The organism is Sphingobacterium sp. UBA5639 (assembly GCF_002421245.1).
Lineage (GTDB): Bacteria > Bacteroidota > Bacteroidia > Sphingobacteriales > Sphingobacteriaceae > Sphingobacterium > Sphingobacterium multivorum.
On the sequence record NZ_DIJR01000003.1, the window covers coordinates 1 to 57,671 of the forward strand.

Annotated in this window: 48 protein-coding genes and 1 tRNA gene (1 of these 49 running past the window's edge); 24 read left to right on the forward strand and 25 right to left on the reverse strand. The window is 38.9% G+C overall.

What is annotated here, in order from left to right; translation table 11 throughout:
- The first annotated feature begins 53 nt into the window (after nucleotides 1–53).
- From B4Z90_RS03310 to B4Z90_RS03345, 8 genes are all read left to right on the forward strand, one after another.
- On the forward strand, nucleotides 54–266 hold the full coding sequence (locus B4Z90_RS03310; RefSeq protein ID WP_112375125.1) for a hypothetical protein: 213 nt from the start codon (nucleotides 54–56) through the stop codon (nucleotides 264–266).
- Nucleotides 244–441: a hypothetical protein gene (locus B4Z90_RS03315; RefSeq protein ID WP_139144877.1), complete on the forward strand. Its 198-nt coding sequence runs from the start codon at nucleotides 244–246 to the stop codon at nucleotides 439–441. Before B4Z90_RS03310 ends, B4Z90_RS03315 begins: the two co-directional genes overlap by 23 nt.
- 1,203 nt (nucleotides 442–1,644) lie before the next feature.
- The gene (locus tag B4Z90_RS03320) at nucleotides 1,645–2,829 is read left to right on the forward strand and encodes a Pycsar system effector family protein (RefSeq protein ID WP_236560325.1); all 1,185 of its coding nucleotides are present in this window, start codon (nucleotides 1,645–1,647) and stop codon (nucleotides 2,827–2,829) included.
- 161 nt (nucleotides 2,830–2,990) lie between these two features.
- Complete coding sequence (gene ppk1, locus B4Z90_RS03325; protein ID WP_115046283.1) at nucleotides 2,991–5,012, forward strand: polyphosphate kinase 1; 2,022 nt, start codon at nucleotides 2,991–2,993, stop codon at nucleotides 5,010–5,012.
- Nucleotides 5,013–5,132: 120 nt separating this feature from the next.
- Nucleotides 5,133–6,029, forward strand: coding sequence for a hypothetical protein (locus B4Z90_RS03330; protein WP_236560327.1), 897 nt, complete (start codon nucleotides 5,133–5,135; stop codon nucleotides 6,027–6,029).
- A gap of 2 nt (nucleotides 6,030–6,031) precedes the next feature.
- Nucleotides 6,032–8,632, forward strand: a complete 2,601-nt coding sequence (locus tag B4Z90_RS03335; protein WP_286801407.1) for a hypothetical protein — start codon at nucleotides 6,032–6,034, stop codon at nucleotides 8,630–8,632.
- A gap of 11 nt (nucleotides 8,633–8,643) precedes the next feature.
- Nucleotides 8,644–11,007: a GAF domain-containing protein gene (locus B4Z90_RS03340; protein ID WP_286709807.1), complete on the forward strand. Its 2,364-nt coding sequence runs from the start codon at nucleotides 8,644–8,646 to the stop codon at nucleotides 11,005–11,007.
- A gap of 96 nt (nucleotides 11,008–11,103) precedes the next feature.
- On the forward strand, nucleotides 11,104–11,715 hold the full coding sequence (locus tag B4Z90_RS03345) for a trimeric intracellular cation channel family protein (RefSeq protein ID WP_070562817.1): 612 nt from the start codon (nucleotides 11,104–11,106) through the stop codon (nucleotides 11,713–11,715).
- 122 nt (nucleotides 11,716–11,837) lie between these two features.
- On the opposite strand, the gene def is transcribed toward B4Z90_RS03345, so the two are convergent.
- Nucleotides 11,838–12,419, reverse strand: a complete 582-nt coding sequence (gene def, locus B4Z90_RS03350) for a peptide deformylase (RefSeq protein WP_070562814.1) — start codon at nucleotides 12,417–12,419, stop codon at nucleotides 11,838–11,840.
- Nucleotides 12,420–12,683: 264 nt separating this feature from the next.
- On the opposite strand from def, the gene B4Z90_RS03355 reads away from it, so the two are divergent.
- From B4Z90_RS03355 to B4Z90_RS03375, 5 genes are all read left to right on the forward strand, one after another.
- Entirely contained in the window at nucleotides 12,684–13,463 is a 780-nt protein-coding gene (locus B4Z90_RS03355; RefSeq protein WP_115046279.1) for a hypothetical protein, read from the forward strand.
- Nucleotides 13,464–13,527: 64 nt separating this feature from the next.
- Nucleotides 13,528–14,700: a Gfo/Idh/MocA family protein gene (locus tag B4Z90_RS03360; protein ID WP_070562808.1), complete on the forward strand. Its 1,173-nt coding sequence runs from the start codon at nucleotides 13,528–13,530 to the stop codon at nucleotides 14,698–14,700.
- Nucleotides 14,697–15,596, forward strand: a complete 900-nt coding sequence (gene miaA / locus B4Z90_RS03365; protein WP_139144917.1) for a tRNA (adenosine(37)-N6)-dimethylallyltransferase MiaA — start codon at nucleotides 14,697–14,699, stop codon at nucleotides 15,594–15,596. Before B4Z90_RS03360 ends, miaA begins: the two co-directional genes overlap by 4 nt.
- Before the next feature lie 69 nt (nucleotides 15,597–15,665).
- Entirely contained in the window at nucleotides 15,666–16,511 is an 846-nt protein-coding gene (locus B4Z90_RS03370; RefSeq protein ID WP_070562802.1) for a GLPGLI family protein, read from the forward strand.
- A 3-nt stretch (nucleotides 16,512–16,514) separates the two neighbouring features.
- A complete protein-coding gene (locus B4Z90_RS03375) occupies nucleotides 16,515–19,145 on the forward strand; it encodes a hypothetical protein (protein ID WP_070562799.1) in 2,631 nt (876 codons plus the stop codon).
- Between the two features lie 80 nt (nucleotides 19,146–19,225).
- Here the strand turns inward: B4Z90_RS03375 and B4Z90_RS03380 are convergent, their stop codons facing one another.
- The 5 genes from B4Z90_RS03380 to B4Z90_RS03400 form a co-directional block, all read right to left on the reverse strand.
- Nucleotides 19,226–20,779 carry an Rne/Rng family ribonuclease gene (locus B4Z90_RS03380; RefSeq protein WP_046673301.1) on the reverse strand — a complete coding sequence of 518 codons (1,554 nt, stop codon included), beginning with the start codon at nucleotides 20,777–20,779 and terminating at the stop codon, nucleotides 19,226–19,228.
- A 304-nt stretch (nucleotides 20,780–21,083) separates the two neighbouring features.
- Nucleotides 21,084–21,920: a tetratricopeptide repeat protein gene (locus tag B4Z90_RS03385; RefSeq protein WP_070562796.1), complete on the reverse strand. Its 837-nt coding sequence runs from the start codon at nucleotides 21,918–21,920 to the stop codon at nucleotides 21,084–21,086.
- Nucleotides 21,921–21,938: 18 nt separating this feature from the next.
- On the reverse strand, nucleotides 21,939–22,223 hold the full coding sequence (locus B4Z90_RS03390) for an HU family DNA-binding protein (RefSeq protein WP_046673299.1): 285 nt from the start codon (nucleotides 22,221–22,223) through the stop codon (nucleotides 21,939–21,941).
- Between the two features lie 247 nt (nucleotides 22,224–22,470).
- A complete protein-coding gene (locus tag B4Z90_RS03395) occupies nucleotides 22,471–23,517 on the reverse strand; it encodes an 8-amino-7-oxononanoate synthase (RefSeq protein WP_286801409.1) in 1,047 nt (348 codons plus the stop codon).
- 23 nt (nucleotides 23,518–23,540) lie between these two features.
- Nucleotides 23,541–24,509, reverse strand: a complete 969-nt coding sequence (locus B4Z90_RS03400; protein ID WP_286801410.1) for a D-2-hydroxyacid dehydrogenase family protein — start codon at nucleotides 24,507–24,509, stop codon at nucleotides 23,541–23,543.
- A 270-nt stretch (nucleotides 24,510–24,779) separates the two neighbouring features.
- On the opposite strand from B4Z90_RS03400, the gene B4Z90_RS03405 reads away from it, so the two are divergent.
- From B4Z90_RS03405 to B4Z90_RS03420, 4 genes are all read left to right on the forward strand, one after another.
- On the forward strand, nucleotides 24,780–26,927 hold the full coding sequence (locus tag B4Z90_RS03405) for a TonB-dependent receptor (protein WP_070562787.1): 2,148 nt from the start codon (nucleotides 24,780–24,782) through the stop codon (nucleotides 26,925–26,927).
- Nucleotides 26,928–27,079: 152 nt separating this feature from the next.
- Complete coding sequence (locus tag B4Z90_RS03410) at nucleotides 27,080–27,694, forward strand: tetratricopeptide repeat protein (RefSeq protein ID WP_286801411.1); 615 nt, start codon at nucleotides 27,080–27,082, stop codon at nucleotides 27,692–27,694.
- 6 nt (nucleotides 27,695–27,700) lie between these two features.
- A complete protein-coding gene (locus B4Z90_RS03415) occupies nucleotides 27,701–28,768 on the forward strand; it encodes a sensor histidine kinase (protein ID WP_070562780.1) in 1,068 nt (355 codons plus the stop codon).
- Nucleotides 28,769–28,890: 122 nt separating this feature from the next.
- Complete coding sequence (locus B4Z90_RS03420; RefSeq protein WP_159333480.1) at nucleotides 28,891–29,640, forward strand: LytR/AlgR family response regulator transcription factor; 750 nt, start codon at nucleotides 28,891–28,893, stop codon at nucleotides 29,638–29,640.
- A gap of 129 nt (nucleotides 29,641–29,769) precedes the next feature.
- Here the strand turns inward: B4Z90_RS03420 and B4Z90_RS03425 are convergent, their stop codons facing one another.
- From B4Z90_RS03425 to B4Z90_RS03445, 5 genes are all read right to left on the reverse strand, one after another.
- Complete coding sequence (locus tag B4Z90_RS03425) at nucleotides 29,770–30,237, reverse strand: hypothetical protein (RefSeq protein ID WP_070562774.1); 468 nt, start codon at nucleotides 30,235–30,237, stop codon at nucleotides 29,770–29,772.
- A gap of 7 nt (nucleotides 30,238–30,244) precedes the next feature.
- Entirely contained in the window at nucleotides 30,245–30,721 is a 477-nt protein-coding gene (locus B4Z90_RS03430; protein ID WP_286801412.1) for a hypothetical protein, read from the reverse strand.
- A gap of 150 nt (nucleotides 30,722–30,871) precedes the next feature.
- Nucleotides 30,872–32,002 carry a hypothetical protein gene (locus tag B4Z90_RS03435; protein ID WP_286801413.1) on the reverse strand — a complete coding sequence of 377 codons (1,131 nt, stop codon included), beginning with the start codon at nucleotides 32,000–32,002 and terminating at the stop codon, nucleotides 30,872–30,874.
- Between the two features lie 190 nt (nucleotides 32,003–32,192).
- Nucleotides 32,193–32,975, reverse strand: coding sequence for a CPBP family intramembrane glutamic endopeptidase (locus B4Z90_RS03440; RefSeq protein WP_286754242.1), 783 nt, complete (start codon nucleotides 32,973–32,975; stop codon nucleotides 32,193–32,195).
- A 103-nt stretch (nucleotides 32,976–33,078) separates the two neighbouring features.
- Nucleotides 33,079–33,936: a LytTR family DNA-binding domain-containing protein gene (locus B4Z90_RS03445; protein WP_286801414.1), complete on the reverse strand. Its 858-nt coding sequence runs from the start codon at nucleotides 33,934–33,936 to the stop codon at nucleotides 33,079–33,081.
- A gap of 168 nt (nucleotides 33,937–34,104) precedes the next feature.
- Here B4Z90_RS03445 and B4Z90_RS03450 point away from each other — a divergent pair, with 168 nt between their 5' ends.
- The 5 genes from B4Z90_RS03450 (at nucleotide 34,105) to B4Z90_RS03470 (ending at nucleotide 40,577) form a co-directional block, all read left to right on the forward strand.
- Nucleotides 34,105–35,439, forward strand: a complete 1,335-nt coding sequence (locus B4Z90_RS03450; RefSeq protein WP_286801416.1) for a metal-dependent hydrolase family protein — start codon at nucleotides 34,105–34,107, stop codon at nucleotides 35,437–35,439.
- Between the two features lie 237 nt (nucleotides 35,440–35,676).
- Nucleotides 35,677–36,486: a hypothetical protein gene (locus B4Z90_RS03455; RefSeq protein ID WP_070562848.1), complete on the forward strand. Its 810-nt coding sequence runs from the start codon at nucleotides 35,677–35,679 to the stop codon at nucleotides 36,484–36,486.
- Nucleotides 36,486–37,250, forward strand: coding sequence for a methyltransferase domain-containing protein (locus B4Z90_RS03460; RefSeq protein WP_070562758.1), 765 nt, complete (start codon nucleotides 36,486–36,488; stop codon nucleotides 37,248–37,250). The genes B4Z90_RS03455 and B4Z90_RS03460 overlap by 1 nt, the downstream gene beginning before the upstream one ends.
- A gap of 9 nt (nucleotides 37,251–37,259) precedes the next feature.
- Nucleotides 37,260–39,410, forward strand: a complete 2,151-nt coding sequence (locus B4Z90_RS03465) for a sensor histidine kinase (RefSeq protein ID WP_070562755.1) — start codon at nucleotides 37,260–37,262, stop codon at nucleotides 39,408–39,410.
- Between the two features lie 81 nt (nucleotides 39,411–39,491).
- Nucleotides 39,492–40,577: a sensor histidine kinase gene (locus B4Z90_RS03470; protein WP_286777411.1), complete on the forward strand. Its 1,086-nt coding sequence runs from the start codon at nucleotides 39,492–39,494 to the stop codon at nucleotides 40,575–40,577.
- Nucleotides 40,578–40,676: 99 nt separating this feature from the next.
- Here B4Z90_RS03470 and B4Z90_RS03475 read toward each other — a convergent pair whose 3' ends face one another.
- From B4Z90_RS03475 to B4Z90_RS03490, 4 genes are all read right to left on the reverse strand, one after another.
- Nucleotides 40,677–41,141, reverse strand: a complete 465-nt coding sequence (locus B4Z90_RS03475; RefSeq protein ID WP_046673283.1) for a response regulator — start codon at nucleotides 41,139–41,141, stop codon at nucleotides 40,677–40,679.
- Nucleotides 41,142–41,385: 244 nt separating this feature from the next.
- Nucleotides 41,386–41,458 (reverse strand) — tRNA-Lys (locus B4Z90_RS03480).
- Nucleotides 41,459–41,621: 163 nt separating this feature from the next.
- Nucleotides 41,622–42,356 carry a hypothetical protein gene (locus B4Z90_RS03485; RefSeq protein ID WP_286777412.1) on the reverse strand — a complete coding sequence of 245 codons (735 nt, stop codon included), beginning with the start codon at nucleotides 42,354–42,356 and terminating at the stop codon, nucleotides 41,622–41,624.
- 298 nt (nucleotides 42,357–42,654) lie between these two features.
- The gene (locus tag B4Z90_RS03490) at nucleotides 42,655–45,858 is read right to left on the reverse strand and encodes a S41 family peptidase (RefSeq protein ID WP_070562746.1); all 3,204 of its coding nucleotides are present in this window, start codon (nucleotides 45,856–45,858) and stop codon (nucleotides 42,655–42,657) included.
- Between the two features lie 538 nt (nucleotides 45,859–46,396).
- Between B4Z90_RS03490 and B4Z90_RS03495 the strand changes: the two genes are divergently transcribed.
- Nucleotides 46,397–47,584 (forward strand): MFS transporter, encoded by a 1,188-nt coding sequence (locus B4Z90_RS03495; protein ID WP_070562743.1) that lies wholly within the window; start codon nucleotides 46,397–46,399, stop codon nucleotides 47,582–47,584.
- A gap of 30 nt (nucleotides 47,585–47,614) precedes the next feature.
- On the opposite strand, the gene B4Z90_RS03500 is transcribed toward B4Z90_RS03495, so the two are convergent.
- The 9 genes from B4Z90_RS03500 to B4Z90_RS03540 form a co-directional block, all read right to left on the reverse strand.
- The gene (locus tag B4Z90_RS03500; RefSeq protein ID WP_070562741.1) at nucleotides 47,615–48,289 is read right to left on the reverse strand and encodes a phosphatase PAP2 family protein; all 675 of its coding nucleotides are present in this window, start codon (nucleotides 48,287–48,289) and stop codon (nucleotides 47,615–47,617) included.
- A gap of 452 nt (nucleotides 48,290–48,741) precedes the next feature.
- Nucleotides 48,742–49,371 (reverse strand): DUF7002 family protein, encoded by a 630-nt coding sequence (locus B4Z90_RS03505; protein ID WP_286801417.1) that lies wholly within the window; start codon nucleotides 49,369–49,371, stop codon nucleotides 48,742–48,744.
- A gap of 1 nt (nucleotide 49,372) precedes the next feature.
- A complete protein-coding gene (locus B4Z90_RS03510) occupies nucleotides 49,373–51,013 on the reverse strand; it encodes an adenylosuccinate synthetase (RefSeq protein WP_286801418.1) in 1,641 nt (546 codons plus the stop codon).
- A complete protein-coding gene (locus B4Z90_RS03515; RefSeq protein ID WP_286801420.1) occupies nucleotides 50,995–52,620 on the reverse strand; it encodes an ImmA/IrrE family metallo-endopeptidase in 1,626 nt (541 codons plus the stop codon). The genes B4Z90_RS03510 and B4Z90_RS03515 overlap by 19 nt, the downstream gene beginning before the upstream one ends.
- A complete protein-coding gene (locus B4Z90_RS03520) occupies nucleotides 52,617–53,204 on the reverse strand; it encodes a hypothetical protein (RefSeq protein WP_286801421.1) in 588 nt (195 codons plus the stop codon). The genes B4Z90_RS03515 and B4Z90_RS03520 overlap by 4 nt, the downstream gene beginning before the upstream one ends.
- 278 nt (nucleotides 53,205–53,482) lie before the next feature.
- Nucleotides 53,483–54,139: an SEC-C domain-containing protein gene (locus B4Z90_RS03525; protein ID WP_286801422.1), complete on the reverse strand. Its 657-nt coding sequence runs from the start codon at nucleotides 54,137–54,139 to the stop codon at nucleotides 53,483–53,485.
- Nucleotides 54,126–55,154, reverse strand: coding sequence for an adenylate/guanylate cyclase domain-containing protein (locus B4Z90_RS03530; protein WP_286801423.1), 1,029 nt, complete (start codon nucleotides 55,152–55,154; stop codon nucleotides 54,126–54,128). The genes B4Z90_RS03525 and B4Z90_RS03530 overlap by 14 nt, the downstream gene beginning before the upstream one ends.
- A 3-nt stretch (nucleotides 55,155–55,157) precedes the next feature.
- Nucleotides 55,158–55,649: a Pycsar system effector family protein gene (locus B4Z90_RS03535; protein ID WP_286801424.1), complete on the reverse strand. Its 492-nt coding sequence runs from the start codon at nucleotides 55,647–55,649 to the stop codon at nucleotides 55,158–55,160.
- Between the two features lie 5 nt (nucleotides 55,650–55,654).
- Nucleotides 55,655–55,942 (reverse strand): DUF2188 domain-containing protein, encoded by a 288-nt coding sequence (locus B4Z90_RS03540; RefSeq protein WP_286801425.1) that lies wholly within the window; start codon nucleotides 55,940–55,942, stop codon nucleotides 55,655–55,657.
- A gap of 76 nt (nucleotides 55,943–56,018) precedes the next feature.
- On the opposite strand from B4Z90_RS03540, the gene B4Z90_RS03545 reads away from it, so the two are divergent.
- The gene (locus tag B4Z90_RS03545; RefSeq protein ID WP_286801426.1) at nucleotides 56,019–56,162 is read left to right on the forward strand and encodes a hypothetical protein; all 144 of its coding nucleotides are present in this window, start codon (nucleotides 56,019–56,021) and stop codon (nucleotides 56,160–56,162) included.
- A 362-nt stretch (nucleotides 56,163–56,524) separates the two neighbouring features.
- Here the strand turns inward: B4Z90_RS03545 and B4Z90_RS03550 are convergent, their stop codons facing one another.
- On the reverse strand, nucleotides 56,525–57,671 hold the 3' portion of the coding sequence (locus B4Z90_RS03550; RefSeq protein WP_286801427.1) for an RNA-directed DNA polymerase. The gene runs 668 nt beyond the window's last position; 1,147 of the gene's 1,815 nt are visible here — the last part of the coding sequence; the start codon falls outside the window, past its right edge — the gene reads right to left on this strand; the stop codon is at nucleotides 56,525–56,527.

The window sequence follows — 57,671 nt, forward strand, 5'->3', positions numbered from 1 at the left end:
TTCCAAGCCTTTTGTTCTTATTTATTTCATTTTCCCCTTAACTGCCTGTAACGGTGCGAGATTCTTTTTGTAAAACAGGTGATCGGAAGGCTGGGAAGGCCGGTTCCGGGACAGAATGGGGACGGGAACCGGGACTCGATACAGGCTCCGCAGCGGAAACATGGATGAACATTGTATTGCTCGATCTGCTTAAGCTCGGGATCTCTTTGGTAGCCCGCTCGGCTCAACGCCCAATCGAAGACGATGCGCATAGGCGCAGCCTATAAACTGGTGAATATTGATAAGACCGGAAAATTGTGCCGTCGGAAAGAAACAGCAACGCAGGATATAACAGGGGACGGACGGATATCGGTAGGGCCAGAACAATGGCAGAACACAGGCTACCGGAATACCTTCTTCTGTAGCTATACTTTTCTACCTGTTTACTTAGGTTTAGTTTAGGGTTTGGTTAGGTTTAGTTTAGGTATAGTATAGGTTGTAGCTAAGCAAACCCTAACTTATTACTAAGCTAACGATAAACAAAAGCTAAACTAAGAAATAAAGCATCCTTAACTCTCCCTTATTTAGGGAAAGGTGGTTCCGCTCGGGGACAACGCTAAGGCTGCTGACAAAGGTCTGCGGAAACCTCCGACTGCCCTCCCAGCCTCCTTCGTACCATGGTCGGGGCTGGTTTAGCCCCTGAACGTCCTGCGTCCGTAGTGAGTCCGTGTTGTCTCCGACTCTAAGCCCGCACTCACCCCGCTGCCAGCACGGACAAATGACGCTCCGAACGCGGCCATATCCCCCGGATGCCCCTAAAAAAGGCCAATACCAGACTGAACCGTAGCCGAACAACTCCGTAGCAACGCAGCAAACACGAAAACAACTCGGAAAAACATACTATCAAAGGCGCAAAAAGAATTTGGGAGCAGAGCAGCGTAGGGGAATGTCCCAATTTAACGATGGAGCGGAGCAACCCTTGTTATCTTATCTCCCTTGGTTTAAAGCAACACATAAGCTGTCTTTATTTATCAGTGATACACCGTGAATACGTGCTAAACCCGAGGTGAGTCTGCGTTGAGTCCGAGTCAGGCACGCAGTAAGCCCTGTCACGCTATGCTCCCCCCTTGAACTGTCCTTAGAGTGGCTTTCGGAGCGGAATGAAAACTGGATAAACACTGGATAATGACTAAAAAGCGCTATATGCCCGAAGAAACACAGCATAAAAAGGGCTAAAAAAGCATTTCGCCCTACTGATTTCCCGCATCGGCCTCAGCATAGGATCGAATCAGGATCCAGTTTAGAAACCTATTTCGAATTCTGGACGCCCTATCTTATCGTTTTTACCTATCGACGGTATTAATCTGAAACATGCTCAATGACCGCCTTAGTAAATGTTTGCTCGAGTATTATAGGCTTTACCTAGGTTTCCTTGATTAGCATTAGTCTGGGTACTCTTTTAGTAAAAGCTAAATATTTCATCCGATTAGCGGTCTGCTTTAAGAACAATTCATCTACTTATATAACAGTCAATTTTACAACTACTGGAATAACGCTTTTTTCAGTAAATTTGATCTAGGTTAATAAATAACAAAAAAGAAGACCTTATTTTTAAGAAATTAAAGATATTAAATACTTTTATTGCAAATAAAACCATATTGGTCCATGATAGATTATGCTCAGCTTTTAAAACAGGTAGAAGAATATGCTGAAACTTATATTACAGAAAATATTTCAGTTTGCCATTGTTTTCACAATACGATACACACACGTTCTGTTGTACGTGCGGCGGAGGAGATTTCATCGTACTATAAACTAGGAGAGGAGGATCACTTTATTGTCATTAGTGCCGCCTTCTTTCATGATCTCGGCTACGTAAAATCTGACAATGCTATTGGTCATGAAAAGAGAAGTGTCGAAATTGCTTTAAATTTCCTCCAGGACAAAGGCATACCGGAAGCCATACAGGAAAAAATCAAAGGTTGTATTTTAGCAACGAGAATGCCTCAGGATCCTACAAATCTGCTGGAGCAAATTCTCTGCGACGCAGACCTATTTCATTTTGGGAATGAGGATTTCGTCAACAGAAACAAACTGATGAAAGCCGAAGCTGAAGCAGTACTAGGGAAGGAGATCGATAAAGACGTATGGCGGGCCGGCACAATCAAACTATTAATGAGCCATCATTACCATACTGAATATGCGCAACAAAAGCTTAATGCCAAAAAGGAGATGAATCTAAAAGAACTGGAGAAAAAACAGGAGAAATCTATCTCAAAAAATAAAGAAAGTAAAAAGGAAGACAAAAAGGAAAAAGAGAAAGGCAGTAAGCCAGAACGTGGGATAGAAACAATGTTCCGGATTACGTCCTCAAACAATCAGCGACTAAGCGACATGGCAGACAATAAGGCCAACATCCTCTTAACGGTCAATTCTATTATCCTTTCTGTCGTGATTGCTGTCTTATTTCGGAAACTAGATGCCAACGAGCACCTGATTATCCCAACAATTATCTTAACTACAGCCGTGGTAGCAACCATGGTCATGGCCATACTATCAACGATACCCAAAATTCCGTCGGGTAAATTCTCAAAGGAGGAAATCGAACAGAAATCAGTCAATCTTCTCTTTTTTGGAAATTTTTACAAAATGAAACTCGACGATTATAACGATGGTATGCAGAAGGTAATGGTCGACTCGGAATTTCTATATGGCATGCTCACCAAGGATGTTTATTCGCAAGGTGTGGTATTAGGACGAAAATATAAGCTTCTACGATACGCCTATGGAATTTTTATGTTTGGACTTGTTATATCGGTTGTTTCTTTTGTCGCCGCAACCATATTTTAATGCAATACTATAAAAACAGTGAAATATTTCAGCATCATGTTTTCCAAACTTTCTTTTTTATTTAAAAAGATGCCGCCTTTAGATCAATCATTAGCTACCAATAGATAGCATCATTATTAATGTTGTTGTAAGCACGTTGCCATAACCATAAATTTATACGGATGAAGAAGAAAGATCTTTATATCAACAGAGACATCAGCTGGTTATCGTTCAATGACCGGGTACTTGACCAAGCCGCTCGTGAGGAGGTACCTTTACTGGAAAAACTACAGTTTCTCGCTATTTTCTCATCCAATCTGGATGAATTTTATCGTGTTAGAATGCCTGTACTAATGGCTTGGAAAAAAATAATGAAGCAAAATCCGGGACAGCTCATTCCGAACATCGATATTGGCACATATAAAAAAGCGTCAAAAACCATCAACAAACAACAGGAAAAATTTGGCTTAATACTAGCTGATATTATCCAAGAATTAGCAAAAGAAAATATATCCTTTATCTACAACCAAGCTATTCCAGCAGAAATAAAAGACCTCGCAGCTCAATATTTCTTTAGTACAATTGCCTCCTACCTCCAAATTATACCAATTGATGATACTTCTTTTTTTCCGATCAACAATCAGCTCTACTTCGTCGTTACAGACGACAATACTGGAGTGGTATTCTTTCTAAATGTCCCTTCAAATCATATTGGCCGCTTTTTCACCTGTGAGATCAATGGGAATAAATATGTCGTACTCATCGATGATATTATCAAAGCATTTTTTCCTGAAGCCATAAGAAATACATCATTAAATTTCTATTCCTTTAAAATCACAAGGGATGCGGAATTAAATCTCCAAGATGAATTTGAGGGTGATATTGCCAAAAAAATTGAGACGGAAGTCAATAAACGTGATCTTGGCTATGCGACACGCTTTCTATTCCAGCCAAATCTGCCAAAACAGCTGATTGAAACATTGGCAACACTATTTGATCTGCGAAAAAGTAGCATTGTCGAAGGCGGAAACTATCACAATCTGAAAGATCTATTTTCATTTCCGATTAAAACAGCAGAACTTTCTTATCCAAAACAGCTGCAAATCAATAAGAATCAGAATTTCAGGGAATCTATCTTTGACCAAATAGACCGAGAGGATCTGTTGGTCTGCACGCCCTATGAATCGTTCGATCCCATACTACGTTTTTTTAATGAGGCCGCAATAGATCCAACCGTAGATGAGATTTACACGACCTTATACCGTATCGCCGGTGATTCGCATATTGCACAAGCGCTGGCTACCGCAGCAAAAAATGGGAAAAGAGTCAATGTATTTGTCGAATTGAAAGCGCGCTTTGATGAAGCGAATAATATACATTGGGCTCGATTAATGAAAGAACAGGGCGTCAAAATCACGTATAGCATCCCCAATTTAAAAGTACATGCCAAAATAGCGCTCGTCAAACGCAAAGAGGGTCGAGAAAGTGCTTTATTAGGCACAGGAAATCTAAATGAAAAAACGGCGAAGGTCTACACGGACTACTTCCTTATGACCTCAAATAAACTATTGACCAACGAATTAGACATGCTATTCGAGTTTTTACCAGCTCGGAGAAAACCCCATCATCCAAATGAGCTGTCTTTTAACCATCTATTAATTGCACAGTTCAATCTCAAACATACATTTTTATCCCTGATAGACAAGACCATCCAAGCAGCTAAAGACGGAGACAGCGCTACAATAAAAATTAAATTAAACAATCTGGAAGAAGAATCGTTAATCAATAAATTGTATGAGGCGAGCCGGGCAGGGGTAAAACTGCAATTATTGGTCAGAGGAATCTGTAGACTAAAACCACAAGTACCCGGATTGAGCGACAACATTGTCGTGAAACGGATTGTAGGACGATATTTAGAACATGGCAGAATATTTATTTTTCAATATCAAGCACAAACGAGCGCGTATCTGGGCTCTGCAGACTGGATGAACCGTAACATCTACCGACGTATAGAAACTTGCTTTCCATTGCTGAATCTAACATTAGCACATCAAATACAAGAGCTATTCGATATTCAGTTTGCAGACGACACCGAAGCAACTTTACTGGATGAACACGGACAAAATCAGGCAATAGAAACACAGCAGAAAAATGTTTCTCAGCAACAAATCCTTCATTATTTGAAAGGCAACATGAGACAATAGGGCTATTCAACAAGGCAGCTCATTACAACAAGAACAGCCTAAAAGCCCAACAATATAATCATTGAACGTAAGCTCATTCAGAAACCGGATGGCTTCCTCAATTTAAAATTTAATCATATAATGATGAAAAATCCCACGATATTGACAACTATGGCATTAGGTTTTGCTTCTGTTATTTTTCTCGCCTGCAATCCGAATAATACAACCAAGGAAAATAACAACAAGCTCGCTCATGTTCAAGCTGAAAAACAGCAACAAATACCCTATACATTATCTTCGGGCATAAAGATGAGTTTGCCCGACGAATTGTTAGAAATATCCGGAATAGCTTTTCTCGCGGGACAGGATGACGATATTTATGCCATTCAAGATGAGCAGGGCTTTCTTTATAAATTTAACAAACCGACACAAAAAGTTACGTTCAACCCTTTTGGAAAAGATGGCGACTATGAGGACATCTCGATAAGCAATACACATTTCTTTATTTTAAAGAGCAATGGTAGCATCTATTCCTTTCCCATTGCCGAAAAGGACGATATAAAAAACGTGGTCGAACAGAAAAATTTACTTCCAAAAGGAGAGTATGAAGGGCTTTTTGTTGACCGCGAAAGCAACCAGGCATACGTATTATGTAAAGAATGTAAGGTCGACAGAAAACAATCGCAAACCTCGGGTTATGTCTTTTCAATTGACGAGCGTGGTCAATTTCAGCCGAAGGGAGAATTTGCCATCCAGCTTGATGAACTTCATGCATTTGATGCTAAAATTAAGAAAACGTTCAAACCCTCGGCGTTAGCTAAAAAAGCAGACAGCAAGGAATGGTATATCTTATCTTCTGTAGACAAAGCTCTTGTTGTAACCGATGAGAATTTTCATGTGAAATCACTCTCTCCATTAGACCCGAAGATCTTCCCTCAACCTGAAGGCATTAACTTTGATTCAAAATTTAATCTTTACATCAGCAGCGAAGCCGGTAATCAGGATAAAGGGATCATTTATAAATTTGAACAAAAATAGGCATGCAAAAGGTAGTACCATTCTTTCTTATTTTTCTTGCTAGTCATGCTTATTCACAACAAAAGCATACACAGTCCCCTGCACATCAGGGCAAATCCTTTGCTCAAACCGTTATCAAGGACAGTTTAAGCATCGTTGCAAATGCAAAATATGGTAAAGCCAGTAAATTCAAGAAGTTCTTCCTTGGCGAAAATTACCGCAAAGAATGGGCCGCGGAAACCACCTTGCCTTTGCTTCAGCTTTCAACCTTGTACGGGGGACTGCATCCTGTCAAACAGGGCGGCGGGATGCAATCGGTTTCCCTACGACTTACGGATTCAATCGGTCGGGAATGGGCACTACGTTCGGTCAATAAAAGGACTGAATCCCTCATACCTGAAGAGCTCCATGGGACCTTTGTACAGGATGTCTTAGACGATGCCACCAGCGCCCAGCATCCCTATTCCGCACTTATGATCCCTGCTTTGGCAAATGCCGTGAACGTCCCCCATGCCCATCCCATCATCGGCGTTGTTGCACAAGACAGCATATTGGGGGAATACGCACCGCTTTTTGAGCATACGGTGGCTTTACTAGAAGAACGCGAACCACTTGGTGATTCAGACAACAGCCCCAAAGCTGTCCGAAAACTACAGGAAGATAACGATGATAACTTTAAGGCTAAGGCATATCTGCGCGCAAGAATGCTGGATGTACTGGTAAGCGATTGGGATCGACACGAGGATCAATGGCGTTGGTATAATGAAAATCAGGATAGCACAGATCACGATAAAGACTACATTCCTATTCCCCGCGATCGGGATCAGGCGCTGCGTGTCACACAAGGTTTTCTGATGAAAGATATCTATCAGCAATTTGTCAACCCAGTCATGCAAGGTTTTACGACGGGTATTCCCAATATTCGCTATTCTTTATTTAAATCGCGTTTTTTAAATGCCCATCCGAGCAACCAGCTTTCTCACAAGGAATGGACCAAAGAGGTCAAGCAATTTGTAGCACGTCTCACAGATTCGGTATTATGGGAGTCGGTACGTAGCCTGCCACAGTCGTCCATTGCTATTCGTGGGGAACAAATTTTTAAAACACTTCAAAGCCGTCGTGATGCTCTACCCTCAGCGATGGAAGAGTATTATAATTTCATCAATAACATTGTCGATATTCACCTCAGCGACAAAAACGAAAAAGTAGAAATACAGAGCACGGAAAATAAAAACCTGAAAGTCAAAGTTTCGAAGATCAATAAAGATGGTAAGGTCACCAAAGCATTGATGTACAAAACCTATAAAAACCGCCTAACAAAAGAAATTCGTCTCTATTTAGGTGAGGGAAAAGACTCTGTTGTCATCGATAACGCAAATTCTCCGATTAAACTCCGAATTATTGGAGATAGCACGCCAAAGACTTATGTTATCAACGAAAGCAAATCGAAAATACAGCTTTACGAGAATACCAAAAACTCCACTTTACTGGGTGAGAAGAACAAAATAAAGCTTCATTATGCACAAGATAGTACCAACACGCAATTTGTTCCTGTAAACCTATATAACACCTGGCTTCCTCTGGTGACTGCGGGTTATAATGCTGATGACGGTTTTTCGCTCGGGCTGGGGGCTGCTTATACACATCAGCGTGGATTTAGAAAAAATCCTTTTACGTATAAGCAACAACTGACTGTAGCAACAGCCTTCCGGACCGGAGCTTATAAAATTCACTATAGAGGCGAATGGATAGCTGTTGTCGGAGATGCAGATCTTGTTGTCGATGCGCTAGCAAAAGCTCCTGACAACACTCAAAACTTCTTCGGTGTAGGTAATAACTCGCTCTTCTTAAAGGAACAGTATGGTGCAAAATATTACAGAAGCAGATTCAATATTTTCAATATCAATCCGCAGTTAAGATGGAAACCTTCATCTACGTTAAGCTTTGCCGTAGGTCCGCATATCCAATTTTACCACTTAGATCCAATTGAGAATGAAGATCGATTTATTTTAAATCCCCAAGCTTTACATTCTTACGATAGTTTATCGATTACCAAAGACAAAACTTTTGCAGGTATCAATGCATTTTTAACACAAGACTCCCATAATCGAAAGATTAACCCAAGTAAAGGGCTATATATTGAAGCCGCTTTGAATTCCTATTTTGGACTCAATCCGTACTCAAAAAATTCAGCGCAGTTAAGTGCCGCAATAACCGGCTATTTCAGTGCATTCAATGAAGGCATTATATTCGCCAATAGAACGGGAGGGGGGATCGTTGTCGGGAACCCTGCATTTTATCAATATTTATTTCTAGGTGGCCATGAAAATCTCAGAGGATTTCGCCAATATCGATTTGCGGGGCAACAGATGCTGTATAATAACCTAGAGGCCCGTGTTAAAGTACTTGATGTCAAAAGCTATGTTCTTCCAGGTGAATTCGGACTAATGACCATGTATGATATTGGAAAAGTATGGGCAAAGGGCTATAATAGTGATAAGTTTCATCAAGGTGTGGGTGGGGGCATTTATTACATCGTCGCCAATGCACTTCCTTTGCATTTTGTCATGACGAAATCCAATGAAGGCTGGTATCCCTATTTCAGCACAGGTTTCCGTTTTTAAAATTTCGATCCATGGAGATAAAGAAAGTACAACTCACAACGGCAAAAAACGCCAATACGTATACAAATGGCAGGCTAGACTTTGAACCATTTTTCAAATACCTGGAATCTTTTATTGAAAATGGCACTTCATCGGATGAAATGATTCCTTTGTTTGCGTTGGAACGCATCAAAGAATTAGAACATCTCAACGGCAAACTCTGCAAGCAGAATCTCAATGCCTATAAAGATATTCTGCAATTGATTTATAGCCTCTCCGTATCGTTGATTGACACTGCTCCAAAAAGGTACTGGGCACTCACAACAGCCCTAGCAGAAGAAGCCTTCTATGGAACCGAAGCCTTTTTCGACCTATCTAGCCATCAGCTTGTGGAGCAAGAAATGCAAGGGAAGATGCGTGCCGGAAGCCTTCTTACGAATCAAGAAAAGCTTTTTTATACCCTCATCTTCGATAGACTCTATGGCTTTTCTCCCAATGAAAATAGCAGCATTGTGTATCATCACCTCAATGATCAGGGGGAGATTATCGATTATTACGATTTAGACATCGATTTTAAATTTGTTGAGATCAAAGCAAAAAAGACATTGCCGGCACTTGATATAGGTCGTTTATCGGAAAACCCCAGTGATTCCATTTTTGACTGGAATACCGTTATCAATACCGTTAAACTGGAAGATTTTGAGTTATCGGGCTTTAGCATGGTGACCTTAAGAAAGACCAGTACGGAACATACCTTACGGCGAATCCAGTCCATCCTCCTGGATTTGCCTACATACAATTACCACCTCTTTTTAGCTGATTTAGAAAAGATAATCACACCGCTATTAAAGGGGCCTGATACGGTATTTAGTCTATTTCCGCTGTTCCAATTAAATGGGGTACCATTTTTCGATTATTCAATCACCAATAAAAGCATCTTGTTTGCTGAAGCGTATACCGCCAATAAAACCTTTAAGATCAATCCTGAAATCGCGGGCTACCTAAAGCATCCACATGTGATATTTTATACAAGTAATGCGACGAATGGTATCCGGAATACCACGTCCATTTTCGACGAGCGGATTAGCTTGTCGGGGGTAACGACCTATTTGTGTATTCCGCTCATTCATAATCATTCTCTTTCAGGCATATTGGAAATATACAGCCGTGAACAAGATCAGCTCGACAGTGAAACCATGCAAGCCTTAGGTTCTCTGGTTCCGCTTTTATCACAACTAGCTCAGGATATCACCCTGGAATTTAAAAAACGTATCGACGATATCATCATTAACCGGTTTACGACAATACAGCCTTCGGTTCAGTGGAAATTTAACCATATTGCGGCCCAATACATTCAGGAACTGGAAAACGATAGTCAGGATGCCCATATTAAAGCGGTTGTATTTGAAGAAGTCTATCCGCTCTATGGTGCTGTCGATGTCAAAGACTCTACGATCATACGAAACGCCTCTATTCTCAAAGACTTTAGCTTCAAGGTCAAACAGCTCGCCATGCTTATTGATGAGCTCTCGTTAGACGGAAAGCACAAATTGATTATGACTTTTTCAGCACGGGTCGATCAAATTACAGAATCTCTTGACCATATCTCTTTTGATGAATCGATGGTCAAGATCATTGAGTTCTTCAGAAAAGATGTGCAGCCATTTTTAGAAGAAGCCAGAAAGCAATTCCCATCAAAAATAGCGGTGATTGAGCATTATGCGAAGCATTTTTTCACCAATCGGGACACCGGGGAGTTTTATCGGAATGAGTTTGAAACTTCTCTACGTCAGATCAATCAATTGATCAGTAGAGAACTGGATCATTTCAATAGCTTCATCCAGGGAAATTATCCGTCTTATTTTCAAAAGTTCAGGACAGACGGTATTGAATATGACATTTATATCGGCGAATCCATTACGCCCCAACAATCGTTCAGCTACGAATTCATCAATGTATTTAGGCGTCAGCAAATTGTTTCGATGGCCAGAATTGCGCTGAAAGCATACCATGCGAAAGATACGCTGCCACTGGCTTTAGAAACAACACAACTGATTTTCATCAACCCACATAGCATTGATATCAGCTTCCGGGAAGATGAAAGGAGGTTTGATGTCGAGGGATCGCTCAATATCCGTTATGAAATCATCAAAAAGAGGATAGACAAAATTCGGATAAAGCGAACCAAAGAACGACTTACCCAGGTCAATAAAATTGCTATTGTCTATTTATCGGATGAAATCCTGGAGGATCTCATGCTAAGTATACAGGCAATCTATGACATGGGCATTATTGAGCATACCATCGAACATTTAAAATTGGAAGATGTACAAGGAATTGCGGGGTTGAAAGCAATTCGCCTTTCGGTGAATTTAAACTATCAAGATTTCTCCTAAATTTGTCCAATAAAGGGAAGTTTATCCCCGTTGATATAGGCTAAATGGGACAATGTCAGATGGAGGATTTAACATATTGATTTAAAAAGGATTACCATGATTACTGATGCCAACTATTTTTATCTAAGCGATTTGCTTGGCACTTTATTTTTTGCAATATCGGGTACCCTGTCGGCAAAACGTAAAGATATTGATATTTTTGGGGCAGCCTTTTTAGGGTTTGTGACAGCCATTGGCGGTGGGTCGATGCGGGATGTATTTTTGAATCTACGCCCAGTATGGGTCAATGATAGCAATTATCTCATCGCTATTTTCCTCGGAATTTTAATTGCCATTATCTTCAATAAACAGTTGTATGGTTATTATCGTACGTTGACACTTTTTGATGCCATCGGAATTAGCTTTTTTACCATCCTTGGGGTACAAAAATCACTCAACTACGAAAGCAATACCTATGCTGCCATTATCTTTGGAATGTTCACCGCGGTATGTGGGGGGATGACACGCGATGTGCTACTCAACGAAACCCCACTAATCTTTAAAAAAGAAGTATATGCTACGGCCTGTTTAGGTGGAGGGCTCACATATATCTTGCTGGTGCACCTTGATCTCGACCTCTCCTGGGCGGCATTTATTGGGGCTGCTGTTGTCTTTTTAATACGAATGACAGCCGTTAAATATCGTTTGTATTTACCCCGCTTGGATTGAGGAAAGTCCCTCTTAGCACGTAAACTTTCTAGAACACGTCACACTGGATGACCGAATCCATATTAAAAATGGATTAAAAGACGGACTAGAAGGAAGCGACAAAGAAAAAGCGTTAGTATGAACTAACGCTTTTTCTTTTGCTGTGGGAATTTCATTTTATAACCAACACGAATATTTCCTTTCACGATAGCATCCAATCGACCTTTTAGCATCGTCTTCTTCAAGGCACTCAATTTGTCGGTAAATAGTTTACCTTCAATATGATCATATTCGTGCTGTACCACTCGGGCAGCCAAACCTGTTAAGTCTACTTCATGCTCTTCAAAGTTCTCATCTAAGTAATTGATGCGAATATTCCGGTGACGCAATACGTCCTCATTAATATCTGGGATACTTAGACAGCCTTCACCGAAAGCCCATTTTTCACCAGACTCCTCAACCATGATGGGATTGATGAAAACTTTTTTGAACGATTGGAGCATTTCTTTGTTTTCTTCATCATCTTCTGCGAAAGGAGTTGCATCGATAACGAACATACGTATAGGCAAACCTACCTGTGGAGCTGCCAAGCCAACACCATGCGCTGCATACATGGTATCGAACATATCATCAATCAATTTCTTTAAATCTGGATAGTCTTCATCTATTTCTTCAGCGACCTTTCTTAATACAGGATCGCCATACGCCACTATCGGAAGTTTCATATGTATTATAATTATTTATAAGTGCCGATACTCATTTCTACCTGAGCTCGTTACACGCTGTTTGCTTTTAAAGTCACTTGGCGCCTGTTGTAATTTTAGCACGTTTTTATTTTAGATCATGTCAGGCTAATTGCTCATCCTGAGTCATTGTACTTTTTTAACAAGGATACACTGTCGCTCCATTATATTCTTTGGTACAAAGGTACGGATAATTATTAAAAGTGAATATTTCTTCAAAACTTCCATAAAAGTTACTTTTGTTTTATGGATCCTTCGTTTATAAATTTGTCGACACAGTTCAAGCTTAGGCTAGAGCAAGCTCTTGAAGTTTCATTAGCGCTTTGTCATGTTGATGGATTTATACAAATATCATCTCCGGAATTAACAATTAACATTTTACTATACCCTCACGAGAAATCCGTGAGACGTGATACTTCCGATCCTTGTATTCATATCGATGAAGACCAATTAATAACAAAGTTTGATTTGATCGTCAGGCGCATTGTTTCTAGAACAAAAAATGACAAACGCATTTACGCCCGTAATACTGTAGTTGCCCGGATCGACAAAGGAACGAGTTTACAGTTCCTCGTGGAACATCATTTACAAACCGCTCTTCCCGGCAAGTATCGTTATGGCCTTTATGAACAGGGAGAGCTTGTTGCGGTCGCGGTATTCTCTGGAGGGCGCCGAATGTTGGATAAAGATGAAGATTATCGCTCATTTGAACTATTACGCTTTTGTAATAAAACAGGTATTAATGTCATAGGGGGCCTTAGCAAATTAATTAAAGCCTTTTGTAGCGATTTCTCGCCAGGAGACATTATGACTTTCACCGACCGTGATTGGAGCCAACATTCTTCGCTCGAAAAAATTGGGTTTGTTGCGAAGGAAATAACTGCACCTATCAACTTTTGGATAGCAGAGACAAAAAGATATGTTTATCGCAATACAGAAGAGCTAAAGGTATTAATGGAACAATATCCGAATGGCTTTCCAAAGGAAAATATGGGCAGCATCAAGATGATTTTATATGTAAAATAAGCTAAATTGTGTATATTGTACACTGTAAGGGTTTGAAAAATAAATAATCAAAAATAATAACGTTATGAAGAGAAAACTTCGCATGGGTATGGTCGGAGGCGGAAACGATGCCTTTATTGGCGCTGTACACCGTATTGCTGCTTTTATGGATGGCAAGATTGAACTGGTTTGTGGTGCATTTAGTATTGATCCACAGATTTCAAAACAATCTGGAGAAGACTTATTTGTAGCTCCTGAGCGTGTCTATCTAAACTATGAAGAGATGATCGAAAAAGAATCTTTGCTTCCTGAAGGCGAGCGTATGGATTTTGTAACGATCGTAACCCCCAATTTTCTACACTTTGCTCCAGCTAAATTAGCGCTAGAAAAAGGTTTTGATGTTGTTGTTGAAAAACCAATGACAGTATCTGTTGAAGAAGCAAAAGAATTACAGGAAACAGTAGAGCGCACAGGCCGCACACTGTGTCTTACGCATACGTATTCCGGCTACCCGATGGTTAAACAAGCCAAAGCGATGGTCAAAGAAGGCCACTTCGGTAAGATCAGAAAGATTGTGGTTGAGTATCCACAGGGTTGGTTAAGCCGACTAACAGAACGCGAAGGTAATGCCGGGGCCGCTTGGCGTGCAGATCCGAAACGCTCAGGTAAATCGTTGGTTATGGGTGATATCGGTACCCATGCTGCGCATTTAGCGGAATATGTATCGGGGTTAAAAATCCAAGAACTATGTGCAGACCTCACAACATTTGTTGAAGGTCGTCTATTGGATGACGATGGCTCGGTGCTTTTGCGTTTCGAAAATGGTGCTAAAGGTGTATTAATGGCTTCGCAAATTTCAGCCGGAGAAGAAAATGCCGTTCGTATCCGTATCTACGGTGAAAAAGGTGGATTGGAATGGGCAAATGAGGATCCGAACAATTTAATCATCAAGATGCTTGATCAGCCTCGTCAGCTTTATCGCACAGGAAATGCTTACGCAGCGCCTTATACGTTGAGTTCTTTTGCAACACATAATACCCGCGTACCAGCAGGTCACCCAGAGGGCTTATTGGAATCATTTGCGAATATCTACCGTAATTTTGCGGCAACAGTTACGGCAAAACGTGAAGGACAAATTCCGACAGCTGAACAACAAGATTTTCCAACAGTTTACGATGGCGTAAGAGGCATGGCTTTTATCGATACTGTCGTAAAAAATAACGAAGGAACAGAAAAATGGACTAAATTTGTTCTGTGATAGACAGATTAAAATATACACTTTCTCTTTTGGAACAGCAAACCGTTCCGAAAGAGAAAGTTATCGTTATCTTAGGACCTACAGCTTCAGGAAAGACGAAACTAGCCGTTCAACTGGCGCAACGCATCGATGCTGAAATCATCAGTGGAGATTCCCGCCAAATCTATAAAAGAATGGACATCGGTACGGGAAAAGATCTATCGGAATATCAAGATATTCCCTATCATCTTATCGACACCCATGAACCGGGAGAACGCTATCATCTCGGAAACTTTATCGCTGACTTCCATCAAGCCCGACAATCCATTCTAGAAAGGGGAAAACATACTATCCTTTGTGGTGGTACAGGCTTATATATCCAAAGTGTAATCCAACAAAATCCATATGCGCTGATCCCATCTATCGAAGGCCTCAAGGAGTCATTACTTCCCCTCCCAGAGACAGAGTTGTTAAAACGCCTTCAGGAATATACACTACCCGCGAATTTCCAAATCGATCTTTCGACCAAAAAACGTATCATCCGCGCAATAGAAATATTAGCATTTTTAGATACTCACCCCGATCACATCGCTCAGCAACAAACGGTAGATAGCATCGTTATCGGATTAAATCCGTCAGTGGAAATCCGACGCGAACACATTAGCCAAAGATTAAAACAACGATTAAATGATGGCTTATTAGCAGAAGTGGCAAAACTCCTGACCGAAGGGATTACACACGATCAGCTTCAATACTATGGCCTGGAGTATAAATATGCGTCATTCCATCTCCTTGGACAGCTCGATTACCCGACCTTTACCAAAAAATTGGAGACAGAAATACATCGCTATGCCAAAAGGCAAATGACTTACTTCCGAAAAATGGAAAAAGACGGTATAATTATCCATTGGGTTTAAAAAAAATAACAATTGTTCTCTATCATAAAAAAAATTTCATATTTTTAAAAGAACCTTATAACAATTGTGATGAGAACATTATCGCTTATTTTTGCACTGCTTGTCTGTGCCCTATTTTCATTGAAAGCACAAGAAAAAGTTATCGCCGAAGTTCATTATCAATTTAAACATAACAACGATACGACCAAAAATGCGGTACAGCTAACGGATGAAACAGTCACCTATCTCGGTAAAGAAAGTAGTCTCTATAGAACCTACTCAGATATTCTCGTCAAACAACAGTTAGATGCCAAAACTGCAGCTCAAGATTTTGACGGCAATTTAACGTTAAAAATGCCTGCCAGTCCCCCGGTTCTGGATGGATACATTATTTATCCTTCTTTAAAAAAGACCATTCATATAGCGGGAATATCGTCTCCGGCAGATGCTTATTCATGCGAAGCTCCCTACGAAAGCCAGGACTGGGAAATAACAGATAAAACTAAAACTATCGGTGGATACCTTTGTCAAAAGGCCACATGTCGATTTAAAGGAAGGGATTACACGGCTTGGTTTACGACAGAACTGCCATTTTCTTTTGGACCATGGAAGCTACATGGACTACCGGGGCTTATTCTTTCGGTACAAGATTCCAAAAACGACGTCAGCTGGGAATATGCCGGCTTTCAAAAACAACCTTCGGACCAATCACTTCGAATTGAGCCTTCAAAAAGTGTTATACCCGCAAAAAAAGAGGAAATTCAAAGACTAAAAACGGCATTTAAAGAGAATCCCAGCGCCTATTATGAAACACTTGGGGCAACTGGTCGCGCAAACCCTTTTCAGATCGATTATTCTAAAGTCCAAATCAGCTTCGATGTTCAAGGTCAAGCCCCTTCAACACAAACAAACAATCCTATCGAATTAGCGCCATAGTTTATGCCCAAAAATTTTGTGCTGTTTGTCTGTTTTTGGCTATGCGGCTATTTCTGTTATGGGCAACATCAGATCTCCGGGGTTTTATTAGATAACACGAGTAAGCAAGGTATTCGCGCAGCAAGCGTTAATCTAAAATCTAGTGATGGAAAAGTAATTTCCTTTAAAATAACGGATGCTCTTGGGCATTTTGAAATGATAACATCCAAGGATCTAACAAATGCCTACATAGAGATCAACCATATCGGGTACAAACGTTTCAGCCAAACACTTGGGAGCCAACTACGCAACCTTCAAATCATACTCGAACAAACCACTATTTTATTGGAGGAAGTCAAGATCAAAAGTGCGCCTAAAATAGCACGCAGCGGGGACACACTCACCTACAACGTGGCTGGATTTGCTGACTCCAATGATCGAACTATCGGCGATGTATTGAAGCGAATGCCTGGGCTGGAAGTCCTTGAAAATGGTGAAGTGAAATACCAGGGCAAATCCATTTCAAACTTTTATATCGATGGGGATGATTTGCTGGCTGAAAAATACGGTTTGGGGACAAAATCAATATCCCCAGATTTAGTTAAAGACATACAAGTCATATCTCATCATGAGCATATTAAATTGCTCAAAAATAAAAGGTATAGTGATGATGTTGCGCTAAACCTGGTAATAAAAGAAGAAGCTAAACTAAAGCCGTCCGGTAGCATAATGCTCGGATTGGGAACTCCCAAACATTTCGATGGAGATCTAAACACGATGATGTTTAACAAAAAAGTGAAATTTCTCAATGCCCTGAAAGCAAATAACATCGGTCAGGATCTTGCTATTTACATGGAAGAAACGAGATCACAGGCAAAAATTGACAATCTACTTTCTTTAGGAACAATCGGCAGCCCTCCTTTAGAGAAAAGAGATTACCTCCAGAATAAGACCGGCCTTTTCGATTTCAATTTTTCAAAACCGATTAAAAAAGACTGGTCGCTACGTACGAATATCCAGGGATTATATGACAGAAACAACATTCATTATGAAGGGAAAAACACCTATTATACTGAAAAGGGGGATATTTCATTCCATGAGATTCAGATTGCACAAATTAACACTAAGGCCGCGACCGGGCAAGTGACAGTTGAGCGCAATACCGATCATTTTTACTTTAAAAATTCCTTAACAATGGGGCTAAATAGTGAGGATTCCGAATCGAGTATCTCATCAGATACAATACCGATCGACAACAATATTCATCATAGGTCCAAAACGATCAACAATCAACTGATTTATATGCCGGAGCTTAAAAATGGAAATATTATCCAACTTCAATGGTCTAGTAAATATTATACAAAGCCCCAGAGACTACGCAGTTCTACCGAAGTATTCAATGACCTGTTTTATCCAGTCATATTTGATAAGATAATCCAACATGTCAATGTACCGACCTTCAATACTGTCGCTTCGCTGGGATATCGCCTCCCCAGCGGTAAAATAAACCAATACTACGGTATAAAGCTCGAATTAGAAAATCAACGCCTTGAATCTAACATCGAACTCCTACAGGGAGAAAAAATTTTCAATCCGTTGCTAGATTCAACAATAAATAGAATGAATTGGTTACGCACATCCAGTGAATTCAATGCACATTATGCTTGGAATAAAGAGCGTTTTAAATCAAATTTATCCTTGCCTGTCGCCTTTATCCATACCCGTTTTGAAGACAAAAATTATCAGCTCAATAATTGGAAAAATCTCATCCAATTTACACCCAGCTTTAGCGCTCGATACCATATTGGCTATGATGATGAACTTGCATTTTCCTATAAAAATAGCAACAACTTGGGAAATATAGATGCTGTTTATCGCGGTTTGATTATCCAAAATTACCGAACTAGATCTTATAATAGCTCAGCCAATCCAGTGAGCAGAAATAATGATTTTTTCTTGAACTATAAATTGGGACAATCGGTTAAATTACTGTTTTTTCATTTTGGACTAGGTTATGAAATTCACTCAACAAACAATATGATAGCCACTACAGTTACAGACTCATTGACGGCGACACAACTGATTGCAAAAGAAAATTCTATGCACAGCTATACAGCTACCATCGGTCTTGATAAATATATATTCAAGCTAGGGGCCCTATTCAAACTGAAATTCAATTGGAGACGATCAAACTACAATCAGTTATTTAACAAGGAAATATTACCCATTGCCATTACTTCTTATGAACTACAACCTGCTTTCAACAAGAAATTTTTCAGAAGGATAGCACTAGATTATAATAGCTCCATTAATCTATCATTTTCCTCCCAGGGCAATGCATCGTCAGATCGTCGTATTCTTTTTATTACGCAATCGATGAACTTCCCCATCAATATCACAAAATCAGTATTACTTAAATGGAATCTTCAGCACCTTTTTAACAAACAGCCTGATTATAAGAATACAAATTATTTATTCTGCAACGTCATGACAAGATATAGTCGATGGGGAATGGATTTTGAACTGGATATACGCAACCTAGCCAATATAAAAAGTTTTGAAACAAACTCCATAACAGCCAATGTACAGTCGCAGAATCGTTATGAACTGCGGGGACGAACGGCTCTCCTTAGGGGAATTTACCATATCAAATAGGTTTCTTATAGGAATTTAAATGCTATAAAAACAAAAAAGGGTTAGTATCACTACTAACCCTTTTCGTTAATCTCTTTCTATTATAACTTAATTTCTTCATCCTTCGCATTGAAGAAATGGAATTCAGTTAGATAATATGACGTCATTGGATTTACTTTAATCCATTTTCCGTACTTCATGAACCATTTCATTCTTTTAGAAATCAAACCAGACTTAATGTAGGCGTCTATATAAGGGTGAACACATAAGGTCACCTTCTTTTCGTTCTGTTCTTGAAGAATAAAGCTCAAATTATTTTCTATATCATCCATAAGGACAATACTTGATCGGATTTCACCTGTACCATCACAAGCCGGACATTTTTCGTTTGTGACAATATTCATTTCAGGTCTAACGCGCTGACGTGTAATTTGAACCAATCCAAATTTACTTGGAGGCAAAATCGTATGTCTCGCTCTATCCGCTACCATACATTCTTTTAAGAACGTATACAACTCTTTTCGATGATTGGGTTTATGCATATCGATAAAATCGATGACTACAATTCCGCCCATATCACGCAAACGCAGCTGTCGCGCAATTTCTTTTGCTGCTTCCATATTGACCAGCAATGCATTGTCTTCCTGATTCTCCTTATTCGCAGAACGGTTACCACTGTTGACATCAATGACATGCAGGGCTTCGGTATGCTCAATAACGAGATACGCACCACCAGGCAATGTTACCGTTTTGCCAAAAGCTGCCTTGATTTGCTTTTCAACTCCGAAATGATCAAAAATTGGCTCTTTATGTTTATAAAGTTTGACAATTTTCTCCAAATCTGGAGATATATCGTGTATATATGATTTTGTTTCTTCGAAGATCGAAGGATCATTAACATAAATATGTGAAAACTCGTCTGTCAAAATATCCCGTAGAATAGTGGATGCACGATCCATTTCGCCAAGAACCTTTTGAGGCGGTTCAGCATTACGAAGACGTTTGGTAAATAGTTCCCATTTTGAGATCAGGTCCAATAAGTCACGTTGTAGTTCTTCAACACCCTTACCTTCGGAAACTGTACGAATGATAACACCAAAATTAGCTGGCTTAATCCCTTCGACAATCTTTTTTAGGCGGTTGCGTTCATTACTACCTTTGATACGCTTGGAAATGGAAACAGTACTTGAGAAAGGTACCAAAACGACAAAACGACCTGCTATTGAAAGGTCTGAACTCAGACGCGGTCCTTTTGTTGAAATGGGTTCTTTGGCGATTTGTACTGGCACGAGCATATTTTTGCTCAAGACATCAGAGATCTTACCAGCTTTATCGATATCCTTTTCAAGTTTTAAACTATTGAGCAGTTTCTCTTGATAACTGCCATTCTTCACTATACGCGTAAGCTTTAGCAAAGATTGAACTTGAGGACCCAAATCTAAATAATGTAGAAAAGCATCCTTTTCGTAGCCTACATCTACGAAAGCTGCATTAAGCCCAGGCATAATTCGCTTGATACGTCCGAGATAGATATCTCCAACAGCGAAGTTATTATTTGCGGGCTCGCGGTTAAGTTCAACAAGCTGCTTATCTTGTAGTAAAGCAATAGTTACCCCTTTATCAGGAGTTGAATCGATAATTAATTCCTTTACCAAAAGCTACTCATTTTTGATACCTATGCAATATCCTATCGCAATCTTGGGTATCCGATTAAACATTTAAAGAACGTTGTTACGAAAAAAACAATCTACATCCCCTTCACAGACATGTAGATCGTTTCGTAAAGCTATCTCAGCAAAATGGGCCAAGATGTTTAAAAGCTTATCACAAGACTATTTTTTCTTGTGTCTATTTTTTCTTAAACGTTTTTTACGTTTGTGAGTAGCCATCTTGTGTCTTTTTCTTTTTTTTCCGCTTGGCATAGCTAAATTTTTTAATGATTATAAAATAATAAATTAATTACTTGCTCAATTCAGCAATCTTTCGATCGATGAATTGTGATAGGGAAGGATCGGCTGCAAGTTCCTTACTTTTTTGAAAAGCTGTAACGGCTTCCTTTTTCATCCCAATATTTTCATAGCCTGTGGCTAAGTAAAAGTATGACTCAGCATCGGGTTTTTGATCGATAACGGTCTTAAAACGCTCGATGGCTTTGTCAAACTGACGGGACTGTAATGAAAACAATCCCAAAGTTTTGTTTGCTTCTAAGTTTTTAGGATCGGCAGCAACGACTTCTCGCAATAAGGCAATACCCGCCATAGGATTGTTCGTTCCCGATACCATTGCGGCACCCAATCCTGTTTTTGCATCCAAACTACTTGTATTCGCTTTTAACGCAGCCTCATATGCATGAATAGCATTTTGATTCAACGCTTGAGCTAAAGTAGAATCCTGCAAATTTGTATAAGCGGCACGATAAGCATTACCTGCTTTCAACCAATACTCAAACTTCGGTGAAACCTTCGCCATTTCCTCATAGATGAAAGCCTGAGGGGCTGGTTTTGCGACATCATCCCACTTATTTGCCAACTGTTGCAACAGCTTTATCTTATCCTCTCCAGAAGCTTTTGCAACTTGGCCCTCAATATCGGAAATTTCTTTGACTAAACTAGCATCTAAACCTTGTTTTGTCATCGAAGATATATTTTCCAAATTTACTTCATTGGACGGCTTCGACTCAGATGCTGCAGCAGTTTGTTTTTCTTTGTTCACCAAACCTTTAATAGGCTGCGCTAAAAGCACAGCAACCAAGGCTACTACTGATCCTATGACTATTATCTGTTTGGTTTTTGCCATTTTAATCTATTTTAAAGATTATTTATTGCCATTCTTTACTTTCTCTACGAAAATTTTTGCTGGCTTGAAACTAGGAACAAAGTGTTCAGGGATAATGATTGCTGTATTTTTTGAAATGTTTCTTGCAGTCTTCTCAGCTCTTTTTTTGACTACGAAGCTACCAAAACCTCTTACATATACATTTTCTCCTCCGATCATTGCGTTTTTGACAACTTTAAAGAACGCCTCTACGGTTTCTTGAACATCTACCTTCTCTAAGCCAGTTTTGGTAGAGATTTCTGCAATAATTTCTGCTTTAGTCATATCTATTTTACTGTAATTATTTATTTTTCAACCCTTAAGCCAACTAATGTTTGGGGATGCAAAAGTATTGTTTTAAAATGAGTAATGGAAATTATTTAAATACTTTTTTGATAAATAAGCTTCCAAAAGCCAAACATTTACAATCAATTAACGAGACACTATGTTCGACCAACCCTTAAATAAACCTCAAAAATAAAAACAATTATCTAATTTACAAGATGTTGACTTATTAGTTGTCATATAAAAATCAATATATGCCAATTGCATGACTTAGTTGATTCAAATCCGCCTTGGTATGGTGTGCATTTACCACAATCCGATTTAATAGGGGATCTGTGGCAAGGGGATAAGGGAAACTTGACACAAGTACTCCGGCATTCATCAGCCTCGCATAAAGGCCCGTATCCGTTGATGAAAACACCGGAAAATTAGCAACAGCGTTTAATCCAGACCCCATATGTGCTTTGAAGGAATTAATATTATACTGCAACTTTTCGAATTGCTGTAAATAGATCTGCTCTCCATGGATAAATGCGTATAAGCTCGCTGGCGAACTTGGAGAAGACCCTGTATAAAAGTTTGATCGCTTGAAATACTTAATTCGTTCCTCATCGGCCAAAATCAATCCAGCATCTGTTGCCAGGCCTTTTGCCAAGGATGCGACGACAATCAGCTCAATATTAGTCTGTTGAAAACTACTTTTATCTAATGAAATGCCATTCTTGCGCAAAACTCCTATTCCGTGAGAATCATCCAAGAGCAGTATAATTTTTTTACCCGGATCAATACGATTGAAAACAGTGAAATCGTATAATTCCGGGCGCATATTGTCCAAGCTGTTACTAACGATGATAAATGATTTTTGGGCTGAATGATTGATATACTCGATCGTTGCATTGGCCCAGTCAACAAAATGTCCAGTTGCTGCAGGCTTTTTATCTAACCATAAAGAAGGGTGACATGCGGGTGCGTACAATACTTCGCCTTCAGCCGCCAAGGTTCTTACAAGAAATTGCGTCGCCAGATATCCACTTGAGAGCAACAGACTTGCTTCAAAACCAAAACGCATTGCAGCATATTCTTCCGCTTGATCAAATATGGCCTGTTGCACATTATTATTTCGTGAAGTGCCATTGTTAATACCATATCGCTGTATACCTTCTATGAAAATAGCAGCATATGCTTGATCTGTTGCCAGCCCTAGATAGGAAGTTCCACCGAAAAAAAGATATTCCTTACCGCCGACCACAATAACTCGACCTGTTGGTTGTTCTAAATGTGTAAAATTATTCATCTATATATAGCCGATTCATTTAATTAGCGGGTCAAGACTTCGGGGTTAGCGATATGCTGTGGATTACCCTCGGAAAAGGCTACAATATTCTCAAAAGCAAGTCTAAATAATCGTTCATAACCATTCTTCTCCACATAGCCAATATGTGGCGTACAGAGCACATTTGGTAGCTGCAATAAAGGATAGTTAGGATCAAAGACTGGCTCGGACTCATAGACATCTACCGCAGCCATTCCCGGAACACCTGTTTCGAGCGCGGTCAATAGTGCACCCTCTTCAACCAACTCTGCACGGGAAGTATTGACAAAAAGTGCAGTCGGCTTCATAGACCGGAGATCTTCGAGCTTTACGATACCTCGCGTCGCAGGCACTAACCGAAGGTGTAAAGTAACAACATCTGAAAAATGAAAAAAATCGGATTTACTTGTTGCAGCTAAAAAACCGTCTTTTACAGCTTCTTCTCGGGAATTTTCGCTTCCCCAAACAATTACTTGGGCACCAAAAGCCTTTGCATATTGCGCTATTCGCTTCCCTATTTTTCCATAACTCCATATCCCTATTGTTTTTCCGGAGACACATTCTCCTATGTTCGTTTGCCATAGGCCTTTGTCCATATCTGAAAGAGCCTTAGGTAAACCTCGGAGTGCATTCATGATCAAAAGCCAGGTCAATTCAGCTGGAGCAACAGGAGAACCCATGCTTTCTGCAACAGCCACATGAAAGCGGCTACAAACAGCCAAATCCAAATGATTTGAAATTTTGCCCGTTTGGCTGATCAACTTTAGCTTGGGAAGCTGGGACAACAGTTCTTCTGTAATCTGGGTCCGTTCTCTAATGAGCACTAGCGCTTCCGTATCGCTTAATTTTTCCGCCAGTAAAGCCGGATCTGCATAGGACTGTTTCAATATTTGGACATCGTGACCATCAAGAATTTTGAAACAGTCCAACTGTTGGACAGCATCTTGATAGTCATCTAAAATGGTTATTCGCATTTTTTTGACTTAATTTTAAACTCTCATTTTCAATATCCAACGAAAGTAAAAGGCTTTTATATCCCTATAACTTCATCGCATATAAAAGCAATATAGTACGTTCCCATCTTTCCATTGCGGAACTTATTTAGGAAGGAAATTTTGCTTTTCGATATCAATTTACAGCATAAAGTTGGAATCCTGCAATTCGTCATGATATTTTGACATTCCATCCACTCTTTTTCGCAGAAGCACTTACAGCCGCTGATATTTGAATAAAAATAAAGAAAAATGAAGCTGTTATTAACCTTACTATTTTTAAGTATTACCATCGTATCGGCACAGTCTATCTTAAAAGGGAAAGTACTGGGCAAAAACGGCAAACCGATATATTTAGCCAATGTTTTTATTGAAGGCACCTATGATGGCGGCACGACTGATTCGCTTGGAAACTTTATGTTTGAAACTAGTGAACAAGGTACTAAAATGCTGAAAGCGTCTGTTGTGGGCCTCCCAACATATAGTAAGTCTATCCAGCTTCCTCAGAAAGAATTGCTTATTATTCAAATGCAAGAAAGTGAGAATCGCCTACAGGAAGTCACGATTCAGGCAGGGGTGCTACAAGCCAATAGCTCCGGAAAAAACACGGTAATGAGTCCATTGGATATTGTCACTACGGCAGGCAGCATGGGAAACATCATCAGCGCATTAGCAACATTGCCCGGTGCACAGGTTGGGGGAGAAAATGGACGTCTTATGGTTCACGGTGGAGATGCCTCCGAAACACAGACCTACATCAATGGAATCAGAGTAGCCCAACCTTACACCGCAACACCAAATGAAGTTCCTGTAAGGGGTCGATTTTCACCCATGCTCTTTAAAGGCGTAAATTTCTCTACAGGTGGTTATTCGGCAGAATTTGGTAATGCGCTATCCAGCATTCTAGCCCTAAACACCGAAAATACCATAGAACAACGCAAAACAGAGTTTTCACTATCTTCCGTTGGACTAGGTTTGGGACATACCTTACAATGGGGCAAAAACTCCCTCACCTTCAACAGCAGTTATACCAACTTAAAACCTTATTCCAAAATTATTACGCCAGATATCAAATGGACAAAACCCTATGAAAACGCCTCCGGAGAAATGATCTATCGCCATCAGTTTAAAGAAGGCTTTCTAAATATCTATGGGGCATACAATTTCGAAAATATGGGACTTTACCAAGCAGACATCAATTATGAGCAACCTGTCCCATTGAAAAAGAAATCCAACAATGCCTACGCCAACATTAGTTACAGTCAGAATCTGGGAAACCGATGGACTTTCCAGTCCGGCATTGGCCTAGGCTACCTGACCGATAAGCTGCACTACGATGACGTTTACCTACCTAATGAAGAAAAAAGTCTTCACTTAAAAGGAATGCTAAGTAAGGTCTGGAACAATAAGATTAAAAGTATTGGCGGAATAGAATATTTCGACACCAATTATCAAGAAGAATATCACCGACAAACCATTGGTTATCACTACGGGTATCATAGCAAGATGACCGCCGTATTTACGGAAACGACCTTCGGCATCCTCCCGAACTTAATCGGGAAAATCGGCTTACGAGAAACCTCCTCCAATTTGCAGTCGAAGAACACTTTAGAACCAAGAGCTTCGCTGGGCTACGCATTAGATAAATATACGCAGCTCTCACTTGCCTATGGGAACTTCCATCAGCAGGCACCAACACCTCTATTAAAATATGCCCCTCAGCTTGGCTGGATGGAAGCCAATCACTATATCGCAAATTATTTCTATGCCCGTGGAGGGCACTTACTTCGCTTAGAAGCTTATCATAAAGAATACAACAATTTGGTAAAATACAACAGTGCGACGCCAAATTACGACACCCAATATGACAATAACGGAAGCGGTAAGGTCAAAGGCTTTGACCTATTTTACAAAAACAACAGCAGCATCAAAAACCTCCAATACTGGATTTCATATTCTTATACGGACAGTAAGCGAAATGACGCGAATTATCCGACAACAGTTACTCCCCCTTATGTCTACAAACACAGTTTCTATATCGTTGGAAAATACTGGCTACCCAGTCTACGTTCACAGCTCAGTGTGACAAATTCGTTTGTATCCGGCAGAAATTACAATGATCCCAATCAAACAGTATTTATGAATAGCCATACAAAAGGTTACAACAATCTTTCTATGAGTTGGTCGTTCCTTTATAGCCAGCAAAAAATTATCCATTTCTCCGTCAGTAATGTTCTTGGCGCTAGCCCAATCTATGGCTATCAATATGCAGACCGACCAAATTCACAAGGAATCTATGACCGTAGACCGATTGTCCCTACCGCCAAGCGCTTTGTGTTTCTAGGCTATTTCTGGACAATCAGTAAAAATGAAAAAGACAATCAATTGGACAATCTATAATAAGCATCAACTCATCATCGAAATACGTCGGTCCATCCAAAATTATTTCTGTTTGCAGCGAAGGATTGCCAACTTCAATAACAATCAATAACATATACATCAAACACAACAGCAATAACTTAGAAAAATATTTAAACTAAAAACGAAAGATCATGAAATCATTTATTATCGTCCTCATCTGCCTTATAAGCGGCAGCGCGTTTGCACAAGGCAATTTTGAAAAAAGTATGGGACAAGCCATGAGTCTATGGCAATCGGGAGAGACACAAAAAGCGGCCGCTCTTTTAGAACGTATTGCACAGGCAGAAAAGGACAATTGGATTCCTGCCTATTATCAGGCCATGGTACTGGCAACAGCATCCTTTAGGGAGAAAAATAAAGAGACACAGGCAAAATATATACAGTCTGCAGAAGAAATACTAAACAATAGCGCCCAGGACAACAATTCAGAATGGCTTGTACTGAAAGCGATGAACCAAACAGCATTGATGATCACAGATCCCATGACAAAAGCCAAAGAGCTTTCGCCTAAGATTATAGCTCTATATAAAAAAGCCATCTCCCTTGCGCCAAACAACCCCCGGGCTGTATTGGGACTAGCGGAATTCCAAATAAACGCAAAAAAATATTTTAACCAGGATACCAACAAAGAATGTGAGGATGTAAAGAAAGCACTATCTTTATTCGGTGAAGAGAAGATTACTACGCCATTTGCACCTTCATGGGGCAAAGATCGGGCAGAACAACTCGTAAAGGAATGCAAATAACACGTTGTGAAAAAAGCACCATTTAAAGCGATTATACAAGCACTACTCGCAAGCCTGGTCGTGACCATCTATTTTGTGGTTGTGGCCAAGCTTGACCATAATGATGTCCCTTGGGTATCCATCATCTTTCACCCTAATATGGTCCGAGGTTTACTATATGGATTTTTTCTCTTTCTGGGTCACAGCTATCTATCAAAATGGGTCGGAAAAAAGTACCCGAACAGTAAAGATTTTGGGAAGAAGATGATTGTTTTTTACAGTATCAGTTTTTTCTTGACCGTACTGGTCGTTTTTATTGTCAATGCTTTTTTCTCCGGACTTTTTAACCCGGGTGTTCCCAAAAATTTCGCTCAGCGTTTCCACCAATTTATTCATCAACAACGTGTTGCATATTATTTTCAAACCGCGATGATATCTTGGTGCATTTCAATGATTTTTTTTGGTTTCTATTTCTATAAAAGATTCAAAGATTACCAAATCAAAGAATCTCATCAGGAAAAACAACAAATAGCAGCACAATTTGAGTCGCTCAAGAATCAACTCGACCCACATTTTTTGTTCAACAGCCTGAATGTATTGAATGGATTAATTGAGGAAAGCCCTAAAAAAGCCAGCATGTTTACGACAGACCTTTCTAAGATATATCGCTATGTATTGGAACAAAGGGACAAAAGCCTTGTTTCTTTACAGGAAGAGCTTACTTTTTCAAAGGCTTATTTAAACCTCTTGAGTCTGCGCTTCGAAACCGGTATACAGATCGATCTACAGATCAATGCGGAACAGCATACTGGTTTTATATTACCGCTTTCCCTTCAATTACTGATCGAAAATGCAATCAAACACAATATTATTTCGATCAGGAAGCCGCTTTTATTGAAGATTTATAGAAAAAATAATTACCTCTATGTTGAAAACAATCTTCAAAAAAAGAAAGTGCTCCATGATCATTCGGGAATCGGTTTGAAAAATATTCAGGAACGTTATGCTATACTGTCCAATCTACCTGTGTATATTCAAGAAAGTGATCTATTATTTTCTGTCGGACTGCCTATTATCCATGAAATAGTCTTTTAAAAGTAACCTGCTCTTAATAAACATGCGGGAGCTAAGCACAGCAAAAACAATAGCATGGGCACAACGATTCAACAAATTAAGCAATACAACGGTCTGATGATCGATAAGCACGTAAAAAAGTAATGAAAATAGTAATTATAGAAGACGAACTTCCATCGGCGAGATTACTTCGAAGAAAACTTGAGGAACTCGGTTACACCGTATCTGCTGTACTGCAAACTGTGGAAGAATCCATTGAGTGGTTTATGTCAAACAGTGACCCAGACCTCCTTTTTTTGGATATTCAGCTCGCGGATGGGATTTCATTTGACATCCTGGAGCAGGTGAAACCCAGTTCGGCCATTATTTTTACCACCGCATACGATGAATATATGTTGCGTGCTTTTAAACAAAATAGCATCGATTACCTGCTGAAGCCAATTGAAGATGAAGAATTGGAAAATGCAATTGAAAAATTCCGCCAATTTAGACGCCCCAATCCCCAGTTTGATCTGGCATCGCTTCAAGCGTTGTTTAGAAACCCTGCCCCAACATTTAAGGAACGCTTTACAATCAAAATCGGCCAAAGTCTAAAAGTTGTGACAAGCCAGCAAGTTGAATGCATTTACAGCGAAAACAAAGGCACTTACCTTTATACCAACGAAAATGGAAACTATCTTTTGGATCAGACATTGGACGCACTAACACCGCAACTGTCACCCAAAGCATTTTTTAGGATCAATCGAAGCACGATTATTCAATTTGATGCCATCAAAAATATTGCTGTACATTCCAATGCCCGGCTAAAAATATACCTCAAGCATTATGAATCCGAAGAGCTCATTGTCTCCCGGGAGAAAGTCTCAGCCTTCAAAGACTGGCTGGACAACTAATTCAGGAAAAACCAAAAGACTTCTTCCGAGCAGGAGTTAACGCGGGCATACTGATACCGTAGCGACGACATAATCATGCGGTAAGCAAATATCCCAGAGAAAATATACAAGCTGATTGAAGAATCTGAGCTACATATTGATCCGATAATTTAGCGGAATACTAAATCGAAGAGACACCGCAAAACCCTTTATCGGATTATAATCTTTTTTTTCATTGATGGATAATCCATAACCAAAATCAAGATCCACCAATGTAGCCAAGCTCACTCCAACTTTGGGGGTAATGGTATATGGAGTAAGTTCTGTACGAACAAAAGGAGTCAAGACATATGTTTGGGGATAATACGTTATTCCGGCCTCAGGGATTACGGCAAACTTTTTTTGTGTCCATGTAAAGTTAGCTGTAGCATCTGCTCGCAGTATATGATCTCCACTAAAAGGAAATGCGAAATAAGCGCCGGTTTTTAATATACTGCCTTTTTGGAACTGATAACTCAGTGAAGGACCGATTAAATAATCTTGCGCTTTTAGGTTGCTAACCAGCGCTAACAACACAACAAGTGACCCCAGGAGTTTATAAATCGTCTTACTGCGCATTTTTCAATTAATAAATATGAAAATTGAGCGGAATATTTACCCCTACTGAAACGGTAATTCCGTCAATCGGCTTAAAATTTTTCTTCGTATTGTAATCAAATCCATAACCTATTCCCAGATCCACAATGGAGAATAGACTGGCCCCCACTTTTGGCGTTATAGTGTAAGGTGTTAACTCTGCTTTCACAAAAGGGAAAAAAACAAAATCATTTAGATAGTAAGTAAATCCCAGCTCTGGAATAACCGTCGTTTTACCTTCCATCCAGCTGAAATTAGCTCCGGCATCAATTTTCATATATTGAAAATCATTCGGGGCAAATAATCCCCAGCCCGAAACTTTCAGAAAATTACCACTTTGATACTGATACCCTACTGAAGGACCCCAGATCCATTTATTATGTTGTTTCCAGGGCTTATCTTGTGCTTTAGACAACGTAGTAAAGAGAAAAAGGATAGTAAATAACGATAATATTCTTAGTTTCATCCAGCTAAATTACAAACTATAATCTATTTTATGGAATACAACAGGTGCATGCCAGAATAGTTTTACTTAAAACAGAAAAATAGTAAATATATACGCCTACAGCAAATGAATAAAAGTACAGTTTATGCCCGTCTTTAATTATATAGATCTTTAATAAGGTAATATCCTTATTCGGATAAACTGTGATCGTTCGTTCAACGATCCTTCATCGCCCCAATAGCCATCAATATGGTTGGCAGCAGTATATATGCATCCATCTTTGCCCCAAAATATCAATTCCTCTTTCCAAGTTGGCATCCACTCTTTAAAACTAACAAAAAGCATCGGCGTCACCTTTCCTTGTTTCACGTGGAAGAGCTGCAAGTCACCCGTCGATTCATAGGGATCAGCGTGTAAAGTCATCAGATAATTTTTATCGGCAGAAAAGAAGGGATAATCTCCACATTCCACAATAAGATGACCGTCTTGTTTATCAAAAAGCCGCACATCAGCACTTTCCCAGTAATTCCCATCAACAGCAAAAGCATTTAGAAAATCATAATGTCCTTTATACGAATAACTGGCTTCCAATTCATTATCGATATCCTTATCTGTAAAAATTAACTTTTTTCCATTGGTCAAAGGCAATTCTAGGGTTTTTCCGTTTTTAGGATAAGACAGGGTATCCTTGATCAAGTAATTTTTAGCCGTATTCTGAGCGGCTAGGAACGTTTGCTTATCAATCAACTCTAACTGGAGATACTTATCTAAAGAATGCCCCTTTTCATAATACGTTTCTTTACCATTTATCGTAAGTGAGACGATTGAATTTAAATCCCTGGGGGAAATTGTAATCTGATCCTGTTTCCCCAGCTTGGACTTCGCTACATACACCTTTTCCCATCGTGTAATATCACCTGTTTCGCCATTTCTCCCTTTGTAATCGCGCTGTATACGGTCCATGACAGCAATCCATTCTCCTTCTTCACCGATCACATCGAGCTTGGTGCCATAGGGATATTTTCCTAATAGCGGAGCCGCTCCATCTGCACCTTGTCTAAGTTCGACTCCAGCACGATCAACAACATAGGTGTTTTTTAAAACCTTTGTCCTGTCATAGTCAATCGGCAAAGGAGGAAATTTAGCAGCATCCATCGTATCCTTCACGGCAATGGTTTTAAGTTCAGAAGAATCCTTTAAATCTGTATTATTAACCCTCGTATTGTGACCACAGCTCAAGATTCCCATGAATAATGTCGCTCCAAGGAATAAAGATAGGGGTGAAAATAGTTGTCTATTCATAAAGGTCAAGGTAGCGATTCCCATGCCAAAAAAAAATACTGGTTTTCAGGGGTTCTCCGAGAGCAAATACGATTATCCAAAGGTTCACAGTTTTAGCGAAGTAAAATCTAAAGCTCATTCCAAATTTGGACTAGATCCTTTGAATAGGATATCTATAGCCACAAAGGCTCGTTAAAACCCCGCGGAATTTTTAATCTTTTAGCCATAAATTTTTCCCTTTAATTTGTAAACCGGCCTCTGACTTCCGTACATGAACAATTGTACTAATGATAGCGATAAAGATGGTCAAGAAGCGGAAAAAATTGCTCCATCCATTTCCTGCAGCATTGTCTGCAACATCAAAGATCATCCATGCCAAATTCATCAAAACATGAAGTGCTATTGGTATCCAAAGATTAAAACTCCATTCGGCATACAACCACGAAAATAGGATAGAGCCGAAGAAAGTCGTACAAAAAATCAGGGCCAATTCTCCCAAATCCTGACTCTGATAAAGATGCAGTATAGCAAAAAGGAATGAGGTGGCTAAAATGGATGGAATAAAACCTAGTCGGGTATAGCGATAAACTAAACCAAAAAAATAGGCCCGAAAAATCACTTCTTCAAAAAAACCCGATGACACACTATTTATTAATAGCGTGTTCGGATCTATTTTGCGGTTGAAGGTAAAAACAAGGGCATAGCCCAAGAACATGGGTAAGGTGGCTATAATTCCAAAAGATAGCCCCTGTAAAAAAGAGCCCTTTAAACCAAATTTTTCCAAGAACTCATTCGGCACTTTAGGTTTAAGCAGCGTTGCCCCCAAAAGCAGTGGTCCAAGGCTAATTGAATACGTCAGCACATGCCCCAAAAATCTACTGTGGACATAGTTGCTCATCGTGGGTTGAAGCCTAGCAAAAAATAAATTATCAAGGATAAAGTATATTCCGAAGAACAGGAATAATACCAGCAGGTTTAAACTTTTTGTGTTCATCTTTTTTTTGAGCAAAATTATGCCCCTCATGATGAGTAAACAAAGTTATGTGGCGTATGGCAAGACTTAGGGCTGACTGACAACAGCGAGGCGATCTTCTGCCCTATAAATACGGTCTAACTGATTCCATAGCAGACCTTGAAATAACAGCACAATCTTCAGTATCTGCAAAACGTAACAAGAAACCTTGGGCATTCCCTTCCTTTGCAATTACTTTTTCAAAGTTAACAAGAAACGACCGATGACATCGGTGAATAGACATTCTATTCAAGAGTTCAGACAATCGGCTCAACGTAATTCGTACCATCTGCTTCTTTACCGTACCATCCTTCCTAAAATAGATCATGCAATAATTATCCATTGATTTTGCAAAAATAAAATCGCTCGGCAGTAACTTTAACGATTGATTACCATTGGGGATATCGACCAGCCCCAAATGACAGTCATTCATTTGGCTCAATATGATCGCTGGCTTTATCGATAAACGTTCAATCGACGAATTATTCTTTTCATAATACGAATGACGCTTATCAACTCGAAGTAAAAAATAAATCGTAGCAATTGGGCTGTAAAGTGAAAGTGTGTAAAATCCAATATAGGGGAGGTTATTCCACTGTAATGGGGCCTGATTGATGAACCAGCCATGATAGACGAAATTTAAAAAAACTGATAATAGGAGCACAAGAAAAATACGAAATAGTTCTATCGCAATTGTTCCTCTTTTTTTACGTAAGAGGACAGAAATTAAGGCATATGCAACGGATAATATAACCCCATATCCGGATAACAAGCTAAATTTATAGGCATGCTCAAAATTATACGTTCCAAATGGCTGAAAAACCAGTAGGAATACATAAGCGGATAAGCCGAGTAAAGAGGCATAGGAGAGCAGCTCTCTTATGGATACAATTTTGGGAATTACGCTATTTAAATAATTTAGAACAGGCTTTTTATATATCATGATTGGATAAATTTAGCGTTTTTGGCCGGCAGAGTGAAAATTTATAGCGAAAAAATTGAAATATATTGAATTTATGATTTAACTTAGAAGATATTTTTTCAAGCCAACATTAGTCGCTCGAATTAAAATTGATTTGTCATATTATATATTAACGTAATTCTCCAAATTATGCGTTTAGGTCAACTACTTACTTTATTTCTTTGCTCGGCTTTTATCCATGTCATCCAAGCACAGGAAAAGCAAGTTTTAATAGAAAATGTTAAACTGCTCGATTATAAAACTCAAATGTTAACTCCGCCAAAACATGTTTTAATAAACGGTAACACGATTCAAACCATTAGTACATCTCCTATTGACGTGCAAGGTAAGAATATCGTTAAAATAAACGCTAAAGGCAAAACCCTAATGCCTGGATTGATTGATGTACATGTCCATTTGGTATTTGGAGCTTTGACAATGCCTCAAATGATGACAAATGACCTTTCCGAGGAATTCTTGATCAACACGGTGTGGCTCTCGGCGCAACAGATGTTAATGCGGGGTTTTACAAGTGTACGAGATGTCGGTGGCCCTATATTTCCATTAAAGGCGGCGATCGACAAGGGTAAGCTTCTAGGCCCTAGAATATGGCCTTCTGGTGCTGTTGTTAGTCAAACAGCGGGGCATGGAGATTTTCGGACACCGGAGGAAAAATCGCGTCGTTTTTTTGGTATTGTCTCTCGTGCGGAGCGATATGGAGCAACATTCATCGCCGATGGTCGTGATGAGGTTCTGACTGCAGTACGAGAGAATCTGAGATTCGGAGCAAGTCAGATTAAACTCATGGCGGGTGGGGGAACTTCTTCAGCATACGATCCTGTGGATGTTACCCAATATACGCTAGACGAAATGAAAGCAGCAGTAGAAGCAGCCGAAGACTGGGGAACCTATGTCACCGTACATGCGTATACGCCAAGAGCAATTCGAAGAGCGATCGAAGCTGGTGTAAAATGTATTGAACATGGACAATTGCTCGACGAAGAAACTTTACAGCTGATCGCAAAAAAAAATATCTGGCTTAGTTTACAAAACCTGGTGGAAGATACGCCCGATATGGATCCACAACGAAGAATCAAGCGTAAACCCGTCATTGAAGGTCAGGAAAAAGTATGGCCAATGGCTAAAAAATATGGAGTAAAGCTAGCTTGGGGTACAGATTTCCTTTTTGAGCCGGAACTGAATAAAATGCAGAATGCTTTTATTTTGCGACTTCAAAAGTGGTTTACAAATGCCGAGATCATTAAAATGATTACTCAAGACAACGGTGAGCTACTGCAGCTTTCGGGATTAAGAAGTCCTTATCCTGGCAAGTTGGGAATAGTAGAAGAAGGAGCTTTGGCAGATCTGATCCTTGTAGACGGAGATCCGCTTAAGAATTTAAAACTATTGGCAGATCCAGAAAAAAACTTTTTGTTGATCATGAAAGACGGTCAGATTCATAAAAATAGCCTCCAGAGGCATTAATATTTACAAGGTCAAATTTATTGTATCTCGAAAATCCACATCTTAAGATGATAAAATGTATTTTCGATGACATCAGTTAAAACGGGCTATTTTGGCTCGTCAAGGTGAAAAAGGAATCAAACAATTTTACCATCACATGGTGCAGGCGGTTGCATTACGGTATAATTTATTTGAAGAGTAAACACCTTTGCATTTAATTGATTAGTTTTGCGTTTAAACGATAAATCAAAGCATTCGGTGGCATTATTATTCAACGACGGGCGTCCAGTAGTAAGACTAAGAGCATTTCGGGCTATCGACGATCCCCAAACCTGTGAACGTTTCATAGAAGGACACGCGCATGTGTTAACTGCTATAGGCGTAAAGAAAGTAACTTCTTCCAAAAATGACTGGATGTACAATCCCGCATCATTCGTACTGATCGTAGAATCCCTTGATGGTGATAAAGTCTATGGTGGAGTACGTATACACGTATCTGGAGGGAGTGAACCACTTCCGATTGAACAGGCCACGGGAGCGATGGATGCCAAAATCTTAGACCTTGTTTATGATTATGCGCAACAGGGAACCGGTGAAGGTTGTGGGCTTTGGAATTCCCGAGAGATCGCTGGATATGGTATTGGCAGCATATTTTTGACGAGGGCTGGTGCCGCTATCAGCACACAGGTTGGCATTAAATCGCTCTTTGCTTTATGTGCTCCTTATACGGTGAAATTAGCAGAAAGTGTTGGCTACCGCATTGATACAAGTGTTGGAAATAATGGCACGTTCTATTATCCTAAGCTGGATCTGCTGGCTACGGTAATGATTATGCGTAATCTTGACACCTTGACCGAAGCCGATCAAGAAAACAAAGATGCAATTTTATCACTTCGGAATAATTCCAATATTGTCCGCATAGAAACTTTGCGGAATAAGGAAATTGAAATTCATTATCAAATCGATATTCCGAATCTCAATCAATGGGATTTAAATGAAATTATTAAAAACCTGAAACATACATCATTAGATCACAAACCAGATGATCGTAATTTAAATATCTTATAATGGACACTAAACATTATGGTGCCGGCTATTTAATGGATACCGGTGATTTTCTTAAACAATTAAAAATACATTCATATACTCCTTTTAATACGATTAAAGAGGGCGTTGTCGTCGATCTAGGTTGTGGCACTGGAATGGATGCCATCAATTTAGCTAATATGCTAGGCCATAACGTTCTTGTCGTTGGATTGGATCATGATAAGGCTTTAATCGAACATGCCAAAACAAGCAGTGTGGAGGTAAAGAACGTCGACTTTGTTCAGGGTGAAGTTAATCAACTTAGCTTTACAGATAATTCCATTGCTGGCATCAGAATGGAACGTGTTGTACAACATCTTCCGGAAGCACCGAAAATGTTTGCTGAGGTTCACCGTGTTTTGCGTGAAGGTCAACCCCTAGTCATCGTCGAGACGATCTGGAATAGCCTGACATTTTACAGCAAGCATGTGGGTATTGAGGCTAAGATATGCCATTATTTGACCGAAGAAAAAGTCAATAATGGCTGGGCTGGGAATAAATTAACTTCAGACCTATTGACTCAAGGCTTTAAACAAGTTCAATTGCAAACATTCTGTATGGTAGCCCGCTCGAAAGAAGAAGCCAACCGCTATCTTTTCTTAGATAAAATTCTTTTGGAGATGGTCGAAAAAGGGAAGTTGAGCACAGCTGAAATGGAGGAATTTCAAAACACATTGGACCAAGCTGATGAAGCGGGTTGTTTCCTTGTTTCTATGAATTTAGTTATTGCCGAAGCAAAAAAATAGCATATAGTGATGAAATGCTGGCTTAACTTGATCTTCTTATTTATTTTTACGTGCAGTTCAACTTGTTTTGGAGAGGTTATTATCGATCAACCGACGCAGCGTGTATTGATCGGATATGGTCTCGAGCGTTATATGGGGAAAGGAGAGCCTAACTTTGCGGATACTTCAGCTTCCTCCTTCCAGTCGTTAGAAAGCAAGGTACCCAATTTGGGCATATCACCCACTGACATCTGGTTCCGATTGCCTGTGACAAATAAGGGAAAAGAGAAACTTGAACTCTTGCTCGAAATTGCCTACCCTCTCTTGGATGAGGTCGAACTTTTTGTACCATCATCAAATGGGCATTATAAATCGATCAAACTGGGCGAGCATCAATCTTTTTCGGCTAGAAAATATAAGGTTCCTAATTACGCATTCGACATCCAATTACCCGGATATGAGAAAACGATCTTTTTTCTTCGTGTAAAAAGTACGGAACAGATTATTCTCCCGATCTATTTAAGTAACGAGCGCAGTTTCTTAAAAGAGATGAATGACGACAGTTTGATAAGCGGGATCTATATTGGTATTGTCGGGATTATGGCGATATACAATTTATTCCTGTTTTTTTCAGTTCGTGAAAGGGGCTATCTGTATTATGTCCTTTATGTTCTTTGTGCAGGAATAACACAAATGGGCATTAAAGGTTATAGTTTTCAGTATCTGTGGCCAAATTGGACATATTTTGCAACAAAAGGTCCTATTATCTTCGGATGTTTATCAGGCTTATGCGCCCTGCTTTTTGCAGATTCATTTCTTCAATTACCGAAAAATGCTCCTCGGTCAAGACGTGTGATTACTGCTTTTATCATCCTTTTTGTCGTTGGTAGCCTTCTTACACTGCTCAACCTTACACAACCAGCGTTCATGGTTATGCAGCTAACAACAGGAGCAGGCTCTTTATTTGTCCTTTACTTATCCTATCGGGTAATGATAAATGGCTATAAACCAGCTAAATATTTTGTTTACGGTTGGACAATTTTACTATTAGGTTCTGTCGTCTTTTTATTGAAAGATTATGGCATTTTAAAATATAACGATTTTACGAGTAACGCCGTACAAATTGCATCTGTTGTGGAGATGGCCTTATTGTCCTTCGGTCTAGCTTATAGTATCAATATCTTAAAAGAAGAAAAAGAAGCATCACAAGTCAGGGAATTAGCGATCTCATTAGAAAACGAAAAGTTGATACGCGAGCAAAATATCGTATTGGAACAAAAAGTAGATGAGCGGACACGTGAATTAACAGAATCTAATGAGTCTCTACAAACCACTCTTACCCACTTGAAGGAAACACAATCTCAACTTGTCGAAGCCGAAAAGATGGCCTCTCTTGGTCAACTGACTGCGGGGGTTGCGCACGAGATCAACAATCCAATCAACTTTGTTACATCCAATGTCGCTCCATTAAAGCGTGATATCAAGATGATCTGGGAAACGCTGGAGGAGGTAGAACGTATAGCTTTTAAAGAGGGGATATCCGAAACGGAAAAGCAATTGCAGATCAAAAAATTCAAGGAGGACCTGGATATTGATTATCTGAAAACAGAGGTAGATTTTCTATTAAAAGGGATGCATGATGGGGCCCATAGGACCGCCGAAATAGTAAAGAGTTTGCGGATCTTCTCGCGCGTAGACGAGGATACATTAAAATTTGCAGATCTAAACGAGGGGTTGGAGTCAACAATGGTTATCCTCAATAGTTTATTAAATAACACGATTGAAGTTGATAAGATCTATGGTGATATGCCAAAGGTCGAATGTCATGCCGGCAAACTCAATCAGGTCTTTTTGAATATTGTGACAAATGCTATTTACGCCGTGAATAAGAAGTTTAATCACGATGTTGGTGGTAAAATATGGATTGAGACCGGAGTTCACGCGGATAATACCTCCGTCTTTATCAAAATCGCAGACAATGGTATAGGTATTCCAAAAGAAATTCATGAACGGATATTCGAACCATTTTTTACAACAAAAGACGTTGGCGAAGGTACTGGTTTGGGAATGTCCATAGCCTATAATACCATTGCGAAACATCATGGTAAAATTATCGTAGATTCAGAAGTGGGACAGGGCACAAGCTTTACACTCCTCATTCCAATTCAACAAAACAATTAATACCACTATAAACTTAAAATAGTTCAATTAACTATTATTTTTTCATATCTTTTGTAAGGGATAAAACCATATAATAAAATTATGCAGAGGGAGCTTGAAATATTATATATCGATGACGAAGTAAACAATTTGGTTAGCTTTAAAGCGAACTTTAGATACGATTACGCTATCCATACAGCATCCAATACGAGTGAGGCCGAAACGATCCTTCATGCTCATCCTGATATCCGTATTATCTTCTGTGACCAACGTATGCCGGATGAGATGGGCATCGATTTTTTGCACCGCATTAAAAAAGATTTTCCAAAACCAATCCGTATTCTTTTAACGGCTTATGCCAATATGGAAACTGTAATTGATGCAGTTAATAAGGGCCATATTTTTAGGTTTGTCCGAAAACCCTGGATGAATGAAGAAATGGTTTCCGCAATAGAAGAAGCTAATAAGTTTTATGTTGCAAACTCCATGCTAGAGGTTAAGAATCAAGAGCTACAAAAAGCTTATGATGAATTAGATAAGTTCGCTTATAGCGTTAGCCATGATCTTCGTGATCCATTGACCGGGGTTCTTTCTGCGGTGAAACTTGGATTAGAGTTTGACAGCATAGATCGTATCCATGAGTTGTTATCACTAATGGATAGTTCCTTGGTCAGCTTAGATGCTTATATTGACAGTCTGCGCGACTATTATCTTTTACGAAGAGGAGAACTCATGTTGTCAACGATAAATTTCGAAGAGCTCTTTGGCAACATACGCCAGTTTTACAGCATGTATACGCAAAATAAGGATGTGGCTTTTGAAATTTCAGTGGATCAAAAAGAAATCTTTAGCGGAGACAAAGCACTTGTAGAACTGATTTTGCATAATCTTCTTTCTAATGCTTTTAAATATCAACGTAAAGGGCAGGAAAACCAGTACGTCAAACTCTCAGTATCCGTATCAGAACGTAAAGCTAAAATTATGGTGAGTGACAACGGAATAGGCATATCTCCAGAGTATGTTGAAGATATCTTTAAATTATTCTTTAGAGCCAGTGATCAAGCGAAAGGCATGGGATTTGGGCTCTATAATGTTCAGAATGCACTCTTAAAACTACAAGGGAAAATCGAAGTACAATCACAACCCAATCAGGGTACAACCTTTACCGTCGTCATACCGAGCAAATAATCCTTTCACTTTCGGCAATCCGATGCGATGGCAGCGAAGAGCATCACAAAGCAAACAGACATTTTAAATAAAAGTTGACTTTCCTAAAATTATAATCCTTTAGGAAAGTAGCTTTTGCCGAAGCAAAAACTCCAACTGATCATTTGAAGTCTCAAGTTGAGAATTAGTCTCCACAATTTTTTGGCGCTCAGCATAGACATCATAAGCGCGTTGAATCGTTTGATCGAGCTCCTCTTCACTCCAAGGCTTATTGAGGTAATGAAAGATTTTTCCTTTATTGACCGCATCAACGACAGCTGCCATGTCCGTATATCCTGTCAAAAGGATACGCATTGGGGCTGCATTGATCTTAATAATCTCTTCCAAAAACTCTACACCGGTCATTTCCGGCATACGTTGATCAGTAATGATAATATGTATCTGGTTGTTTTTGACAATATCGATTGCATCGGCACCACTAATTGCCGTAAACACTTTATACTTTAGTCGAAATGTCGCTTTAAAAGAAAACAGATTGTTTTCTTCGTCGTCAACGTACAATATCGAAATCTTCTTGTCTTCCATAAGCTTATCGTCTGAAATACAAATTTACGTAATAAATTCGCTGAATTAATAACAGATTAAAGAGTTTTATGTTTTCCTAGCAGAAATAATACGGGATAGCTGATAAAAATAATGGATTCGTTATCCGATGATTATAACATTGAACATTAGAAAAAAGATTTAAAGTTAATAGCTGCCTAGGGAAAATAATCCAACTTGTATTGAAAAAAGCCATCCTACATTTGTAAAACGGCTTTTTTGAAAGTGACCCCGCTGAGGCTCGAACTCAGGACCCACAGATTAAGAGTCTGTTGCTCTACCAACTGAGCTACGAAGTCATTCGATAATCCAAATGTAAGGTTCACCGTAGAAAAAGTCAAGTGGAAAAGAATATTTTTTTGACTTTTATGACATTCAAGCGAGATTTTTGGCAGCTGTCCCATAAGAAAAACAGACTCAAATATGTCATTTAAACAAATTATTCTTTCGCTCCATAACGTCTTATTTCCTTGCCACAGCAATCTTTCCCATAATCATTGGCTTAACTTCCATTTTTATTGGTTTATCCAGTTGTATTTTACTCCCCTTTTTGATTGAAATCACAACCGTTTTATAGCCTAACATCTGTGCACGGAGCTCCTGATCTACCCGAAACAGAGATTGCGGTACCCAAAGTTGAAAATCTCCATTTTCATCCACTTGCGTACGGTAATTTCCCAAGGACACCTCTGTTCCCATCATACTTACATCGCTTCCAGCACAAACTACTTTACCTTTTATGCTTACTTTTGTGCTATCGGGGCTTCCTTTTAATGTTGAATTATCATTTGTTGATGAGCTAACCTGCCCCTGCTGCTTTATCTGATCATTTTCTGTTTTTGTTTGGACAACGACAACTTCTCCAGTCAATTTGTTTTGTGCTTGAGCAGCATGAAAGCTCAAGGATCCAACCAACAAGAGGCCCGCAGCGATCCCCGGCCATCTTCCTTGCCAAATAGGGTTTTTAGAAAAAGAAAAAGGGATATCCAATTCACGCATCAACTGATCTTCATAAAATCGACCACATAGCCCTTTACCGGCTTTTTTTATTTGATCTACAATTTCCTGATCATCCATCTGTGAAAAATCTACAACCATCTTCTCACATTGACCACAAAAACGCCCTTGTTCTTGTGGCGTCATCTTATCCCACTCTGCAGAGCAAGAGTCCTTCACTTGTAATATAATCTTTTCCATGTTGTCTCCTTTTTTTATATTTTGAGAAGGGATGCAGGAAAATCGACTATTGCATAATGAAACAGCACAAAAATCACTAAACACTGATAAACAGGTAATTAATAACACACCTTAAAATTATATGTTGACTTTTTAGGGAAAGGGTGGCCCGAATGAAGTACATCATACGCTGAAGAGCGATATAGCAGAAATCGGAAGATCAGGTTCATAAAAATGCCCCCAGAAAGTGTCTAACTTTTTGGGGGCACTGCAACTTTTGACAGTTTATTTAAAGTAAGTAATGTTAGCGCTAACTTCTTTATTTTATACTGTCAAGAATTTCTTTTATAGCTCTTTCCAACTGCGGATCTTTATTTTCCATCCGATCTTGTACGGTATTTTTTACAAGAATATCTGGGGCAACTCCAGTTTGTTCGAGATCCTGACCATCAAGCGTATAACATCCCCAAGACGGAAGTCGATAGTTTGATCCGTCGACTAAGCCTTTAGCAGAAGTAAAAATAATCCAGCGATAGGTCTCATTACCGATGATTTTGCCCAACTTAAGTGCTTTAAAGCCCGCTGCAGTCATTTCAGCATCACTCAGCGATTGCTCATTAATCAATAAAACAATAGGCTTGGCAGATGGTGCAAAATTACTTTGTGGCGCACGTTTACCACCTCGGTATTGCCACTGTAAGTAAGGGCGTTGTGACAGGAATCTTAAAACCTCATCGTGTACATTTCCGCCTGTATTATAACGCAAATCTAAAATAATCCCTTGTTTGTTATTCTCCTGTTCGGCCATGTCGATCAAGAACCGCTGTAACTCAGTATCCGACATATTTTTCATATGTGAATAGGCTATCTTATTGCTACTCAACTGATCAACTCGACTTCGGTTATCTCTAATCCATTGGTCGTAGAGGAGATCTCTAAACACGGCGCTTGATACCGGACGAATGTTTGTCTGAATTTCCTTGCCATTACGATTCAAGGTCAATTGAATTTCTTCTTCCAGTGAAGGCCAAGTAAAATAACTATCGCGGTCTGCCTGCGTATTCAATTTTGTTCCGTTAATCGCGATGAGGATATCACCCGCATGAATATCAGCTTCTTTCTTTGCCGCGGGGCCATTCGGAACAATATAGCTGATCTCGTAAGGATTGCTGGAATCATAGGTCACACCGATTTCATTCGTTACAAAACCAAACGGCTTACGTTCTTCCTGTCCCATTGAACTGAAACCCAGATGCGACGAATTGAGCTCGCCCAACATATCATTTAAGAGGATGCGCAAATCTGTCCTATCGTTGATACCTGGAAGATACTTTTCATATTTCTTTTTTATCGCAACCCAATCCACTCCATGGAAGTTGCTATCGTAGTAATTTTCCTCCAGATTGGCCCATGTTTCATAAAACATTTGATTGAACTCTTTCTCGAGATCTCGATTGAATTTAAAACTCATTGTAACCGCATCAAGCTTATTCAAGTCAAGATTGTATTTCTGAATCGTTCCTCGGGTCAATACGAAGTATTTTCCCGCCGACTCTACAAAATTCTCCATGCCGCCGTCAGCGACTTTTTCGGTTTTGGTCGGTGCAAACAACTCATATACGGTACGATAAGTACTATATTTCCCTTCATGATTGGATGAATAGAAAAGATAGGATTTATCCCCTTTTTGTATCACCAAAGGATTAGATTGTGTTCCAAATGCAGGACTCACTTGCTCAATTCGATCACGCAGTCCTTCTAAATCCAATTGAACCAAACCAGCTTTCTTGGGTTCGGCTATTGGTATCGCGGTTGGCTTGCCCTTATCGACATCATTTTTCTTTTTATCCTTAGCGCCAGCTTCCTTCTTAGCTGTACCAGTTTTATTTACTGTTGTATCTTTCTTTTCGGGTGTTACAAATAATTCATCAAACTTTGCACTACGGTAAGGTTGGTCAAAGTTGGTCAATGCCATTCGGAAAATGCTGGAGTTTTGCATACCGGTAGGATAAGAAGGCTTAGTCCTATTACTCGCAAAATAAATATATTTACCATCAGGAGACCAATATGGTGCTGCTTCTGTGACTCCTGTATTTGTCAAATTAGTCGTTTGCTCATTTTTCAGATTATACACAAAGATATCCTGTTCAAAATTGCGCATAGCTGTGAATAAAAGATAGTTTCCATCAGGGGAGAATGAGGGCGAAGAATTTTGAAATGCCCAGATTTCATCTTTAACTACTGTTTGGCTCTTCAAACTTGTCAAATCCAATATACGTACTTCATCACGACCACTGAGGTACACAGCTTTTGTCCTATCTGCATTGCATGTAATATCACGGTTGTTACGCAGATCTAGTGTCAATTGCTTTACCTCACCTTTACCGTCTGCCGTGCGTGAAAACCAGTTCTGGTAGCCTTGATACGTTTGGCTATAGAGTAATGTTTTACTGTCTTTAAGCCATTTAACCTCCATGACACGTTCTCCCTGACCGGGCATCTGACGAACAAACTTTCCTTCAATATCCGAAACGAACAATTCGCCACGTGATACAAATGCCATTTTCTTTCCGTCCGGAGAAACGTCGAAATTACTGATGTTACCTGAAATGTTAAACTCTTTCAGCTTTCCTAGCACTTGATTGCGGTTAAGTGCGATGTTGGGCTGTACGGTTTTCTTTCCATTGACATCATAAATATAAAGCTGATAGCCCTTTTCAAATGCCACTTTAGTACCGTCTGCCGCGACAAACGGACGTTTGATTGATTCTTGGAAAGAAGTCAATTGAGTTTTCGACTTTCCCGTTAGTTGATAAAGGTTGTACTCACCATTGCTTTCATCGGACACATAGAATATGTTTCCTTTTTGGTCCACAGTGGGCCAAAAATCCTTACCGATATAATCTGTATACTGTTGAAATGCCTTTGTTTTGGGATTATAAGACTTGATATCTGGATTGAAAGCACCTTTATATCGCTTGCGATTCGCCGAGCTATAGCCTTCCCAGCTGTCATTGAATAACAATTCTCCCGAAGGAGTTGGCACCACGTTACTGATATAATTAAAGACATGTGGAAATAACCTTGTCGCCGTACCTCCATCCAAAGCAACTTGATAAGCGCTCATTCTATTGTAACGCGATGATGTGAAATAAAGCGATTTGCTATCCCAGCTCCAGCTGTCCACTTCGTCCGAAGCATCATGCGATGTCAGCTGCCTTATATCTCCACCCGCCAAGGGCATTACATAGACATCCATATTACCGTTTTGATTGGCGGAAAAAGCCAACCATTTTCCATCTGGGGAAATTCTTGGATTGATCTCATTTCCTTCCATTCCTGTTAACCGTACCGCAACACCACCTTGACTTCCAACTTTCCAAAGGTCACCTTCGTAGCTGAAAACCATTTCCTTTCCATCGGGACTTAAAGTCGGATGGGATAAAAACGTGGGTTGTTGGGCAATAACACAGGTTGTTCCAGCATAGGCTAGAACTGTACTTAAAATTAGTTTCTTTATCATGTTATCTAGGAGGCTAATAGTTGTTTGCCAATACAAAGGTAGAATAGGTATTGAACAAACCACCATGAAATAGCGAAGAATTTTATATTTTTATTCCTTCACTACATCAACATTTAATTGTTGACTTTCTCCCGTTATTTCACTGCTATTATTTTCTAATGATATGGAAGCCCAAACCTCTTCTATTTTGACTACCACATCGAATATCTTCTTAAATTAAAGTATGCATACAAATAAACTGAAACAAATGTGTCTATTTTCGGTTCCTATACAAGGAATGATTACGTACAATATATGATATTGAATAAATATGTTTAGCCGAATTCAAAAAGCACATCGTATTATTTTCTTACCGGAAGATTGAGGCAGATGATAATTATCGAAACTAGCGCATATAATTATCATCACGCCGATATGCTATTTAAATATAGGCATATTTCGTATCCCTATTGTAACCTAAACATGCAAATATTTTTTGAATCATTATATTTTTTAATGGGATACTTATCCTTAACTTTGCACCCTCAAATCAGAAACTATGGACGCAACGTTAACTCACTCAGAAGAAGATCTTTATAAGAAACGAAATCGCATAAGAATTGCGGTATCGCTTTTCTTTTTTTGCCAAGGTATCGCGTTTGCATCTTGGGCAAGCCGCATCCCCGTTATCAAAGCTCATCTCAACTTAAGTGAGGGTCAATTGGGGACAATTTTATTAATGCTTCCAGTCGGACAACTTGCAACGATGGCTCTTTCAGGAAAATTGGTTACAAAATATGGAAGTGCTAGCGTTTTGCGTATCGTACCCATCGCTTACACCTTGGTCTTGTGCTCCATCCCCTTTGCGCAGAATGCCTGGCAGTTAGGAGGCATACTATTTCTATTTGGTGTAACCGGAAATATGTGTAATATATCTGTTAATACACAGGGTGTCGCAACGGAGCAGGTTTTCAAAAAATCAATAATGACTTCCTTTCATGGAGCCTGGAGTATCGCTGGTTTCACAGGAGCACTAGTAGGCTTGTTAACGATGAATTTTGGACTGAACACCTTTTACCATTTTTTAATCATATTAGTCATTGTCACAGCGAATACACTAATCAACCAAAAGTATTTGGTTCCTGGCAAATCTCCTCAAAAGGAAAAGCGCAGTTTTTTCTCTAAACCAGAAGGTGGCTTACTTCAGCTCGGCATCATCGGCTTTTTCAGCATGGCAACTGAGGGGGCAATGTTCGACTGGAGTGGGGTGTATTTCAAGGAGATCGTTCAGGCGCCAGAGAAATTTGTTGTCGTTGGCTACGCTTCATTTATGATCATGATGGCTACTGGGCGCTTTGTTGGTGATGCTGTCATTCGGAAATTGGGCCGAAAAAGGACCCTGCAGTACAGTGGCCTACTGATGTTCATCGGGATGATGACATCGGTTATTTTTCCCGAATTTATCATCTGTACCCTAGCTTTTATGTTGGTCGGTATCGGTGTAGCTTGCAATGTCCCCTCCATCTACAGTATTGCCGGACAGAACAAAAATGTGCCCTCTGGAGTGGCTTTGGCCATGGTTTCAAGCATTAGCTACTTGGGCTTTTTAATGGGACCACCTTTAATTGGGTATATTGCTGAAGTCTTTAGCCTACGCTATTCCTATGGTATTTTTGCCTGTTTCGGACTGTTGATGTTTATAATGGTTGGACGATTATCTTTATTCAAAGACACAAGCCAAACCTAATCGAACGATGGAAGTATCTTCTTACTGAATTTAAAGTTTGACCTGAAGAAATCTCGTGCTAAATGACATGCGTTTATTTTTCAAGACATAAGGCATGGCAAGTAAATAAAAACAAGCCGTACCGCTTCCTAAAATTGATCCAAACCAAACATCTTCTACGAAATGCTGTCCCAAATACACCCGAGAGTAGGCTGTTAATGCAGCGAGAATAAATACAGTTATACCAAAAGCTTTATTTTTTGAGAGAATACCTAACGTAGCCGCCAGCGCAAAGGCCGAAGTTGTATGTCCGGAAGGGAAGGAGTTAAAGTGCGCTACACGCAACCAAGAAACAACATGGAATGTAGGATTTCCATGAAATACGGTTGCCGGTCTATCGGCATCGAAAAGGTTTTTCAGTATACAGCAGATCAGCCCCGAGAAAATATATGTCCCCAGGATAGCTCGGGCAAAATTCCATTGCTGCGTACAGCAGTAGGCAATAAAAACACCTATAACAAAAAGACCGTCTCCAAAATAAGTCTGTATTGTAAAAAGAATATCAGCCCAAAATGAATGACGAGTATTCACAAAATGGAATGCATCTTCCTTCGGAATAAATATAACAACAGCTGTCATTAAGACTATCCAAATGCTAAAGCAAGCAAAAAAAGCAGGGTTAGCTGCATATACCTTTCTAAATTGGTATAATAAAAATTTTCCCATTCAATTTATATTATCGGATTACAGGCCAAAAGTAAAATTGCTGTAAATAATTATCCGAAAATAATCATTCCAATAAAAATTTACAATTCTATTACCTATTTATTTTGATAAGAAAAGGAAAAGTTTTATTGAATAAACAAAAAAAGCGATGGAAATCCATCGCTTTTCTCAGTAGGGTGCAGTTGCGGAAAGTCGAACCTTGTTGAGGATTATGAGGCCGTTTTAGCCGCTAAGAATCTTTTAGATTAAAATCAAATATAACCTGCTTCGCGTCAGAAGCAGGTTAAAAAACGACAATCGATGGATACTAATAGTTTCTAAATTAGCCAAGGCTCATATCAAGTTATAGAATGAGAATCGACTAGCAAACTTTACTAATAAATTGCCCCTAAAGTTGGAACAATCCAGCCCCATTAATATACCGTTCATTTTGGAGTTTCTAAGGATAAGTTCTATAACTGAATTTCTTCAAACTCACCATCCGGCCTAAGACCCTTCGAGATCGGCAAGTTAAAGTTACATAATTCTTCAAACGTTACTTCAGCCACCTCTCTAATTGAATGATTAAAATTGTCAGCAGACACAAAAGTTTCTTCACCTCTTGCGGGAGCTTTACCACCTAAATGCGAATTCGCTCTCGTCGCTCCAGAGTTCAAACGACAAAACTTAACGTGGGGATTGGCTTCGATGATTTCTTGTGTTGGAAATCTAAATATTACTGGATTTTCGTGTGCATATCTGTTAAAGTGTCGCCACAACCTATCAATAGTTGGCCACATAAAAACGCGATCATTTAAGTGATATATAAAGTCTGCAACTTCCCAACCTCCAGTCAAGCACTTAGCTAAAGCTTTTTCTGATATTGGCCTTTGATCCCTCAGAAAATAAGACTTATCTCCAACTAAGATTTCAGTGTGATCAGTTCTACGACGCCTATTAAGGTCATTAGCATTATTACCAGAAAGCTCAATAATTTTATTTGCACTATATAGTCTTTTCTCAGCTACAATGCTTTCTGCATTTTGGACATTCGTTAAATGATACAGATAAGGCCTTTGTTCAATAAATTTTTCTAGATCCATATTATTTCCAATTTCTTCTATCTATTACAGCACGATAATCAAATGTAGTCCCTATTAAAGACACTTTAACTCCGGAACATCTTTCGATTTCTTCCACAAATCTCCGTGTATCTTCTGTTAAACTCTCATATCTTCGCGCATTTTCGTTTTCTTTAGAGATGTAGTCCGTAAATGTAAGTGCTATGTCAGTTGGTGAATTAAGTTCACATGCTTTCCTAAATAGCGACCAACTAAATTCAGCTATCCTCCTGTTTTTTTTTGTCGTTGTCGTTATTTCCTTCTTTATCAATTCATTTGCGTCTTTTCCAGAACGTTCCGCAATGGTTTGCATATCAATTTCTTTGCTTACGAATGGTCCAGAAGCCCCACCAACTCTAATGGGATATGAACGTGTTACCATAATGATCTTTCTCACCCTCCTCGGTGAAATGCCCGCTTCAGATAGACAGCCTGAGACAGTAGTATCCCGTGAAGTCACGTGAGGATAAAGTCCGTGATGCAAACTTAATCCCGTACCTTGTGTACCTTCAAGTAATATTTTTTTTCCATCTCTATACATTAGTTCCAGTTCTTCCGAAGTACTTCCAAGATAACCCCTTAGCTCCTTTAAATAGTTTTTTGCTTTATGCTGATCTTCACCTAGCAATCGCGATATAATATTTGTTGCGGTAGCAAAACCAACTCCTTGAGCAGTTGAACTAATTTTTTCCGCTATTTTTCTTTCTTCCTCAATGTCTTTTTCCGAAATTATTATCGCATTTTCATCAATAATTAGTCTACCGTATTCAACATTAAATGTCCTAATTTCCTGTAATATTTTTTCAAGGTTTAAGACAGCACCTGGACCAATCAGCAATTTTGCGTTGGGAGCTCGATGTGTCCCTGAGGGAAGTAGATGAAAAACATGATTTGTAGGTCTTTCAAAAACGGTATGTCCAGCGTTCGGTCCGCCTACCCTCATTAAGCAATCATAATCAGGAGAAATATGGGCTGCAATCTGTCCCTTACCCTCCGAACCGAACTGTCCACCTACTATAACATCTACCAATTCATTCTTTAAAGGTGGTAATAGTTTGAAAAAACTCGCTACACGGACAAAAACATCCTCTTCATTGCAACGATCTGTATTAATTACAAGATCCGCTTCTTCTCTCAATTTCGGCACTTGTTTTTCTGTCTCATCTGCTTTATAACCTTTATATTTTTCTATTTGATTGGACTGAGACATCTCCCTAATTTCTCCTCGTTCAAAAAATCTTTGCTCAAGCGTTCTAGAAGCAGCTTCTAAATGAATGTGAAAAACAAAATAACTATAAGCTTCTCTTACATGTTTAATCTGATTGATGATTCTCGCTGAATCGATCACATACAGATTGTGGTTACCAAATTCGCTACCGTAAAGATGTTGAAAATATTCTAGAACCCATTTCCCGTCACCCTGGACATCCAGAGCTGTGCCGAATTTTTGAAAAAAGTCTCTGTCCGGTTGTTTTCCTTTTAATTTCTTTTGAGCAAAATAATTTAGACCTTCTCTTGTTTTACAAGATTTAAAACCGAACCTTGATTCCAATTTTTCAGTCAAAGTGCTTTTGCCGGTGCCAATTTCACCGGTTAGCACCAGAATTACTTTTTTGTCTCCCATGTAGAACTTTCATTAAGTAACGTTAGGTTGGATTTCCGTTTCGGATTAAATGAGTTACTTTGAAACAAGTAGATATTAACCTTTATTTCGTAGTTTACAAGTTCATCATGGATCATCCCAATAATAATATCCCATTCGCCTCCGGCTTGACCAGCGCCAATCGCAGGCATATGCACCGAACAGTTATTGTCAAGTGCGTACTCTCTAAGTTGAATTAAACACTTTCTCAACTCTTTATATCGTAAAGGAATTTCATTGCCTTTGGCAAAAAGTCCCTTTTGAGCTAACATCTGAAACACGAAAATATCTTTATCAACTTCTACTACATTTGTATTTCCTAAAACAAACGTCGATTTATCGGAGCTCCATTCCTTAAGACGATCTTTAACTACCGGATAATTTTTAGCTAGGGAATACCCAAAACCTCGACCTAACGAAGCACTTGTATTTACGACTTGGGCTATTATTTTCTTTCCCTTTCCTCTCGGCTTTGTAGCATCCCCGAATTCAAGTATTATCTTTCCATAATGTTGGTCATGCCTTGCATATTCAATTGGAAGAACTAAAATTCCAACCCGAGGTTTGGTGTCTCTTTTATAGGGAGAAATTCCAACGGAACTCACTAAATATGACTTTCCAAGGAAAATTTCCCAATCAGCAATTTCTTCAGCTGTCCACCCTGGGGAGGTACATTCGTAAGCATTTGAATCTGCAGGAATTTGGAAACTCTCAGGTATATCTAATGAAAAGAATCTCGAGGATTTATAATAGTCAACAACAATTTTACCGTTGTCTTGAAAAATCCCTATTAAAATTGCACAAGGTTGGTCAATGACTTCGGTATATCTCATAAAAACAGATTCCAAAGAAGCTTTATATTTTTTGGCTAACTCGATAAGACCTTTCATTGACGCCTGCGCATTATTTGCGTCGTTCGAAAATATAGCGTAGGGCAATTGTATCTCAGAAGCCGCAGCGTTGCATAGCTGCTCAAGCTGTCTATTTTCTGTAGGATTCTCTTCTCGATTCCGCGTAGCTTTTGCACAGTCGGAAAACAGAGTATGAGCAATTTCATGTGCAATACTGAAATTAACCCGAGTCGGTATCTGGAACGGATTATATAGGATCTGAAATTTGTTCCCTTTTTGGGGTACTATCTTAGCATCAATGACCGAGTCATTAGGAGTGACATCAATTCCCATGATTTCTGCCAACTTAATTGGGCTGTAGGGAGGGCCTTCCCATCCATTTTCGAACGCCCTAAAAACCAAATCCCGAGCACGGGCCTTGATTTCCTCATATGGATCTTCATTATTTGATTCACTGATAAGCAAGCGAACAGATTCATGTGACCAATTCTTACGAAAGGTCTTTCTTGATGATTTAGCTGGAACTTTTTGTATTGAGGAGAGTTTGTCATCCGATAACTTCAGTCTGTTGGATATTTCTTTGATCCTCATCAAACCCTCATTTACTACCTCCTTTATATCATAACCCTCTTCAGATAAATATTCCTTAGCATTTTGAGCTGAAGAGCTGTTATGTTCCACTTTCGATAAAATTAACCTTATAAAATCTTCTCTGTTAAACATTGTTTCTTTGCTCATATCTGTTGCCGTAAATCGTATTTTTTTGCCGTTTTCTTAAGCACAGTTCTTAATCGTTTCATTCCATTGTCGAAAACTTTGGAATCCATGTTATATTCAATAAGTATCTCTCTTCTTAAAAGACCATTTTGACAATGGGCCTCAAAGATCGTTTTGACTATTTCATCTGCTTGTATTTCGTCCTGAATATCATTTAAAATCATATCATGATCAATTTGTTGGTCGAAGTATGCATTAGCGTATGGCAATATCGCTTCTAAAGTATTTAGAGTATCTTCGTCATTTTGTTCAAAGAAAAACTCGATATCTGCAGTAGTTTTATTTTCGACCTTTTTAACATCGTTCCAGACAAGGGTACGTATGATATGTAATTTTAAATACCCCACCAATGACCTTTTCAAAGGGTCAAATTTATGAGGTTCGCTTAAATATTTTTCAATCGCAGCAGCAACATAATCATGCACCTGTTTTCCTTCTAAATAAGAATCGGTTTTGCCTTTTCGGAACCATGTGTTAGCTTTCAATAGCGTATCGGTATACGCAAAAAGTTGCAAATATAGTTCGTCCCAATTTATTATATCCATTGATTGCCATAACGTTTTAACCAACCCACATTACCTTATGCTACTAATTTAGCTTTTTTTCCGTCGACAGCAAAAAATACTTTTTGATCAATTTTAGACTGCATAAAGGAATGCGTATTTATTCAAAAACAATTCAACGAAAAAGAAGAGCAACAGTATTTGTTTGAAGTTGTTATTACATGCTAAGTACATAATCTCAAATTCAAATCATATTTTCCCTTCCGGGTAACGGTTTGGCAAACTAATTCTCAAGAAGGTCGACTAGGGCTATTTTGCACTTAATATTCTAGACGTTCTTTAAGTTTATTGATATCCTTACTTATACGCTCTTCTCCCAACTTCTTAATTATTTCGATACTTTGTAAATGGCAATGTTTTACTTTTTTACCGCTGCCACATGGACAATTCATATTACGTTCTGTGCGTTTTTTTTTCATAACATGCGATAGCAAAAGAACGATTGACGGTTCATCCGGCAGTTTATGCTCCTCACGATAATACTGTATAATCCCTTCGAAGTAATGTGCATACTCATTTCCTGCATACTTATTATCTTCAAATCTATATAGTTGATTAGCAAAAAATGGATAAACCTTCTCCTTGATAAAATCACAAATATGGATTCCAGCCTTAGATTGCACAGTTAGATTATGAGAAACATCTAAACAGCAAATCCCTTCCTCAGAAATGTGCCAATCTATATCTCTGGGAATAAGAATACTTTTCTCTATTACAATAGGGACACAATAAGGATAGTTTTGGGGAACAGCTATTACAATATTAAAAGTGTTCCAATAAACACCTTTGATATCACAAATATCCAATTCCCCGGTTATCAGCCACATCTTTAACTTCGCATTCCACGAGGCCTCAAGTTTCGGAAAGCTGTTTGCAACTTCGATAAAATCACGTTCGAATTTTTTATTTGTTGCCATTGAAATTATAATAAGGCTTACTTAATATTGCGATAGGAGCAATATTAGCGACATTCTTTTTAATAGATGAAGAATTAGCAATATTCTTCAATTGTAAATTGCCGTAAAAATCAGTTGCAATAAAGTCCTGTTTCTTTAAAAATTTAAGCCAGTCAAAATCATATTGAGTGTAATAAAAGTTTTCATCCGGTATCCTGAATATATAACGATCATTTTCACTACCAGTTCTAACACATACTGGTCTACAATAATCATCGATTAGCGTATTTTCTTTTTTTACATGGTCGCCTACAACCACTCCATTGCTGAGCGCCCGCCCTTGCATTTTGCTTGCTAAACTGGTATGTAGGCTACAAGTAGTTACCTCACTAATCTCTCCAATTCCTGCCATCCCCCATACTACGTCACGATCATATCCAAGATCGACTCCAATCCTGGTATAAATGTTATCTACTCCTTGTTCTAGAAAAATCTTTTTTAAATCCTCTTTAACAAAATAAGTAAAAACACTGGCAAATTGTAAAGCACGATTTACGGCCTTCTCAGGTTTCATGTCTTTACCTCCAAAAAAAATAAATAACCCATCTCCCTGTAGACGATGTACGTATCCTCCGAAAATCAAACAAGTATGAATTGCCGCTCGTTGGATGGTGTTGGTTATAATCCAAACAGTACGTGGCGTATATTTTTTAAAAAGGTTAGTAGAACCTTTAATATCAACAAACATCGAAATAATGTAATGTTCTTCTAGGCTTTCTGAGTATTTGAGGTGTGCAAAATCGTGATGGAGTCCCAAACGTTGTTCAAAGTTTGGGACAAGTCCAAGTGCCTTAGCGAAGTCCGCAAGATTAGGAAGTAATCTTTTCTCTGGAACCTGTGAATTTAGAGCTTTGACATCAAATGCTTTTTGGAAGAATTCTCTTTGAGAGAATAGACTTTCATTAAGCGTCCCTGATTTTGGATCGGCAGCCATTGCTGCTCTGATCGGTTTTAAGTAGTCGTCAAAAATATGCATAGATTATTTTAAATTAAAAACAATTAGAAGTATCAATGGAATAAAAAGAATAAACTGAATAGTAAATAATATACCTGCCCACTTTAATTTACTGAATTTATCAGTCAGCCCACAAGAAAGTTGGTGCACTTGCGCACGCAAATCAAGTAATTCGTGTTCCTCCAAAGCCAGCAAACTCGATCTATTGCAATACTCCTCTCTGTCCATTTTTGAAATCGATCCGAAAAAATGCATCGAATTCATACCTGCCGCAAGGTATGGTGTGGAAGCAATTACTACCATGATCATTATTGCCAATCCTAGCCCTATGCAGCATAACATCAATCCGTGGATAAAAATGCCACAGTCAACCAGCTCCAATACCGATTGATAAGCAGTTACCAATCCCCCAACAATAAATGTACTTAAACCCAAGAAAACTGCACTTTTATTGTTAACGCTATCGTAATAGTGGTCAAACCTCTCTACACAAAACTTTAATCTTTCTTTTTCCATAATTTTCAGCCCTTAGTTTTAATAGGATCATTACCGTAAGAATTTTTTTCCCGAAAACGTCCCAGTTTATTTTGGATAGTTAGTTCCGATTGATTATTAATGGCCATTTGTCTCCCTACCTTAATCGCGTCCTTTTGTGTGTCAAAAATCTTTGTTACTCGTTGATTTCCTGCAGTTCTTGTAGCCCATTCGTTGCCGTGCTTAACGACAAATACATTTTTTTTATTTTTCATGATTATATATTTGTTTGTGTCTCTACTATCATATGCTCCAAGCGGAGCGTTTTTTGCCATTAGCAGATTTTATTATTTAAAAAGCAGCTCGTCAATCTAAGCTACCCTCTCAAAAGTTGATTACTAAACGGCAAAAATGAATTTTATCGATAGAAAAGTTTCGGATAAACGAGCGATCGCAATATTAGCAAAAAACGGTATCCAAGTAAACGAGGAGGAAGCAAGTGTGATACTGGATTTTCTGTATCTTGTCGCAAAGAACTACAACAAACCAAAGTAGGCTCAAGAGGCCGAATCCTTAATCGAACTTTGGAAAAACGGCTTTAATGACCCAATAGACTATGTTTTTAGCCCAATTCCCATCGAAAGGCTAAATAGTTTTCCCACAAATATCGAACTATAAATGAACGAACAGCAACAGTTTGGGACACAGATTTTTATTGACATAAAAAAAGGAGACAACCAATATATGGTGTCTCCTTAAGTAGGTCGAGGCGCAGAAAGTCGAACCTTTTAGAAGATTGCGAAGCCATAATGAATGCTAAGGATCTTTTCGAATAGATTAAAGCAACAGCCCCGACATACTGCTACTTAGATATTTAACGTGAGTTTTGTGTCAAAACATGGTTAGGGTGGTAATGTTTATCTGATATTGTACTGTAATTCAATCCATTTTTTGAAATATGGGTCAGAAATGTATTCTTTTACTTTCTCTCTTATTGATTGGTCATTTCTAATATGCTCAGAATTAAGTACTGAACATAGAACAAGAAATTTAGGCAAAGGATATATCTTTTGCTTACTCTGAGGGAATAAATAAAAATTCAGTTTAGGGTCTAATTGTGTTAAATTTCTAAAATAATAAATTTGATTTGCTAATGTAACAGTGTTAGGTACACCTGATGAAATTTGGCTATTCAATAATTTAATAACATCATTATTGTTATTAAACAGAAGTCGTGGTAATATTGAAGTAACTTGTCTTCTCAGAAAGGTATCATTGTTCCATATATATTGATATTTTCTTATAAAACCTAACAAGCTCTCTGGATGACTATATTTTGCTTTAAACCACATAATGCAGTAAAAATCAGAACTGTTTTTTCTTTGTACAGAGAATTTAGTTATTTTAGTTTCAAACTCTTTTAAAAAATTATCTGTTTCTTCATTAATATCAATTTCCCATTGAGTTACCAAGAAACAAATCTGATATAAAGAAATATCATCAAATACGTCTATTTGATCAACAATTGAAAGCACAATTTCTGAATTTCGTTTTGAATACCCTAATGTGAGTAAATAATAAATCAGATTTGTTCTCAACCCCGGATTTTCAATATAAGTTTCTACAATAATATTTAACAATGTTTTACATTGTAGTTTACCATAAGTGGTAATATATCTTTTAGATATTTTATCCCAATATTTCGGTTTTCTATCTTTTAGATGTTGTTTGAAATTGGAATGCAATTGACTGCAAACCTTTTTATAGTTATTGTCTGCCTTTTTAGTTTTTTCAATTGAATCTATATACCTATTCGCCTCAATTTGGAAATTATAATAACCCTCTTTTTCGTTGTATATGTTAGTTTTTGAAAGATTAAGTGCTAAACCTCTTGATTTTAAAATGTCTGAAATAGAACTAAGGGTTTCAATTGCTTGTTTTTTCGTATCCATACCAATTACAATGTCATCCATCCATCGTGTGAAAGAGTTATCTGATTTGTTTGCTAACACTTCATCTACTTCAAATAAAAATGAATGAGCCAATAATCTAATTCCCTCAATA

Coding starts and splice junctions, on each gene's coding strand:
- B4Z90_RS03360 (WP_070562808.1), top strand. CDS start 13,528: ATGAAGAGAAAACTTCGCATGGGTATGGTCGGAGGCGGAAACGATGCC.
- B4Z90_RS03495 (WP_070562743.1), top strand. CDS start 46,397: ATGGACGCAACGTTAACTCACTCAGAAGAAGATCTTTATAAGAAACGA.
- B4Z90_RS03525 (WP_286801422.1), bottom strand. CDS start 54,139: ATGGCAACAAATAAAAAATTCGAACGTGATTTTATCGAAGTTGCAAAC.
- B4Z90_RS03540 (WP_286801425.1), bottom strand. CDS start 55,942: ATGGCAAAAAACGCTCCGCTTGGAGCATATGATAGTAGAGACACAAAC.
- B4Z90_RS03520 (WP_286801421.1), bottom strand. CDS start 53,204: ATGGATATAATAAATTGGGACGAACTATATTTGCAACTTTTTGCGTAT.
- B4Z90_RS03510 (WP_286801418.1), bottom strand. CDS start 51,013: ATGGGAGACAAAAAAGTAATTCTGGTGCTAACCGGTGAAATTGGCACC.
- B4Z90_RS03330 (WP_236560327.1), top strand. CDS start 5,133: ATGATGAAAAATCCCACGATATTGACAACTATGGCATTAGGTTTTGCT.
- ppk1 (WP_115046283.1), top strand. CDS start 2,991: ATGAAGAAGAAAGATCTTTATATCAACAGAGACATCAGCTGGTTATCG.
- B4Z90_RS03420 (WP_159333480.1), top strand. CDS start 28,891: ATGAAAATAGTAATTATAGAAGACGAACTTCCATCGGCGAGATTACTT.
- B4Z90_RS03345 (WP_070562817.1), top strand. CDS start 11,104: ATGATTACTGATGCCAACTATTTTTATCTAAGCGATTTGCTTGGCACT.
- B4Z90_RS03425 (WP_070562774.1), bottom strand. CDS start 30,237: ATGCGCAGTAAGACGATTTATAAACTCCTGGGGTCACTTGTTGTGTTG.
- B4Z90_RS03535 (WP_286801424.1), bottom strand. CDS start 55,649: ATGGAAAAAGAAAGATTAAAGTTTTGTGTAGAGAGGTTTGACCACTAT.
- B4Z90_RS03430 (WP_286801412.1), bottom strand. CDS start 30,721: ATGAAACTAAGAATATTATCGTTATTTACTATCCTTTTTCTCTTTACT.
- B4Z90_RS03470 (WP_286777411.1), top strand. CDS start 39,492: ATGCAGAGGGAGCTTGAAATATTATATATCGATGACGAAGTAAACAAT.
- def (WP_070562814.1), bottom strand. CDS start 12,419: ATGAAACTTCCGATAGTGGCGTATGGCGATCCTGTATTAAGAAAGGTC.
- B4Z90_RS03460 (WP_070562758.1), top strand. CDS start 36,486: ATGGACACTAAACATTATGGTGCCGGCTATTTAATGGATACCGGTGAT.
- B4Z90_RS03370 (WP_070562802.1), top strand. CDS start 15,666: ATGAGAACATTATCGCTTATTTTTGCACTGCTTGTCTGTGCCCTATTT.
- B4Z90_RS03530 (WP_286801423.1), bottom strand. CDS start 55,154: ATGCATATTTTTGACGACTACTTAAAACCGATCAGAGCAGCAATGGCT.
- B4Z90_RS03505 (WP_286801417.1), bottom strand. CDS start 49,371: ATGGATCTAGAAAAATTTATTGAACAAAGGCCTTATCTGTATCATTTA.
- B4Z90_RS03515 (WP_286801420.1), bottom strand. CDS start 52,620: ATGAGCAAAGAAACAATGTTTAACAGAGAAGATTTTATAAGGTTAATT.
- B4Z90_RS03395 (WP_286801409.1), bottom strand. CDS start 23,517: ATGAATAATTTTACACATTTAGAACAACCAACAGGTCGAGTTATTGTG.
- B4Z90_RS03390 (WP_046673299.1), bottom strand. CDS start 22,223: ATGACTAAAGCAGAAATTATTGCAGAAATCTCTACCAAAACTGGCTTA.
- B4Z90_RS03410 (WP_286801411.1), top strand. CDS start 27,080: ATGAAATCATTTATTATCGTCCTCATCTGCCTTATAAGCGGCAGCGCG.
- B4Z90_RS03320 (WP_236560325.1), top strand. CDS start 1,645: ATGATAGATTATGCTCAGCTTTTAAAACAGGTAGAAGAATATGCTGAA.
- B4Z90_RS03450 (WP_286801416.1), top strand. CDS start 34,105: ATGCGTTTAGGTCAACTACTTACTTTATTTCTTTGCTCGGCTTTTATC.
- B4Z90_RS03355 (WP_115046279.1), top strand. CDS start 12,684: ATGGATCCTTCGTTTATAAATTTGTCGACACAGTTCAAGCTTAGGCTA.
- B4Z90_RS03400 (WP_286801410.1), bottom strand. CDS start 24,509: ATGCGAATAACCATTTTAGATGACTATCAAGATGCTGTCCAACAGTTG.
- B4Z90_RS03500 (WP_070562741.1), bottom strand. CDS start 48,289: ATGGGAAAATTTTTATTATACCAATTTAGAAAGGTATATGCAGCTAAC.
- B4Z90_RS03335 (WP_286801407.1), top strand. CDS start 6,032: ATGCAAAAGGTAGTACCATTCTTTCTTATTTTTCTTGCTAGTCATGCT.
- B4Z90_RS03465 (WP_070562755.1), top strand. CDS start 37,260: ATGAAATGCTGGCTTAACTTGATCTTCTTATTTATTTTTACGTGCAGT.
- B4Z90_RS03445 (WP_286801414.1), bottom strand. CDS start 33,936: ATGATATATAAAAAGCCTGTTCTAAATTATTTAAATAGCGTAATTCCC.
- B4Z90_RS03405 (WP_070562787.1), top strand. CDS start 24,780: ATGAAGCTGTTATTAACCTTACTATTTTTAAGTATTACCATCGTATCG.
- B4Z90_RS03490 (WP_070562746.1), bottom strand. CDS start 45,858: ATGATAAAGAAACTAATTTTAAGTACAGTTCTAGCCTATGCTGGAACA.
- B4Z90_RS03375 (WP_070562799.1), top strand. CDS start 16,515: ATGCCCAAAAATTTTGTGCTGTTTGTCTGTTTTTGGCTATGCGGCTAT.
- B4Z90_RS03440 (WP_286754242.1), bottom strand. CDS start 32,975: ATGAACACAAAAAGTTTAAACCTGCTGGTATTATTCCTGTTCTTCGGA.
- B4Z90_RS03385 (WP_070562796.1), bottom strand. CDS start 21,920: ATGGCAAAAACCAAACAGATAATAGTCATAGGATCAGTAGTAGCCTTG.
- B4Z90_RS03340 (WP_286709807.1), top strand. CDS start 8,644: ATGGAGATAAAGAAAGTACAACTCACAACGGCAAAAAACGCCAATACG.
- B4Z90_RS03545 (WP_286801426.1), top strand. CDS start 56,019: ATGAATTTTATCGATAGAAAAGTTTCGGATAAACGAGCGATCGCAATA.
- B4Z90_RS03315 (WP_139144877.1), top strand. CDS start 244: ATGCGCATAGGCGCAGCCTATAAACTGGTGAATATTGATAAGACCGGA.
- B4Z90_RS03475 (WP_046673283.1), bottom strand. CDS start 41,141: ATGGAAGACAAGAAGATTTCGATATTGTACGTTGACGACGAAGAAAAC.
- B4Z90_RS03485 (WP_286777412.1), bottom strand. CDS start 42,356: ATGGAAAAGATTATATTACAAGTGAAGGACTCTTGCTCTGCAGAGTGG.
- B4Z90_RS03435 (WP_286801413.1), bottom strand. CDS start 32,002: ATGAATAGACAACTATTTTCACCCCTATCTTTATTCCTTGGAGCGACA.